Annotated in this window: 46 protein-coding genes; 20 read left to right on the forward strand and 26 right to left on the reverse strand. The window is 66.1% G+C overall.

The features are described from left to right. Positions 1 to 93 precede the first annotated feature (93 nt). The gene (locus BRX37_RS21445; RefSeq protein WP_318276840.1) at positions 94 to 339 is read right to left on the reverse strand and encodes a carboxylesterase family protein; all 246 of its coding nucleotides are present in this window, start codon (positions 337 to 339) and stop codon (positions 94 to 96) included. Positions 340 to 586: 247 nt separating this feature from the next. Between BRX37_RS21445 and BRX37_RS21450 the strand changes: the two genes are divergently transcribed. The 8 genes from BRX37_RS21450 to BRX37_RS21485 all read left to right on the forward strand — a co-directional run bounded on the left by BRX37_RS21450 (position 587) and on the right by BRX37_RS21485 (position 10,343). Then, complete coding sequence (locus tag BRX37_RS21450) at positions 587 to 2,632, forward strand: PQQ-dependent dehydrogenase, methanol/ethanol family (protein WP_206434205.1); 2,046 nt, start codon at positions 587 to 589, stop codon at positions 2,630 to 2,632. Positions 2,633 to 2,834: 202 nt separating this feature from the next. After that, complete coding sequence (locus BRX37_RS21455; protein WP_125989335.1) at positions 2,835 to 3,572, forward strand: TetR/AcrR family transcriptional regulator; 738 nt, start codon at positions 2,835 to 2,837, stop codon at positions 3,570 to 3,572. Positions 3,573 to 3,666: 94 nt separating this feature from the next. Further along, complete coding sequence (locus BRX37_RS21460) at positions 3,667 to 4,488, forward strand: enoyl-CoA hydratase/isomerase family protein (protein WP_125989337.1); 822 nt, start codon at positions 3,667 to 3,669, stop codon at positions 4,486 to 4,488. A 3-nt stretch (positions 4,489 to 4,491) separates the two neighbouring features. Further along, on the forward strand, positions 4,492 to 5,133 hold the full coding sequence (locus tag BRX37_RS21465; RefSeq protein ID WP_125989339.1) for a flavin reductase family protein: 642 nt from the start codon (positions 4,492 to 4,494) through the stop codon (positions 5,131 to 5,133). A gap of 141 nt (positions 5,134 to 5,274) precedes the next feature. After that, a complete protein-coding gene (locus BRX37_RS21470; RefSeq protein WP_125989341.1) occupies positions 5,275 to 7,674 on the forward strand; it encodes a CaiB/BaiF CoA-transferase family protein in 2,400 nt (799 codons plus the stop codon). Between the two features lie 36 nt (positions 7,675 to 7,710). Further along, positions 7,711 to 8,718, forward strand: a complete 1,008-nt coding sequence (locus BRX37_RS21475; RefSeq protein ID WP_125989343.1) for an LLM class flavin-dependent oxidoreductase — start codon at positions 7,711 to 7,713, stop codon at positions 8,716 to 8,718. 2 nt (positions 8,719 to 8,720) lie between these two features. Next, complete coding sequence (locus BRX37_RS21480; protein ID WP_125989345.1) at positions 8,721 to 9,362, forward strand: nuclear transport factor 2 family protein; 642 nt, start codon at positions 8,721 to 8,723, stop codon at positions 9,360 to 9,362. Between the two features lie 3 nt (positions 9,363 to 9,365). Continuing rightward, a complete protein-coding gene (locus BRX37_RS21485) occupies positions 9,366 to 10,343 on the forward strand; it encodes an NADPH:quinone oxidoreductase family protein (protein ID WP_206434206.1) in 978 nt (325 codons plus the stop codon). Between the two features lie 22 nt (positions 10,344 to 10,365). Here the strand turns inward: BRX37_RS21485 and BRX37_RS26875 are convergent, their stop codons facing one another. From BRX37_RS26875 to BRX37_RS21535, 11 genes are read right to left on the reverse strand one after another with little or no spacing between them, the layout of a single operon-like run. After that, positions 10,366 to 10,554, reverse strand: a complete 189-nt coding sequence (locus BRX37_RS26875; RefSeq protein WP_164522504.1) for a hypothetical protein — start codon at positions 10,552 to 10,554, stop codon at positions 10,366 to 10,368. Between the two features lie 43 nt (positions 10,555 to 10,597). Continuing rightward, positions 10,598 to 11,644 (reverse strand): SMP-30/gluconolactonase/LRE family protein, encoded by a 1,047-nt coding sequence (locus tag BRX37_RS21490; RefSeq protein WP_125989347.1) that lies wholly within the window; start codon positions 11,642 to 11,644, stop codon positions 10,598 to 10,600. 1 nt (position 11,645) lies between these two features. Next, positions 11,646 to 12,062 carry a Zn-ribbon domain-containing OB-fold protein gene (locus BRX37_RS21495; RefSeq protein WP_125989349.1) on the reverse strand — a complete coding sequence of 139 codons (417 nt, stop codon included), beginning with the start codon at positions 12,060 to 12,062 and terminating at the stop codon, positions 11,646 to 11,648. Positions 12,063 to 12,064: 2 nt separating this feature from the next. Continuing rightward, entirely contained in the window at positions 12,065 to 13,216 is a 1,152-nt protein-coding gene (locus BRX37_RS21500) for a thiolase family protein (protein ID WP_318276842.1), read from the reverse strand. Further along, the gene (locus tag BRX37_RS21505; RefSeq protein WP_125989351.1) at positions 13,213 to 15,288 is read right to left on the reverse strand and encodes a 3-hydroxyacyl-CoA dehydrogenase NAD-binding domain-containing protein; all 2,076 of its coding nucleotides are present in this window, start codon (positions 15,286 to 15,288) and stop codon (positions 13,213 to 13,215) included. The genes BRX37_RS21500 and BRX37_RS21505 overlap by 4 nt, the downstream gene beginning before the upstream one ends. Beyond that, entirely contained in the window at positions 15,275 to 17,362 is a 2,088-nt protein-coding gene (locus BRX37_RS21510; protein ID WP_125989353.1) for a PQQ-dependent dehydrogenase, methanol/ethanol family, read from the reverse strand. Before BRX37_RS21510 ends, BRX37_RS21505 begins: the two co-directional genes overlap by 14 nt. A gap of 5 nt (positions 17,363 to 17,367) precedes the next feature. Then, on the reverse strand, positions 17,368 to 18,903 hold the full coding sequence (locus tag BRX37_RS21515; RefSeq protein WP_125989355.1) for an AMP-binding protein: 1,536 nt from the start codon (positions 18,901 to 18,903) through the stop codon (positions 17,368 to 17,370). A gap of 11 nt (positions 18,904 to 18,914) precedes the next feature. Beyond that, positions 18,915 to 20,261 carry an MFS transporter gene (locus BRX37_RS21520; RefSeq protein ID WP_125989357.1) on the reverse strand — a complete coding sequence of 449 codons (1,347 nt, stop codon included), beginning with the start codon at positions 20,259 to 20,261 and terminating at the stop codon, positions 18,915 to 18,917. A 34-nt stretch (positions 20,262 to 20,295) separates the two neighbouring features. Next, on the reverse strand, positions 20,296 to 21,525 hold the full coding sequence (locus tag BRX37_RS21525) for an acyl-CoA dehydrogenase family protein (protein ID WP_125989359.1): 1,230 nt from the start codon (positions 21,523 to 21,525) through the stop codon (positions 20,296 to 20,298). Positions 21,526 to 21,568: 43 nt separating this feature from the next. Beyond that, a complete protein-coding gene (locus BRX37_RS21530) occupies positions 21,569 to 22,309 on the reverse strand; it encodes an SDR family NAD(P)-dependent oxidoreductase (protein ID WP_125989361.1) in 741 nt (246 codons plus the stop codon). Positions 22,310 to 22,331: 22 nt separating this feature from the next. Next, on the reverse strand, positions 22,332 to 23,354 hold the full coding sequence (locus BRX37_RS21535) for a phosphotransferase family protein (RefSeq protein ID WP_125989363.1): 1,023 nt from the start codon (positions 23,352 to 23,354) through the stop codon (positions 22,332 to 22,334). 95 nt (positions 23,355 to 23,449) lie between these two features. On the opposite strand from BRX37_RS21535, the gene BRX37_RS21540 reads away from it, so the two are divergent. From BRX37_RS21540 to BRX37_RS21570, 7 genes are all read left to right on the forward strand, one after another. After that, positions 23,450 to 24,169 (forward strand): TetR/AcrR family transcriptional regulator, encoded by a 720-nt coding sequence (locus BRX37_RS21540; protein WP_010339005.1) that lies wholly within the window; start codon positions 23,450 to 23,452, stop codon positions 24,167 to 24,169. 51 nt (positions 24,170 to 24,220) lie between these two features. Further along, positions 24,221 to 26,641 carry a 5-amino-6-(D-ribitylamino)uracil--L-tyrosine 4-hydroxyphenyl transferase CofH gene (cofH, locus tag BRX37_RS21545; protein ID WP_125989365.1) on the forward strand — a complete coding sequence of 807 codons (2,421 nt, stop codon included), beginning with the start codon at positions 24,221 to 24,223 and terminating at the stop codon, positions 26,639 to 26,641. Next, positions 26,631 to 27,296, forward strand: coding sequence for an NADPH-dependent F420 reductase (gene npdG, locus BRX37_RS21550; RefSeq protein WP_125989367.1), 666 nt, complete (start codon positions 26,631 to 26,633; stop codon positions 27,294 to 27,296). The genes cofH and npdG overlap by 11 nt, the downstream gene beginning before the upstream one ends. Positions 27,297 to 27,305: 9 nt before the next feature. After that, a complete protein-coding gene (gene cofE, locus BRX37_RS21555) occupies positions 27,306 to 28,079 on the forward strand; it encodes a coenzyme F420-0:L-glutamate ligase (RefSeq protein WP_206434208.1) in 774 nt (257 codons plus the stop codon). Continuing rightward, positions 28,076 to 29,017, forward strand: a complete 942-nt coding sequence (gene cofD, locus BRX37_RS21560; protein WP_125989369.1) for a 2-phospho-L-lactate transferase — start codon at positions 28,076 to 28,078, stop codon at positions 29,015 to 29,017. The genes cofE and cofD overlap by 4 nt, the downstream gene beginning before the upstream one ends. Further along, positions 29,014 to 29,592, forward strand: coding sequence for a 2-phospho-L-lactate guanylyltransferase (gene cofC, locus BRX37_RS21565; RefSeq protein WP_125989372.1), 579 nt, complete (start codon positions 29,014 to 29,016; stop codon positions 29,590 to 29,592). The genes cofD and cofC overlap by 4 nt, the downstream gene beginning before the upstream one ends. A gap of 72 nt (positions 29,593 to 29,664) precedes the next feature. Next, positions 29,665 to 30,837, forward strand: coding sequence for an acetyl-CoA C-acetyltransferase (locus BRX37_RS21570; protein ID WP_125989374.1), 1,173 nt, complete (start codon positions 29,665 to 29,667; stop codon positions 30,835 to 30,837). 47 nt (positions 30,838 to 30,884) lie between these two features. On the opposite strand, the gene BRX37_RS21575 is transcribed toward BRX37_RS21570, so the two are convergent. From BRX37_RS21575 to BRX37_RS21595, 5 genes are all read right to left on the reverse strand, one after another. Continuing rightward, positions 30,885 to 32,567, reverse strand: a complete 1,683-nt coding sequence (locus tag BRX37_RS21575) for an acyl-CoA dehydrogenase family protein (protein ID WP_125989376.1) — start codon at positions 32,565 to 32,567, stop codon at positions 30,885 to 30,887. Continuing rightward, positions 32,564 to 33,430, reverse strand: a complete 867-nt coding sequence (locus BRX37_RS21580; protein ID WP_125989378.1) for an enoyl-CoA hydratase — start codon at positions 33,428 to 33,430, stop codon at positions 32,564 to 32,566. The genes BRX37_RS21575 and BRX37_RS21580 overlap by 4 nt, the downstream gene beginning before the upstream one ends. Positions 33,431 to 33,442: 12 nt before the next feature. Continuing rightward, positions 33,443 to 34,225 (reverse strand): SDR family NAD(P)-dependent oxidoreductase, encoded by a 783-nt coding sequence (locus tag BRX37_RS21585; RefSeq protein ID WP_004212325.1) that lies wholly within the window; start codon positions 34,223 to 34,225, stop codon positions 33,443 to 33,445. After that, positions 34,222 to 35,475, reverse strand: coding sequence for a CaiB/BaiF CoA transferase family protein (locus BRX37_RS21590; protein ID WP_125989380.1), 1,254 nt, complete (start codon positions 35,473 to 35,475; stop codon positions 34,222 to 34,224). Before BRX37_RS21590 ends, BRX37_RS21585 begins: the two co-directional genes overlap by 4 nt. Positions 35,476 to 35,616: 141 nt before the next feature. Further along, positions 35,617 to 36,003: a c-type cytochrome gene (locus BRX37_RS21595; RefSeq protein WP_004212329.1), complete on the reverse strand. Its 387-nt coding sequence runs from the start codon at positions 36,001 to 36,003 to the stop codon at positions 35,617 to 35,619. Positions 36,004 to 36,128: 125 nt separating this feature from the next. On the opposite strand from BRX37_RS21595, the gene BRX37_RS21600 reads away from it, so the two are divergent. Further along, on the forward strand, positions 36,129 to 37,007 hold the full coding sequence (locus BRX37_RS21600; RefSeq protein ID WP_318276845.1) for an EamA family transporter: 879 nt from the start codon (positions 36,129 to 36,131) through the stop codon (positions 37,005 to 37,007). A gap of 67 nt (positions 37,008 to 37,074) precedes the next feature. Here BRX37_RS21600 and BRX37_RS21605 read toward each other — a convergent pair whose 3' ends face one another. From BRX37_RS21605 to BRX37_RS21635, 7 genes are read right to left on the reverse strand one after another with little or no spacing between them, the layout of a single operon-like run. Further along, positions 37,075 to 38,274, reverse strand: a complete 1,200-nt coding sequence (locus BRX37_RS21605; protein WP_125989384.1) for an acetyl-CoA C-acetyltransferase — start codon at positions 38,272 to 38,274, stop codon at positions 37,075 to 37,077. A 28-nt stretch (positions 38,275 to 38,302) separates the two neighbouring features. Further along, positions 38,303 to 39,457, reverse strand: a complete 1,155-nt coding sequence (locus tag BRX37_RS21610; RefSeq protein ID WP_125989386.1) for an acyl-CoA dehydrogenase family protein — start codon at positions 39,455 to 39,457, stop codon at positions 38,303 to 38,305. Between the two features lie 13 nt (positions 39,458 to 39,470). Then, positions 39,471 to 40,295: an HTD2 family dehydratase gene (locus tag BRX37_RS21615; RefSeq protein ID WP_125989388.1), complete on the reverse strand. Its 825-nt coding sequence runs from the start codon at positions 40,293 to 40,295 to the stop codon at positions 39,471 to 39,473. Next, the gene (locus BRX37_RS21620; RefSeq protein ID WP_125989390.1) at positions 40,292 to 41,500 is read right to left on the reverse strand and encodes a CoA transferase; all 1,209 of its coding nucleotides are present in this window, start codon (positions 41,498 to 41,500) and stop codon (positions 40,292 to 40,294) included. Before BRX37_RS21620 ends, BRX37_RS21615 begins: the two co-directional genes overlap by 4 nt. A 10-nt stretch (positions 41,501 to 41,510) precedes the next feature. After that, positions 41,511 to 42,530, reverse strand: coding sequence for an NADP-dependent oxidoreductase (locus BRX37_RS21625; RefSeq protein WP_125989392.1), 1,020 nt, complete (start codon positions 42,528 to 42,530; stop codon positions 41,511 to 41,513). A 7-nt stretch (positions 42,531 to 42,537) separates the two neighbouring features. After that, positions 42,538 to 43,689, reverse strand: coding sequence for an acyl-CoA dehydrogenase family protein (locus BRX37_RS21630; RefSeq protein WP_125989394.1), 1,152 nt, complete (start codon positions 43,687 to 43,689; stop codon positions 42,538 to 42,540). A 46-nt stretch (positions 43,690 to 43,735) separates the two neighbouring features. Beyond that, positions 43,736 to 44,917, reverse strand: coding sequence for an acyl-CoA dehydrogenase family protein (locus tag BRX37_RS21635; RefSeq protein WP_017499264.1), 1,182 nt, complete (start codon positions 44,915 to 44,917; stop codon positions 43,736 to 43,738). Between the two features lie 370 nt (positions 44,918 to 45,287). Between BRX37_RS21635 and BRX37_RS21640 the strand changes: the two genes are divergently transcribed. The 3 genes from BRX37_RS21640 to BRX37_RS21650 are packed head-to-tail and all read left to right on the forward strand — an operon-like array spanning position 45,288 to position 48,183. Next, entirely contained in the window at positions 45,288 to 46,508 is a 1,221-nt protein-coding gene (locus tag BRX37_RS21640; RefSeq protein ID WP_125989396.1) for a cytochrome P450, read from the forward strand. A gap of 17 nt (positions 46,509 to 46,525) precedes the next feature. Continuing rightward, a complete protein-coding gene (locus tag BRX37_RS21645; RefSeq protein ID WP_004212347.1) occupies positions 46,526 to 46,717 on the forward strand; it encodes a ferredoxin in 192 nt (63 codons plus the stop codon). Then, positions 46,714 to 48,183, forward strand: a complete 1,470-nt coding sequence (locus BRX37_RS21650; RefSeq protein ID WP_318276848.1) for a M20/M25/M40 family metallo-hydrolase — start codon at positions 46,714 to 46,716, stop codon at positions 48,181 to 48,183. The genes BRX37_RS21645 and BRX37_RS21650 overlap by 4 nt, the downstream gene beginning before the upstream one ends. Here BRX37_RS21650 and BRX37_RS21655 read toward each other — a convergent pair. Then, entirely contained in the window at positions 48,147 to 49,622 is a 1,476-nt protein-coding gene (locus tag BRX37_RS21655; protein ID WP_125989398.1) for an aldehyde dehydrogenase family protein, read from the reverse strand. The genes BRX37_RS21650 and BRX37_RS21655 overlap by 37 nt on opposite strands. Positions 49,623 to 49,648: 26 nt before the next feature. Further along, on the reverse strand, positions 49,649 to 51,031 hold the full coding sequence (locus BRX37_RS21660; RefSeq protein ID WP_125989400.1) for an MFS transporter: 1,383 nt from the start codon (positions 51,029 to 51,031) through the stop codon (positions 49,649 to 49,651). Between the two features lie 364 nt (positions 51,032 to 51,395). Here BRX37_RS21660 and BRX37_RS21665 point away from each other — a divergent pair. Further along, positions 51,396 to 52,177: TonB-dependent receptor plug domain-containing protein (locus BRX37_RS21665; protein ID WP_164522505.1), on the forward strand; the 782-nt coding region annotated here is incomplete at its 3' end.

Here is a 52,177-nt window from a genome sequence, read left to right on the forward strand (position 1 = left end):
GGCCAAATCACTCGCCTCAAGCTGATAAAACGACAGATGTATGGTCGAGCGAAGCTGGACCTGCTGCGCGCTCGCGTGGTCGGCGTATGACCATCACCAGCAGCAAAAGTGATTCAGAGCCCAATTTTCATCCTGGGGGAAGGCGGCGTCATCTTTGCGCTGTGGCTGGGGGCAATCAGCCGCAAAGCCCGTGGCGTCACGCTCGGTCTTCCAGGCGCGGACCGGTTGCGGTGCGCGCCAGCGATTGGCGCCGACCGGGGGCGCGGCATAGGGGATGCCGCCAAAGAAGCGGACATCGTCGCGCACCACGCCGCGGATCGGACCGGGCGCGGTGGACAATCGGGGCGGTGCCGAAAAAGGGGCGGCATTTCCAAGGCTTGCCCATAAAGCGACGGCCGTAGCCGCGCAGGCGACAGGACGCTGCACCATCTCCATCATCCCCTCATCAATTTTGCTCTATGGTGCATAATAATGTTGGAGAGGATTATCGCTGTCAAGCGCGCAGGCGCGTTGACAGGGTCATGAATCTGCACCAAGGTGCAATATAAAGAGGCGCGAACAGGGGCGCACGGAGAAGGATGAGAACATGAAGGGAAGAGTGTCGACGGCCGTGGCGATCCTGGCCCTGGCAAGCGGGCTGGTCGCCTGCGGCGCGGACAGCGCAGCGCCGGGCGGTCCGACCGCCAACTGGTCCAGCTTTGGCGGCGACGACAAGGAGCAGCATTATAGCGCGCTAGACCAGATCAGCGCCGACAATGTCGGCAAGCTTGGCCTCGCCTGGTCCTATGATATCGACACCTATGACAGCTATACCCAGCCGCTGGCGATAGATGGCGTCCTCTATTTTGCGGTCGGCCTGTCGGTCGTCCATGCGCTCGACGCCAAGACCGGCAAGCTGTTGTGGCAATATGATCCCGACGTCGCGAGCCAGCCGGAGGCGAAATGGCGGATGCGCGCCGGCTGGGGCACGCGCGGCATCGCCTATAAGGACGGGCTGATCTATACCGCCACCCGCGAAGGCCGGCTGATCGCGGTCGATGCCAAGACCGGCAAGCCGCGCTGGTCGGTCCAGACGCTCGACGAGGCGGAAAACGGCTATATCACCGGGCCGCCATGGGTGGCCGGCGACAAGGTCGTGGTCGGCTTTGGCGGCGCGGATTACAGCCCGACCCGCGGCTATGTGACCGCCTATGATGCCAAGACCGGCAAGAAGGCGTGGCGCTGGTTCGTAGTGCCGGGCGATCCGGCCAAGGGCTTCGAGAACAAGGCGATGGAGGCGGCGGCCAAGACCTGGACCGGCGAATGGTGGAAGTTCGGCGGGGGCGGCACGGTGTGGCACGCCATGGCCTATGACGCCAAATATGACCGCATCTACCTCGGCACCGGCAACGGCTGGCCGTGGAATCAGAAGATCCGTTCGCCCGGTGGTGGCGACAATCTTTATCTCGCCTCGATCGTGGCGATCGACGTGAAAACCGGGGAATATGCCTGGCACTATCAGGTGAACCCGGAAAACAGCCACGATTTCAACGATGCGATGGATATCGAGCTGGCCGATATCGAGATTGGCGGCAAGATGCGGTCGGTGCTGATGCACGCGCCCAAGAATGGCTTCTTCTATGCGCTGGACCGCGAGACCGGGAAGTTCATCTCGGCCGGCGAGTTCGCAAAGCAGAATTGGGCCAAGCGGATCGACCCGGTCACCGGCCGGCCCGAGATCAATCCCGAGGCGCAATATCCGAACGGCAAGCCGTTCATGATGTATCCCTTCCCCAATGGCGCGCATGGCGTCCAGGCGATGGCGTTCAGTCCCAAGACGAACCTCAGCTATATTCCGGTGATGGAGGGCGGCCGCGTGTTCGTCGATCCGGCCAATGTGAAGGACTGGACCTACAAGCCGGGGATGATGGTCAATACCGGTCTGGGCGCGCCGCCGGCTAATCTGGTGCCGCCCGCCGCGGTGAGCAAGCTTGTCGCCTTCGACGTCGCCAACAACAAGGTCGCCTGGTCGGTGCCGCAACCCGGCGTGTTCAATGGCGGCATCATGGCCACGGGTGGCGGCCTGCTGTTCCAGGGCACCAATGACGGCAATTTCAACGCCTATTCCGCGACCGACGGGCGCAAGCTCTGGTCCTTCCCGGCGCAGAACGGCATATTGTCCGCGCCGATCAGCTATACGGTCGGCGGCAAGCAATATGTGTCGGTGATCACCGGTTTCCGCAGCAGCTTCCCCAACGTCCCCAACTGGGATTATCGCCAGCAGCAGCGCCGGGTTCTGACCTTTGCGATCGGCGGCACCAAGGCACTGCCCAAGTTCGAGCCGGTGGACGAGCCGATCCAGGATGATCCGGCCTTCACCGTCGACGCCGCCAAGGCCAAGGTCGGCGGCGGCATTTACAATAGCAGCTGCATCATCTGTCATGGTGCGGGCATGATGGCGGGCGGCGCGGCGCCCGACCTGCGCAAGTCGGCGGTGCCGCTGGACGCCGAGACATTCAAGTCGGTGGTGCATGACGGGGCGCTGATGGCGCGCGGCATGGGCGCCTTCGAGCAGTTGAGCGACGCCGATCTGGAAGGGCTGCGCCACTATATCCGCCAGCGCGCGCGGGAAACCGCGCCCAAGGCGAACTGACCTCCCATGGCATCCGTCCCCTTGTGGCGGATGCTGCTTCGCCCCGCTTCCTTTCATTGGGAGGCGGGGCTCCTTGTCTGCGCCGAGCGGGGGCTTGCACAAAGTACAGCCGTGCGGCATCAAATTTGCACGTTCATGCAATTGCGCTATGATCGTCGGTTACGTGCCCCCGCCGGGCGCGCCTCGGGGAGGATGAGCGAATTTGACGACGGACAAGGACATGGCTGACCTCAAGGAAAATGGCGATCGGCCGCAGACCTATTCCAGTCCGGCGATCATCGAACGCCGTCGCCGGATATTGGAGGAAACGCGCAAGGTGATCGCCGAGCAGGGGATCGCGGCGCTGAGCATGAACGAGATCGGCCAGCGCGCGGGCGTCGCCAAGCGGACGCTCTACAACGCCTTCCAGACCCGTGAGCGCATGATCGCCACAGCGATCCAGGAATATTTCGACGAATATGTCAGCCGCATCGTCTATTCGAGCCCGCCCGGCACGATGCAGCATAATCTGGAGCGGATGATCTCGGTCGTCCAGCGCAACCGGAAGATCCGTAATTATATCAAGGCGATCATGGCGCTCTATTTCAGTTCGGATGTCGACCGCGACATCTGGACCGCGATGCACTCGCCGGCCATCCATCATAACAAGCAGTGGATCGAGGCGCTCGACGCCACGAAGCAGTTGCAGCCCTGGGTGCAGGTCGACAAGCTGGTCGATGATCTGGTGCGCTTCGAATATGCGACCATCAACGATTGGGCGCAGGGCCGCATACCCGATGACGAGGTGATCGTCCGGCTGATCAGCAGCTATCTGTCCTGCCTGCTCGGTTCGCTGAAGGGCGCGGCGCGCAAGGAAGTCGAGGCGCTGATCAAGGATATTGCCGAGCGCGGGATGGACGCGCTGCCCATGTCGCCCAAGACCAAGACGAAAGTGGCTTGAATCTGCACCATGATGCAAATTTTCTTGCATCATGGTGCGCGCCTCGTCTAGGCATGCCCCAGGCCCGACATGGGCATCAGCATGGGAGAGTGAGATGAGCGCGCCGAGCGAAGACCCCGAACTGTTGTTCGAGCTGCGCGCGGATGGCGTGGCCGTCATCACCCTCAATCGGCCGCGCGCGAAGAACACCGTCTCCTTCACCATGTGGGAGCAGTTTTCTGCTGCGCTCGACCGGCTGGAAAATGCGACGCCGGCGCGGATGCTGCTGCTCTGCGGGGCCGAGGGCTATTTCAGCAATGGCGGCGACGTGAAGCTGCCGCCGGCGCGGGGCGAGGGGGCGTTGCGGCTCGCCGCTCGGCTGGAGATGGGGCAGCGGATCATTCGCCGGTTGCGCGCGCTGCCGATCCCGACCGTGGCGGCGGTGGAGGGCGGCGCCTATGGCGTGTCCTGGAGCCTGGCGATGGCCTGCGACATGATCTTCGCTGCCGACAATGCGCGGTTCGGTGCGCCGTTCCTGGATTTCGGGCTGGTGCCGGATGGCGGCGCGGCATGGTTCCTGACCCGGCAATTGGGGCGGGCGCGCGCGGCCGAGATCATCTTTTCGGGGCGGACATTGGAGGCGACCGAGGCATTTAGCCTGGGGCTGGTCAGCCGACTGGTGCCGCCGGGCGAGGCGGTCGCGCAGGCGCTGGCGCTGGGCGCGACGATCGGTGGTGGCAATGCCCATGCGGTCGAATTGACCAAGCGGTTGCTGGATCAGGCGGAAAGCGGCGACCTGTCGGCCAATCATGCGTTGGAACTGGTCTATTGCCATACCTGCCAGGCGGGGGAGGAAGTGCCCCGCGCCCGCGAGGCGTTCAAGGCACGCGCAGCGGCGAAGGCTGCCGCGAAGGCTGCAACTGGGGCGAAGGAATAAGTCATGCAGTTCGACATGCGCAGCCTACCGATGGCGACCCGCTACAAGATCGTCAATTCGACCATCACCCCGCGCCCGATCGCCTGGATCACCACCCGGTCCGAAGCGGGCGTGGTCAATGCCGCGCCCTACAGTTTCTTCAACTGCGTCGGCACGGAGCCGCCGCTGGTGGCGCTGGGTTTGCTCAAGGAGCCGGTATCGCGCGGCCTGAAGAACACGGCCGCCAACATCATCGCCACCGGCGAGTTCGTTGTGAACCTGGTGTGCGAGGATGATGCCGAGAGGATGAACCATTGCAGCGTCGATGCGCCGGCCGATGTCAGCGAGATCGACTATGCCGGGATCGAGACCGCGCCGTCGGTGCTGGTCGCGCCGCCGCTGATCGCCAGCAGCCCGGTCAGCTTCGAATGCCGCAAGGTCGCGGCGATGGACATCGGCACGATGCAGACGGTGATCATCGGCGAGATCGTCATGGCGCATATTCGCGACGAGTTCATCACCGATCGTGAGCGGGTCTATTTCGACACGCCGGCGATGAAATTGATCGGCCGCACCCATGGCAGCGGCTGGTATGTGCGCAACGGCGACAGTTTCCAGATGGACCGGCCACGCTATGATCCGGCACGGCTGACGAGCAAGGAATGAATTTGAACCTATAGTGCAATATTACTTGCACTGCCGGGAAAAAGCGTGTCTGTTTCAAGGGAAAGGTCGGAGGCGCGATTCCGCGCACTACCGGCCAGATCCGAACAAGAGGCGGCGCAGACCGCCAAACAGGAGTGCGTGATGCCCGGCCCTCTGGACCATCTTGTCGTTATCGAGTTGTCGACCGAAATGCCGGTCGCGATCGCAGGCATGCTGCTCGCCGACCATGGCGCGGACGTGCTGAAGGTCGAGCCGCGCGGCGGCGCCTATTTCGCCCATGAACTGACCCGCAAGAGCTGGGACCGGTCCAAGCGCAGCGTCGAGCTGGACGTGGCCGATGCGGATGATCGGGCGGCGCTGCGCGGGCTGCTGAGCGGTGCGGACATCTTCATTCATGCGCTGGAGGAAGGGGAGGCGAAGGCGCTTGGCCTGGACGGCGAGAGCCTGGCGCGCGACTATCCGGAGCTGATCGTGTCGGCGCTGACCGCCTATGGCGCGGACACGCCCTTTGCCGACCGGCCGCGCGGCGAGGGGCTGGCGGCCGCGCTGCTGGGCACGATGATCGACAAGTCCAGCCCGTTCCGCGAAGGGCCGGTCTATCTGGGGCATCCCGCGCTTCATTATGGTCAGGCGTTTCTGGGCGTGATCGGCGCGCTGACGGCGATCCGTGCGCGACGATCGAGCGGCAAGGGGCAGAAGGTCGAATCCTCGCTGCTCGACGCGATGCTGGCCCAGTCTCCGATGAACAACTGGTGGCAGGAAGAGGGTATTTCCTACATCAAGGCGGGGGATTCCGGCGCGGTCGACCGCTTTGGCCGGACCCGGCTGGTGACCGGCATGTTCGAATGCGGCGACGGCCTGTTCCTGCAGATCCATACCGGCGGCCAGGGCGGCTTCAAGGCGGCGATGGACCAACTGGGCTTTGGCGACCGGGTGTCGGTGGTCAAGGGCGCGGCGGAAATGTCGGTGCCATTGAGCGATGATGAATATCATATCGCCCGCGTCGAGATTTTCGATGCGTTCAAGGCGCGCCCGCGGGCCGAATGGATCGCGCTGTTCCAGGCGGCCGATGTGGCGGCGCTGCCGGTGCTGGAGCCGGCCGAAGTCTTGCTGGACGAGCAGGTGGAGTTTGTCGGGCAACGGATTGCGCTGCCGGACGCGGAATTCGGCACCATCTATCAGGCGGCACCGGCCGTGCGGTTCGATCGCACGCCCTGTGCCGCGCCGCGCCCGGCGCCGGCGATCGGCGCCGACAATGATGCGCTGGCCGACCTGATTGCGCGCAAGCGGGCCGAACTGGCGGCGGCGGGGAAACCGCTCGACCGGCCGCTCGAAGGTATCAAGGTGGTGGACTTCTCCTCCTTCTTCGCGGTGGGCTTTGGCGGGCGGCTGCTGTCGGACCTCGGGGCCGACGTCATCAAGGTGGAGACGCCCGACGGCGACCAGATGCGGCCGCTGCCCGATTGTTTCGACGCGGCGCAGCGCGGCAAGCGCGACATCGTGCTGAACCTGAAGCAGCCCGAGGCGCTGGAAGCAGCGCTGAAGCTGGTGGCGCAGGCCGATGTCGTCACCCATAATCTGCGCCCCGGCAAGGCCGACAAGCTGGGCATCGGCTATGAGGCGCTGTCGAAGATCAATCCGCGCCTGCTCTATGTCTATCTGCCCGGCTATGGCTCCAGGGGCCCCAAGTCGCTGCTGAAAAGCTTTGCGCCTTTGGTGTCGGGCTGGACCGGCCTGCTCTACGAAGGCGGCGGCGCGGGCAATCCGCCGACGCGGTCGGTGTTCGGCAATGAGGATTATAATAACGGCTTCCTGGGCGCGGCGGGCATATTGATGGGGCTGGAGCGGCGCGCGATCAGCGGCGTTGGCGACTATATGGAGATACCCCAGCTTCATTCGAGCCTGTGGACTACGTCCGAGCATTTCCTGGATGCCGACAAGCAGGTCGTCTACGGCTTCCGCCTCGACAAGGATCAGGCGGGCTATAATGCGCTCGACCGGCTCTATCGCACCAGCGACGGCTGGATCTGCATCGCCTGCCGGCAGGACGGGCGCTTCGCGGCGCTGGCGCGGGCGGTCGGTCAGGCCGGGCTGGTCGACGATCCGCGCTTTGCTTCGCCGAAGGAACGGTCGCTGCATGACGCGGCGCTGCTCGCGGCGCTGGAGCCCTGGTTTGCCGACAAGACGAGCGCGGAGGCCTTCGCCCTGCTCGATGCGGCGGGTGTACCGTGCGAGATACCGGCGGCGAAAAGCTGGGTGCGCGAGGCGCTGTGGCAGGACTGGGCGGTGACCAGCAACCGGGTGATCGAGAATTTCGATTCCATGTATGGCCATGTGCGCCAGTTCGGCAGCTTCATCCATCTGAGCGACACGCCGGGCCATGCACGCAAGTCCGCGCCGCGACTGGGCGAGCATACGCGGCAGATATTGGCCGAGATCGGCTATGCGCCGGACGCGATCGACGCGCTGATCGACAGCGGCAAGGCGATGCAGGCGGCGGACGTGACCGGCCGCATCCAGTCGCGGGTATCGGCCGCCTGAACCAACAGCAGATAATCGGGAAGAGGAACCCAAAGGGTGCAGTTGAACCTTCGTTACGACATGAACCGGCCGGATTTCGGCGCGCCGCATCCCGTGCTTTACCGCACCGCGATCGAGCAGGCGCAATGGGCCGACAAGCTGGGCTTTACCCAGGTGTTCCTGGCCGAGCATCATGGTGCGGAGGGCGGCTATTGCCCGTCCTCCATGGTGCAGGCGGCGTCGATCCTGGGGGCGACGGAGAATATCGTCGCGCATCTGTCGGCGCTGGTCGTCACCATGCACGATCCGCTGCGGCTGGCCGAGGATCTGGCGGTGCTGGACAATATCGCGCCCGGCCGGGTGTGGCTGACCGCGGGCATGGGCTATCGCCCGCATGAGTTCGAGATGTTCGGCAAGGACATCACCAAGCGGCTGGCGATCATGAACGAGGCGATGGCCACGCTGAAGCAGGCCTGGACCGGCGAGCCGTTCGAGTTTCGCGAGCGCACCGTGCGGGTGACGCCGGCCCCGGCGACGCCGGGTGGTCCCAAAATCTACATGGGCGGGTCGACCGACAAGTCGGCGATCCGCGCGGCCAAGGGCGGCTATCAATATTTCCCCGGCCATCCCGACCTGTTCACCCTCTACAAGGAAGAGCGGGAAAAGGCCGGCTTCCCGCCGCCTGAGGAACTGCGCACGCCGGCGGCGAGCTTCCTCTATGTCTCCGACGATCCCGACCGCGACTGGCCGCTGGTGGCGCCGCATGTCGCCTATGCTACCAACGCCTATGCCGAATGGGCCAAGGAGCGCGGTACCGGCCAGACACGTTACCAGCCCGCCGAGACGATCGAGGGGCTGAAGGCGATGCCGAACATCAAGGTGCTGACGCCTGACGAATGTTTCGAATATCTCAAGGGGCTGGGCCGGGGCACGGCCGTCACCTTCCACGCGCTGCTGGGCGGGCTGGACCCCGAAGTGTCGTGGCGCAGCCTGCGCCTGTTCGAGAAGGAAGTGCTGCCGCGCCTGCGCGCCGAGCCGGGCCTGCTGGAAAATCCGGGAGAATGAGCATGGAAGAACGCAATCGTCGCGGCACGCTGGCCGCCATGCTGGCGCTGCCGATTGGCATGGCCGCCGCCGCCGAAGCATCGGCCGCCGCGCCCAAGGGAAGGGGGAGCGGCATGGACATGGCCCAGCGGCTGGAAATCATCGAGTCCAAGCAGGCGATCACCGAACTCCTCTATGCCTATGCGCGGGCCAATGACCGGGCGGATGAGGCGCTGCTGCGATCGCTGTTCTGGCCGGAATCGACGCACAAACATGGCAAGTTCGAAGGCAAGTCGTCCGATTTCGTCGGCTTCGCCTTCAAGATCGTGTCGACGCTGAAATATGCCTGCCACCATATCACCAATGTCTCGGTGGATGTGAAGGGGGACAAGGCTTTTTCCGAATGCTATTATTTTGCGCAGCATCGGCGCGACCGCAAGGAAGGCGGGGGCGAGGAGGATGTGTTCTTCCAGGGCCGCTATCTCGACGATCTGGAGCGGCGGAACGGGGTGTGGAAGATCATCCGTCGCCGGGGCCTGTCCGACTATACTTCGCCGCCCGAACCGGCGCTGACGCCCTATGCCGACTGGCCGGCCGGGCAGCATAGCGAGAAATATCCGAGCGACGATTATTACAAGATGCGCCAGCAGTTTCTGGGCAGCTGATCCGTGCGGGCGCTGATGTGCGAGGCGCATGGCGCGCCCGAGCAACTGGCGTTTCGTGATGTGCCCGTGCCCCAACCGGGGCCGGGCGAGATCAGGCTGGCGGTGCGGGCGGCGAGCGTCAATTTCCCCGACGCGCTGATGATCCAGAATCTCTACCAGACCAAGCCGCCCTTACCCTTCATCCCCGGCGGCGAGGCGGCCGGGGTGGTCGATGCGATCGGCGAGGGTGTCAGCGGCTTTCGCATCGGCGACCGGGTGGCGGCGATCCCGTTCCAGGGCGCCTTTGCCGAGCAGGCGGTGGCGCCGGCCTTCCGCACCAGCATCATTCCCGATGCGATGGGCTTCGACGTCGCGGCCGGTTTCACCATGGTCTATGCGACGGCGCTGCACGGGCTGCGCCAGCGCGGGCGGTTGCAGGCCGGCGAGACGCTGCTGGTGCTGGGCGCAGCGGGCGGCGTGGGACTGGCGGCGGTGGAGATCGGCAAGCGGATGGGCGCGCGGGTGATCGCGGCGGCGTCCAGCGCGGAAAAGCTGGAACTGGCGCGGGCGCATGGCGCGGACGAGACGGTCAATTATGCGCAGGTCGACATCAAGCAGGCGGTGAAGGCGCTGGCCGGGGAGCGCGGTGTGGATGTGATCTTCGATCCGGTCGGTGGCGATCTGGCCGAGCCGGCCTTCCGCACCATGGGCTGGGACGGGCGCTATCTGGTGGTCGGCTTTGCCGCCGGAACCATACCGGCGATCCCGTTGAACCTGCCGCTGGTGAAGACGGCGTCGATCGTCGGCGTGACATGGGGGATGCACAGCCGGCGCGAGCCGGACATCCATGCGGCCAATATGGCGCAGCTTTATGACTGGTATGAGCAGGGCGGATTGCGGCCGGCGATTGGCGCGCGCTTCGGCTTTGACGAGAGCCGGGAAGCGATCCGCTGGATCATGGATCGCAAGGCGCAGGGCAAGGTGGTGATCGAGATGGCCTGATCGGGTCATTACAGGGTCATGCTCAGGTCATCGTCGCGAAGTTCACACCGTTGATCATCGAAAATCTGGGCGGTTTGACGCGCAAACGCGCCGCCAAAGTCACGCCGACGCGACAGCCACGCGACATTGGGGTCACGCCCGCGCGTCTGTGACGCGACACGAACGCGCCCCTTGGGTCACGCCTGGCATTGAAGCCGATCGGCTGGTCCATGGCGGAGTATGGAGCAGAAAAGCGCGCAGTAGGAAAGCGGCGATCAGGCCGGGGCGGCCGGCCAGTTGACGAGCGGGGCGCCGGCGATGGCGGTGCGGGCCTGGACGATCATGCCCTTGCCGCGCGAGACCACATAGAGCGTGCGGCGATCCGGCCCGCCCCAGCAGAGATTGGTCGGCATGGCGATCTTTTCGCCGGCGGGATCATGGAGGATGTCGACCTTGCGACCCTGTGGCGTCAGCGCGACCAGCCGGTTGGAAAAGGGCAGGGTGATCCAGAGATTGTCGGCCATGTCGAAGGCGATGCCGTCGCAATAGCCCAGCGCCGCTTTTTCCTGCGGCGGCAGTGCCAGGATCGCCTTGACCGTCTGGTCGGGGACGACGGTGCCCAGTTGCGGGCCGAAATCCTGCGGGTCGGCAAGGGTGCCGTCGGCGTTGCGGCGCCAGCGGCGGATGCGTCCTTCGGCGGTCAGCGAGGCATAGAGATGGCGTTCGTCCCGGTCGAGGCAGACGCCGTTCACCCCGCGCAGGTCGCGCGCGACGATCGCGGCGCTGCCGTCGGGCCGGACCATGTAGATGAAACCGGCCGGCGTGGTGGTGCCGATATTGGCGACCGGCCCCCAACTGCTGTGGGTGCAATAGATGCAGCCATCGCGCGCGGTGGTGGGGCCGTTGGAGGCGACAAGTTGGCGTCCCTCCAGTTCCGAGACGAGCGTTTCGACCGCGCCGGTTTCGAGGCTGATGCGCTGGAGCGGGCCGGGCTGCTGCTTGAGCAAGCCCATATTGGCAACGATCACGCGGCCCTGCGCATCGACGGCGACGCCATTGGCAGCGAGCGGGGCGCCGACCTGCCGCAGCGGCTGGCCGGGCATCAGGACACCGATCGCGCCGCCGCTGTTGGACAGGAACAGGCGGCCGTCGGGGGCGCTGGCGACACCCTCGGCATGGTCGAGGCCGTCGATGACCAGGCTGAAATTCGCCGGGGTCAGGGGCGCCGGGACCGTGGAGGCACGCGGCGTGCCGGCGCGGGTGCAGCCGGCGAGCGCGAGCGCCGCGCCGCCGAGCAGGGCCGTGCGCCGGTCCAACTGCATGTCAGCGAACCGGCGCGAAGCCGGCGATGCGGTGATCGCCCGCCTCGACCGGGCGGAAGCGCAGGCGCATGTCGCAGGCCGGTTCCACGCCGTCGTCATCGACCAATATGCCCGCGATCCGCACGCCTGGCGCATCGTCGGGCTCGAACAGGATGACGGTGTAGGGGACTTCTGCCTTATGGTCGCCGGGCAGCAGGCTGCGGATCACGGTGGTGAAGCTATAGGCCTTGCCCTCGGCCGAAACCGGACGCCATTCCAGCTCGGCATCGGGCTTTCCGGGGACGACCTCTGGCGGATACCAGACCCATTCGCCAGTTTCGGCGTCGGCGGTGATGCGCAGTTCGCCGGCATCGAGGCCGTCGTAGAAACCCTGGAACAGCGGGTCTTCCAGATGGACGGGATAGATGGGAATGCCCATGGTCAGTCCCTCGCAAGGATGGTGGTGGAATGATTATTGCCGCCCAGGCCAGCAACCGCGCAGAGGCGGGCGTCGGGCACCTGGCGATCGCCTTCCTGCCCGCGGAGCTGTCGCACGGCCTCGATCAGCAGGTTGATGCCGGGGACATAGCCGCCCGACATATGACCGCCGCTGGTGTTGACCGGCATCCGGCCGCCCGGTTTTGCATGGCCGGCGGCGTAGAAGCGCGCGCCTTCGCCACGATCGCACAGGCCCAGCATCTCGGTCTGGACGATGGCCGAGATGGAGAAGCCGTCATAGACCTGGGCGAGGTCCAGATCCTTGGGATCGACCCCGGCCATGGCATAGGCCTGCGCCGCCGAATCCCAGCCGGGATAGTCGAAGGTGCAGGGCTTCTGCGTGAACAGCACGCCATGGGGATAGTTGTTGTAGCCGATGCCGACGCCCTGCACCGAGATCACTGGATGGGGCAGATCGCGGGCAGCCTCCACCGCGCTCACCACATAGGCGCCGCCGCCATCGGTGGTGAGGCAGCAGTCGGCGACCCGCAGCGGGGTCGAGATCATCGGCGTCTGGCGATAGGCGTCGAGGTCCATCGGATCGCGCTTCTGCGCGCTCGGCGTCAGCGCCGCCCAGGCACGGTAGGTCATCGAGACGGAGGCCAGTTCCGCCTCGCTCATGCCGAATTCATGGGCGTAGCGATTGGCCATGGTGGCGAAATAGGTGGGCTGGCCGAAGAAGCCGGCGGGCATTTCCAGCCCGGCCTTCTGCGGCTCGCGCGCGTGGAAGCCGTAGACGCCGCCCGGCTTGGTCGAGCGGATTGCATAGGGGACGAGGACATGGCGGGCGAGCCCGGCCTCGATCGCCAGTTGCGCCAGCCGCAGCGCGTCACCGGTGGTGGCGGTGCCGCCCGCCGTGTCGGCAACGGCAGTGAAGCGCCGGGTGGCGGCGCCGATCGCATGGGCGACCTCCTCCGAGGGGTGGCCGACATATTTGTTGCTGACATGGCCGTCGATATCGGCGGGGGTAAGGCCCGCATCGGCGATCGCGGCCAGGCTGGCGCGGGTCATCATCTGCATCACCGTTTCCTCGCCCTTGCGCAGGAACGCGGTTTCGCCAATGCCGGTGATGGCGATTTTATTGCCCTTCATCATGCGTCCTTGAACCCCTTGCCCTGTGCCACAAGTCGCTCGATCAGCGGCGACGGGGTGAAGGCGGCGCCATGCGCGGCCTCCAGCGCCTTCAATCGGTCGAGGACGGTGGGAAGCCCCTGGAGATCGGCCCAGAACATCGGGCCGCCGCGATATTTGGGCCAGCCATAGCCGGTGATCCAGACGATATCGACGTCGGACGCGCGCGAGGCGATGCCTTCGTCGAGGATGCGGGCGCCTTCATTCACCATGGCGAAGAGGATGCGGTCCTGGATTTCCGCGTCGCTGACATCGCGGCGGACGATGCCCTGCTTCGCGGCGAAATCCTCGATCACCTGCATCGCGACCGGCGAGGGGGTCTGTTTGCGGTTCTCGTCATAATCGTAGAAGCCGCCCTTCGTCTTTTGCCCATGGCGGCCCATTTCGTTGAGGATTTCGCGGACATTGGCGGAGCTGGTCGTCTTGGGATTCCAGCCGACATCGAGCCCGACCAGGTCGCGCATCTGGAAATGGCCCATGGCAAAGCCGAAGTCATAGAGCACCTTGTCGACCGCCCAGGGCGTGGCCCCTTCAAGGATAAGCTGGTCCGCTTGCGTATTGCGGGCGGCGAGGATGCGGTTGCCGACGAAACCATAGCCATTGCCGACCAGCACGCCGATCTTGCCGATCGTCTTGGCGAGCTTCATGGCGGTGGCGATGATTTCCGGCTTCGTGTCTTTGGTGCGGACCACCTCCAGCAGCTTCATGACATTGGCGGGCGAGAAGAAATGGAGGCCGACGACGCTGTCGGGCCGGCTGGTGGCGGCGGCGATGTCGTCAATGTCGAGATAGGAGGTGTTGGTGGCGAGGATGGCGCCCGGCTTGGCGATCTTGTCCAGTTTGCCGAAGACTTCGCGCTTCACGTCGATCTGCTCGAACACCGCTTCGATGATGAGGTCGCAATCGGCCAGATCCTCCATCGCGATCGACCCGGTGAGCAGGCCCATGCGGGTGTCGACATCCTCGGGCTTCATCTTGCCCTTCTTGGCGGTCGTATCATAATTGCCGCGGATGATGCGCAGGCCGCGGAACAGCGCCTCCTCGTTGGTTTCGACCAGGGTGACGGGGATGCCGGCATTGGCGAAGTTCATCGCGATGCCGCCGCCCATGGTGCCGGCGCCGATGACGCCGACCTTGGCGATCGGCAGGACGGCGGTGTCGGCGGGCAGGCTGTCGACCTTGGCGGCCTGACGCTCGGCGAAGAAGACATGGCGCTGGGCGGCGGACTGGCTGTCGGCCTGAAGCTCGTTGAACAATTGGCGCTCGAAGGTCATGCCTTCGTCAAAGGGCAGTTCGAGGGACGCCTCGACGCAGCGGATGATCGCTTCGGGGGCGTTGAAACCACGGAATTTGCGGGCATTGGCCTTGCGGAAATCGGCGAAGATTTCGGGCTTGCCGCGTGCCTCGTCCAGCTTCTCGGTGCGGTCGCGGACCTTGAGCAGCGGGCGGCCTTCGTCGAGCACGCGCTGGGCAAGGGCGATGGCGTCGGCGCGCAACTGGCCTTCGGCGGCGAGTTCGTCGATCAGGCCCATTTCCTTCGCGGCTTTTGCCGAGACCGGGCTGCCGGCGGTCATGAGGTCCAGCGCCTTTTCGACGCCGACGATGCGGGGCAGGCGCTGGGTGCCGCCAGCGCCGGGCAGCAGGCCCAGATTGACTTCGGGCAGGCCGCATTTGGCCGAGGGAACGGCGATGCGATAATGGGCGACGAGCGCGAGTTCGAGGCCCCCGCCCAGCGCCGTGCCATGGATGGCGGCTATCACCGGCTTTGTGGCATTCTCCACCACCAGCTGCAGGTTGCGCAGCGTGGGTTCGACCGGCGGCTTGCCAAATTCGGTGATGTCCGCGCCGGCAAAGAAGGTGCGGCCTTCGCAGATCAGCACCATGGCGCCGACCGCCGGATCGCCGATGGCGGTCTCGACCGCGCTGGCGACGCCCTGGCGCACGGCGTTGGAGAGGGCGTTCACCGGCGGCGAATTGACCGTGATGACCGCGATGGAGCCTTCCACCGCATAGGTGACGACGTCATTGACCTTCATTCAAGCCTCTGTGCGTTTGGGCGCCCGGCTGGCCGGCAGACTGCGCGGCCAGCACCTGACGGGCGCGTTGGCGGAAATAATGCTGGAGCCCGGCGATCTCGTCGTCGGTCAGTTCCTGGAAGCGCGGCATGCCCCGTTCGCGCAGGATGCCGTTGTGCAGCACATCCTTCATGCTGGCGGTGTCGAGCGGGACGCCCGACTGGAGCAGGTCCGGCGCGGCCCCGCCCGACACGGCGTTGGCGCCATGACAGATGGAGCAGCGCTGGCCAAAGACGGTGGCGCCGATGGCGGCCTTTGCCGGATCGACCGTGAAGGCAGGATCGTCGATCACCGGCATGTCGACGGGATCTGCCTTCGGCAGCGCGGCCTTGCCATCGAGGGCGAAGGTCAGGACGCGCCATTGCTGGGTGCGGTAATTCCATTCGCGCGGCAGGCCGATGGCGGTTGGGAAGCGGGAGCCGGCAATGACCGTCACATATTGCCGGCCGCGGGCGCGATAGCTGATCGGCTGGGCCATCACGGCGGTCTGGGCGTCGAACGACCAGAGCGGCTTGCCGCTGGTGGCGGCATAGGCGACGAACTTGCCGCCGGCATTGCCCTGGAACAGCAGGTTGCCGGCCGTGGTCGCGGTGCCGCCGCCGCCGCGCAGGCCGGGCATGGGAATGCGCCAGGCTTCGCTCTGCGTCACCGGGTTCCAGGCGAGCAGGAAGCTGGTGGCGGGGCGATCGGGGGTGACGCCGGGCGGCGGCGCGCCGGTGCCGACGCTGAGGCGCTGGCCATCGAGATGCTTCCAGCCCGCGAGCGGTTCGGCCGGGTCGATATAGGCGCGGCCCTGGTCCATCGTCGGGATATAGACGAGGCCGCTGCCCGGATTGAAGGACATCGCCTCGATATTATGGGCGCCAAAGGGCGAGGGATAGACGATCGCAGCCTTGCCGCCGGGATAGCGGGCGGCGGGGTTCTCGATCGGCCGGCCGCTCTTCACGTCGATGCCGCTGGCCCAGTTGACCGGCACGATGTTGCGGGCGGAGATCAGCTTTCCGGTGGCGCGGTCGATGACGTAGAAGAAGCCGTTCTTGGGCGCGTGCATCAGCACGTCGCGCTCGCGCCCGTCGATCTTCAGCCGGGCGAGTTCCATGTCCATCGCCGAGTTGAAGTCCCAGGTCTCGCCCGGATTGGTCTGATAATGCCAGACATATTCGCCGGTGTCGGCGTCGAGCGCGACGATCGAGCAGAGGAAGAGATTGTCGCCGCCGCCCGGACTGCGGATCTTCTGGTTCCAGGGCGAACCATTGCCGACGCCGATATAGATGCGGTTATATTTGGGGTCATAGGCCATGGCGTTCCAGGCGGTGCCGCCGCCACCATATTTCCACCACTCGCCGGTCCAGGTCTTGGCGGCCATCGCCATCGCCTTGTTCTCGAAGCCGAGTTTCGGGTCGCCGGGCACGGTGTAGAAGCGCCAGAGCTGCTTGCCGGTCTTCTGGTCATAGGCGGTGACATAGCCGCGGATCGGGGCGAAATCGGCGCCGCCATGGCCGATCAGCACCTTGCCGTTGAACACCCAGGGCGCGCCGCTGATATAGCGTTCGTCATCCTTGCCGATGGTCTGGGTCGACCAGAGCCTGTGCCCAGTGCGGGCATTGATGGCGATCAGCCGGCCGTCGATCGTGCCGACATAGACGGCGCCATTATCATAGGCGATGCCGCGACTGCCCCAGGCGCCGCGCATCTTCTTGTCGGCGACCTTCCAGCTTTGCGGATCATAGGTCCATAGCTCATGGCCGGTGACGGCGTCGACCGCGTGGACGACGCTGTAGCCCGAGGCATAGTATAGGATGCCGTCGACCGCGATCGGTGCGGTCAGGCTGGAGCCGCCGCCTTCGATATCCTGATACCAGGCGAGGCCGAGCCGGCCGACATTATGGTCGTTGATGTCCTTCAACGGACTGTAATGATTTTCATCGATGCCGCCATAGCCGGGCCAGTCGGTGCCGTCGCGCCGGGCCTGGCCGGAGGGCACGCAGGCGGCGAGCAGGGCCAGAAGCGGCAGAGTGAGGGACGCAAGCCGCATGAAGATCAGCCCCCGATCGTCCGGTCGGACGGCCAGAAGCGCTGGCGCAGCGCCTTCTTGTTGACCTTGCCCATGATGGTACGGCCGATATCGTCGACCATCTCATAGCCGCGCGGGCATTTATAACCGGCAAGGCTGGCGCGGCAGAAGGCGTTGAGTTCGTCGGCGCTTGGCGGATCGGCCGGATCGCGCGGGATCACCAGTGCGCGGGCTTCCTCGCCCATCTCCGCATTGGGGGCGGCGACCACGGCGATGTCGGCCACCTTGGGATGGCGCAGCAGCACATGTTCGGATTCCGCCGGATAGATGTTGACGCCGCCCGACACGATCATGTCGGACACGCGATCGGTGATGAAGAGATAGCCCGCATCATCGACATAGCCCATTTCGCCCAGGGTGAAGATGCCGGGTGCGATATGGGCGGCGGCGGTTTTCTCCGGGTCGCCGCGGTAGACGATGCCATGGCCGCTGGTGTCGCGAAAATAGACCTGGCCAACTTCGTTGGCGCCCAGTACCGCGCCGTCGTCGCCATAGATGACGGTTTCGAACGGCGCGAGGGCGCGGCCGACCGATCCGGGTCGCTCCAACCATTCGGGCGAGGTGATGAAGGTGGTGGAGCCGGCTTCGGTGCCGCCATAGGCCTCCACCAGCACCGGGCCGAACCAGTCGATCATCGCCTGCTTGACGGCGCGCGGGCAGGCCGCGCCGGTATGGGCGAGGCGCTGGATGCTGGAGACGTCATATTTCGCGCGCACCTCTTCCGGCAGGGCGAGCATGCGCTGGAAATGGGTGGGCACCATGACCGATCCGGCGACCCGATATTTTTCGATCAGGGCAAGCGCCTTTTCCGCGTCGAAATGCTCGACCGTGATGAGGCTCATGCCGCCGAAGACGTTGCGGGCCATGCCGAGCGGGCCGGTATGGTAGAGCGGGCCGACGGCGATGCCGGGCGAGGGGGTGATGCGGGCGCGCACGGTTTCCGCCAGCGCCTGCACCGTGGCGACGCGCGGGAAATATTGCGGCGGGGTCTCGGTCGCCTTGGGCCGGCCGGTGGTGCCGGAGGTATAATGGAGATGGGGCAGCGGTGGCACGCTGGGGTCCGGCTCCGCGGGCGAGGCGGCGGCGAGCCACGCTTCCCAATGGATCACGCCCTCACGATCGGGGCAGCGCCAGCCGATGACGGTGGCGAGGCGGGCCTCGGCCGCGGCGGCGAGGCCCGCCTCCATCGTTTCGGGGCCGACCAGCAGCGCGACGGCGCCGCTGTCCTTGAGGATATAGGCGGCCTCCGACGGGGTGAGGTGGAAGCTGACCGGGACGCTGGAAATGCCGGCCTCCAGACAGGCAACATAGGCGATCACGGTTTCGGCGCTGTTGGGCGCGAAGACGGCGACCCGGCGTTCGTGCAGGTCGAGGCCGTTCAAGGCGTTGGCGGCGCGGTTGAGCAGGTCATCCAGTTGCAGCCAGTCGAGCGAGACACGCTCGTCCGTCAGCGCCATGTCGGTGCGACGGTCGGGCGCGACAGCCTGGAGGGTGAGTGACATCAGGCGTCCTTTCAGGCGGCCGGCGCGTGGACGGCACGCGCGGTGATGGTGGGGGCGAGGTAGCGCAGGGCCATGCGGAAGGAGAGCAGGGCGACGACCGAGCAGACGGTGACGACCACCGCCAGCGACTGGCCCAGCGCGGCTTCGGACCGGAAGACATATTGGGTGAGCGCGGCGACGATCGCCGGGCCGGCGCCCAGGCCCAATATGGTGAAGACGAACAGGAAGAAGGCCAGCATCCGTGCGCGGATCGTGGCCGGCGCGATCAGCCCCATGATCGAGGAGACATAGACCATGAAGGGCACGGTGATGAACTGCGCCACGCAGTAGCAGACCAGGAAGACATAGACGTTGGTGGCGAAGAACATATAGGCGATCACCGGCAGGAAGCCGAGGATCAGCCAGCTGTAGAAGCGCAGATGGGCGTCCTTCATGCCGCGCATGAACAGGCGATCGACGATCCAGCCGTTGATCACCAGCGACACGGCCGAAACGATGTTCATCAGGCTCAACGCCACGCCATATTGCACCGGCTTCCAGCCGAAATGCCGTTCGATATAGGCGGGCACCCAGTTGGTCATCGAATAGCCGCACATGGCAAGGCAGGATGTGCCGACCAGCATCAGCGCCAGCAGCCGCCAGTTCTGGCGCACGAATCCGGCGATCGCGCCCTTTTCCGCAACCGGGCGCGCGGCCCTGGTCGCGCCGCGGCGGCCCGGTTCGGGAAAGGTGAAGACCAGCAGGGCGATCAGCAGGCCGGGCACGCCGACCATCATCATCACCAGCTGCCAGGGCTGGGCCGGGCCGTGAAAGGGAATATGGATGCCGCTATGCGCGGCGGCGAAGGCGATGGCGACGCCGCCCAGTGCGAAGGCGGTGGCCGACCCCACTTTGCCGGCCATCTGGAAGGTGGAGGTGGCGCGGGTCAGCAGGCGCGGCGGGAAGGCGTCGGCAATCAGCGAATAGGCGGCGGGCAGCAGCGCCGCCTCCCCCACGCCGACGAAGATGCGGCCGACCAGCAGCGCCTCATAGCTTTGCGCGAAGCCGCAGGCGGTGGTGGCGACGGCCCAGAGCGCGACGCCGCCGAAGATGATCCAGCGGCGCGAATAACGGTCCGCAGCCCAGCCGAGCGGCAGGCCGAAAATGGCATAGAAGATGGCGAAGGAGGTCGAGGTGATCATGCTGACCTGGACATCGCTGAGCAGCAGATGCGCCTTGATCGGCGTGACCAGCATCGACACGATCAGCCGGTCGACCCAGGACAGGACATAGAGGCCGAACAGCACCGCCACCATCCACCAGGCGGTGCCCAGTTGCTGGGTGTCGCCACCGTCCGGGGCTTTCTCCTGGCTGGTCATCAGCATGATCCTTCCCTTCGCCCTCTTGCGTCTCTCAGCGTTGCGGCAATGCGTTGAGTTCGGCGATCTTGAGCTTGCCGAGCTGGGCCATGTGCACCTCGTCCGGCCCGTCGGCGAGGCGCAGATAGCGCGCATTCATGAAGGCGGCGGCAGGCGGGAAGTCGCTGGCCATGCCGATGCCGCCGAACACCTGCATCGCCCGGTCGGCAACCGTCTGGGTCATGCGCGGCGCGACGATCTTGATCGCGGCGATCAGATCCTTGGCGACCTTGTTGCCATGGCGGTCCATCGCGTCGGCGGCCTTGAGCGTCAGTAGCCGGGCCTGTTCGATCTCGCAGAAGGACAAGGCGATATCCTGGCGGATGCTGCCCTGATCGGCGAGCTTGCGGCCGAAGGCGACGCGGCTGTCGACGCGGCGGGCCATATATTCGAGCGCGCGCTGGGCCTGGCCGATGAGGCGCATGCAGTGGTGGATGCGGCCCGGCCCCAGGCGGCCCTGGGCGATCTCGAACCCGCGTCCTTCGCCCAGGATCAGATTTTCCCTGGGCACGCGCACATCCTTGAAGACCATTTCGGCATGGCCGCCGGGCGAGTGGACGGCGTTCATCACGTCGAGCGGGCGGACGATCTCGATCCCCGGCGTGTCGGCCGGGATCAGGATCTGCGAATGCTGCTGGTGGCGGGGCCGGTCTGCATTGGGGGTGCGGCCGAGCAGGATATAGACTTTGGTCAGCGGATCGAGCGCGCCCGAAATCCACCATTTGCGGCCATTGATGACATAGTGGTCGCCATCGGCGACGATCGTCGTTTCGACATTGGTGGCGTCGGACGAGGCGACGCCCGGCTCGGTCATGACATAGCAGGAGCGAATATCGCCCGCGAGCAGGGGCTTGAGCCACTTCTCCTGCTGCTCGGGCGTACCGTAGCGGGCGAGCACCTCCATATTGCCGGTATCGGGCGCGGAGCAGTTATAATATTCGGACGATCCGATCACCCTGCCCATCAGTTCGGCCAGCGGCGCATATTCGAGGTTGGTGAGGCCCGGACTCCAGGCCCCATATTCATGCGGCAGGAACAGGTTCCACAGGCCGGCTTCCTTTGCCTTCGCCTTGATCGTCTCGGTGCCCGGCCAGCGCTGCCACAGATGGGCGGGATCGTGGTGGAAATGATCCCGTTCCTTCTCGATCGGATAGACATGGGCGTCCATGAAATCGGTGAGTTGCGCCCGCAGCGCCTGCACCTTGTCGGAATATTCGAAATCCATGCGATCGGTCCTTTTGGGAAATGGGGCGAAGGCGGCCAGGGGATCAGGTCAGCGTCAGGCCGCCGTCCACGATCAGCGTCTGCCCGCAGATGTAGGTGGAGAGGGGGGAGGCGAGGAACAAAGCGACGCCGGCCATCTCCTCCACCGAGCCGAAGCGGCCGAGCGGGATGCGCGACAGCGCGCGGTCGCGCCGCTCGTCATTGTCCATCGTCACCTTGGTCATCTTGGTATCGACCAGGCTGGGGGCGATGCCGTTGACGCGGATGCCCTCGCCCGCCCAGGCGATGGCGAGCGCGCGGACCAGATTGACCGCGCCGGCCTTGGACGCGGCATAGGCGGGGTTGCCGAAGGTCGCCTTGAACCCGCCGATCGAACTGACGACGATGACGGCGCCCTTGGTGGCGGCCAGCGCATCCTTGAAGCGGTTGGAGATGTGGAGGATGGAGTCGAGATTGACCGCCATCACCTTGTTCCAGCCGTCGACCTCGAACTCCTGGCGGCGATAGAGGACGGCGCCCTGCGAATGGATGAGGATGTCGAGCGCATCGAACGGGGCGGGCGCTGCGGCGATCGCGGAGGGATCGCTGACATCGACCTGGGTATAGCCGATATTGTCGAGGTCCGACCCTTCCTCGCCGGCATAATCGGCGGCGCTGGCGCGGGTGCCCCAGACATGGACGCGGGCGCCGCGCTTCAGGAAGGCCTGGGCCATGCCATTGCCGATGCCGCTCGATCCGCCGACCACCAGCACCGTCTTTCCGGTGAAGTCCAGTTCATTGCCCAAGGGGGAACATCCTTCCTGCATGTCAGCGGATCAGCGCCTGGGCGCGGTCGAAAAGGTGGATGGCGCGGCTGTGCAGCCGGTCGCCGGTATCGCGTGGCGCCTTGCCGGCGCAGGCGCGGGCATGGGTGCCCTCCAGCAGGATGCCGAGCTTGTAGCAGGCGAGGACATGATACCAGTCGACCGCCGACAGATTGCGCGCGGAGCCGGCGCCATAGCGCGCGACCAGTTCGGCGGGCGTCGGGAAACCCTCCCACGGCGTGACCGACACGGTGCTGGCGCCGCTGCCGTCGGGCCAGGTTGCCAGCACCCAGCCGAGGTCGAGCAGCGGATCGCCGATCGTCGCCAGTTCCCAGTCGATGATCGCGGCAAGATCGCCGCTGTCGGGGCGGTACATGACATTGGCGAGATGATAGTCGCCATGCATGATGCCGGGAGTGAAATCCGCCGGGCGGTGCCGTTCCAGCCAGGCGGCGATGGCGTCGACGCTGGGGAGCGCCTGCGGCCCGGTCCAGTCGGCAAATTCGCCATAGCTGGCAAGCTGGCTGCGCCAGCGATCGACCTGGCGGCCGAGGAAATTGTCGGGCCGGCCGAAATCGGCGAGGCCCAGCGCCTGATGATCGAGCGCGCCCAATGCGGCGATGCCGTCGACCAGCGCCAGGCCCATGGCATGGCGCATCGCGGGCGATCCGGCATGGGGCATGGGCAGCTGGCCGACCGGATTGAAGCCATCGACCGGCTCCATCAGGTAGAAGGCGACGCCCAGCACATCCTCATCGCCGCAATCGGCGATCAGCGCAGGATGGGGGACATTGGTGTCGGCGATGGCGCGCAGCAGCCGCGCCTCGCGCCGCATGGTTTCATTGCTGTTGGGGCGGGGGTGTACCGGCGGGCGACGGAAGATATAATCGCGGCCGTCGCGGGTCAGGCGCAGCAGGATATTCTGCGTCCCCCCGGCAAGCGGCGTCACGTTGTCGATCGGACCGGAGCCAAGCCCCTGATCCGTCATCCACGTCGCCAGCGACTCGATGTCGACCGCTGATTCCACTTAGGCATCCCTCGCTTTTTTCGACTGTTAGCCGTCGATTAGGTCAATTGGATAATGCACTTGACGAACCATCATTGCAATGAGAAATTGCACTCATGGTCAGACTTCAACTCGCCAAGGCCGAAGATGCCACCCGCGGATCCGCTGCCGAGCAGATCAAGCAGGTGGCGTTGCGCCTGTTCGCCGAAAAGGGCGTCGATGGCGTGACCGTGCGCGAGATTGCGGCGGCGGCGGGGCAGAAGAATCACGGTGCCGTCAGTTACTATTTCGGGTCGAAGGAGGCGCTGGTCCGGGCGCTGGTGATGGATGGGGCGATGGCGCTGGAGCGGGAGCGCAATGCGGCGCTCGACGGGCTGGAGGCGCAGGGCGGGCCGCGCACGATCCGCGAAGTGGTGGAGATATTGGTGCGGCCGGTGCTGGCGCTGCCCGATAGCCATTATGTCCAGTTCATCGTCATCTTTGCCATGACCCATCGCGACATGATGCTGGATGCGATCGATCCGGCCTGGAACAATGCCTATGGCCGGTGCCTCGATCATCTGCGGGGCATGATGGCGGATCTGCCGGTGGCGCTGCAGAACCAGCGCTTCGTGTTCATGGGGGCTTACCTCAGCGCCGTGCTGTCGGCCCGGCAGCGCGCGCTGGCCGACGAGAGCCGGGCGCATCCGATGTGGGGCAGCGAGGCGAGCGTCGAGCATTTCCTGCAGACGCTGGTGGCGTTGCTGGAAGCGCCAGCGGACCTGCCGGCGGCGATGCTGAGGCAACTGGGACAACGCGGCGGCGCTATTCCGGATCGACCTGGCCCTGTCGGTTGAACCGGGGCGCAATCACAATCAGAACATAGAAGACGAAACAAGCGGAGCGGGATGATGGTAGTTACGGAAAGGATCGGCGAAGCGGAGCACGCGCGCACGGCAGAACTGCTGGCGATGCCGCTGGCCGAACTGATGGCGCAGGCGGCGGCGCTGCGCGACGAAGGCCATGGCCGGGTACAGAGTTGGTCGCGCAAGATCTTCATTCCGCTGACCCAGCTATGCCGCAATCTCTGCCATTATTGCACCTTCTCGCAGCCGCCCCGGCCGGGCGAGAATGCCTATATGACGCGCGAGGAGGTGTTGGCAGTGGCGCGCGCCGGCAAGGCGGCCGGCTGTACCGAGGCGCTGTTCACGCTGGGCGACAAGCCGGAATTGCGCTTCGTCGCCGCGCGCGAGGAACTGGCGCGGCTGGGGCATGACAGCACCCTGTCCTATCTGGCGGAAATGGCGGCGCTGGTGCGCGACGAGACCGGGCTGCTGCCGCATATCAATGCCGGGGTCATGAGCCGCGAGGAAATGGCCGGTCTGCGCCGGGTGTCGGTGTCGCAGGGGCTGATGCTGGAGTCGGTGTCCGACCGGCTGTGCCGCAAGGGTGGCGCCCATTATCGCTCGCCCGACAAGGAGCCGGCGGCACGGCTGGAGACGATCCGGCTGGCCGGTGAACTGGCCATCCCTTTTACCACCGGCATCCTGATCGGCATAGGCGAGACGCGCGAGGAACGGATCGAGGCGCTGGAGGCGATCCGCGACCTGCAGGACGGCTATGGCCATATTCAGGAAGTGATCGTCCAGAATTTCCGGGCCAAGGAACGCACGGTCATGGCCGATGCGCCCGAACCGGACATGGACGATCTGCTGTGGACGATCGCGGTGGCGCGGCTGATCCTGGGGCCAGAGATGAATATCCAGGCGCCGCCCAACCTGTCGGCGGCGGACTTCCCCCGGCTGATGGCGGCGGGGATCAACGATTGGGGCGGGGTGTCGCCGGTGACGCCCGACCATGTGAACCCGGAAGCCCCCTGGCCGGCGGTCGAGCGGCTGCGCACCGCGACCGAGGGCGAAGGGCGGATGCTGGTCGCCCGGCTGCCGGTCTATCCCGCCTATGCGCAGGATAATGAGCGCTGGCAGGACCAGGCGATGGTCCGCCATGTGCTGGCCCATGCCGATGCGATGGGCTTTGCGCGCGAGGATAGCTGGTCGCCGGGCATCGCGCTGGAGCCGCGGGTGACACGCCCGTCGGCGCTGCCGGTCGATCCCGCGATCGCGGCGATCGTCGACCGGGCGATGGCCGGGGCGCTGCTGGAAGAAGCCGAGATCGAGGCGCTGTTCACCGCGCGCGAGACCGACTTGGAACATGTCTGCGCCAGCGCGGATGCGCTGCGGATGCAGGAGATGGGTGACACGATCAGCTATGTCGTCAACCGCAACATCAACTACACCAATATCTGCGCCTATAAATGCAGCTTCTGCGCCTTTTCCAAGGGCGACAAGGCGGAGGCGCTGCGCGGCAAGCCCTATGACCTGGACCTGGAGGAAGTCGTCCGCCGCACCCGCGAGGCATGGGAACGGGGCGGCACCGAAGTCTGCCTGCAGGGTGGCATCCACCCCCATTATACCGGCGACACCTATCTGAACCTGGCCCGCGCGGTGAAGGCGGCGGTGCCCGAGATGCACATCCACGCCTTTTCCCCGCTGGAAGTGTGGCAGGGGGCGGCGACGCTGGGCCTGCCGGTCGAGGACTTCCTGCGCCGGCTGAAGGCGGTGGGGCTCGACACGCTGCCCGGCACGGCGGCCGAGATACTGGATGACGAGGTGCGGGCGATCATCTGCCCGGACAAGCTGGACACGGCGCAATGGCTGGAGGTGATCGAGACCGCGCATCGCGTCGGCTTCACCACCACCGCGACGATCATGTTCGGCCATGTCGACACGCCGCGCCACTGGGCGAGACACCTGATCCGCATCCGCGACCTGCAACGGCGGACCGGCGGCTTCACTGAGTTCGTGCCCTTGCCCTTCGTTCATATGGAGGCGCCGATGGGCGTGCGCGGCCAGTCGCGCCATGGCCCGACCTTCCGCGAGGTGCGGCTGATGCATGCGGTCGCGCGGCTGGCGCTGCACCCGCATATCCGGTCGATCCAGACCAGCTGGGTCAAGCTGGGGCCGGAAGGCGTGAAGGCCTGCCTGGAGGGCGGCGCCAATGACCTGGGCGGCACGCTGATGAACGAGAGCATCTCGCGCGCGGCCGGCACCCAGCATGGCCAGGAAATGCCGCCCGCCGCGATGGAGGCGCTGATCCGGTCGATCGACCGCACGCCCCGGCAGCGCAGCACCGCCTATGGCGGCGTGAGCGAAGACATACATGCACGCGGAATGACCGCGGCGGAACTGACACCCATGGTCCTGACGCCCCCGCGCAAGCGGCGGCGCGAGGCCGATACGAACCAGGAGAGGTTTGAATATGCAGAATGAGGCTTTGGCGACGATCGCCGTGCTTGGCGGGACCGGCAAGGAAGGTGGCGGCCTGGCGCTGCGCTGGGCGCACAAGGGACACAAGGTCATCATCGGCAGCCGCACCGCCGAGCGAGCGCAGGAAGCGGCTGATGCGATGAACGCGACGCTGGGCGGCAGTTCGGTCGTCGGCGCGGCCAATCCCGATGCCGCAGCGCAGGCCGACATCATCGTGCTGGCTGTGCCCTATGCCGCGCAGCAATCGACGGTGAAAGATGTCGCCGATGCGCTGGGGGGCAAGATATTGATCGACGTGACCGTGCCACTGGTGCCGCCCAAGGTCAGCCGGGTGCAGTTGCCCGATGGCGGATCGGCGGTCGAGGCGGTGCAGAAGATGCTGGGCGATGGCGTTCGCGTCGTGTCCGCCTTCCAGAATATCAGCGCGCATCACCTGACCAAGCTGGACGAGGAGATCGAGTGCGACGTGCTGGTCTGCGCCGACGACAGCGAGGCGGCGGACCAGGTGGTCGGGCTGGCGCAGGAAATCGGCCTGCGCGCCTGGAATGCCGGACCCTTGTGCAATTCGGTTGTTGCAGAAGGACTTACGTCGGTCTTGATTGCGCTCAATCGGCGGTACAAGGTGCCCGGATCGGGTATTCGCATCACCGGAGTGTAAGCTGCATCCATGATAGTCGCACCGGCCGCCGTCATATTATCGGCCCTGAACGGGGTTCCCATGGTTGCGCCGGGCGACGATCTGTCGGCCATGCTGCTGTCGGCCTGCCATGCCAATGGCCTGTCGTTGCAGGATGGCGACATCGTCGTGCTGGCGCAGAAGGTCATATCCAAGGCGGAGGGACGCGCGGTGCCGCTGGCCGGCGTGTCGCCCTCGGCCGAGGCGATCGATCTGGCAGCACAATGCCACAAGGATCCCCGGCTGGTCGAACTGATCCTGTCGGAGAGCGAGAAGCTGATGCGGGTCCGGCCGGGCGTGCTGATCGTGCGCCATCGGCTGGGTCTGGTGCTGGCCAATGCCGGGATCGACCAGTCCAACATCGCGCAGGATGGGGATGGCGTCGCGCTCTTGCTGCCGCTCGATCCCGATGGCAGCGCTGCGGCGCTGCGGCGGGCGGTGCATGATGCCCTGGGCGTCGACATCGCGGTGGTCATCATCGACAGCCTGGGCCGTGCCTGGCGCAAGGGCACCTGTGGCGTGGCGATCGGCGTGGCCGGCATGAGCGGTTTGCTCGACCTGCGCGGTGAGCCGGACCTGCATGGACGGCCGTTGCAGACCAGCGAACTGGGCCTGGCCGACGAGGTGGCGGCTGCCGCCTCGCTGATCATGGGACAGGCCGGCGAAGGCCGGCCGATCGTCGTGGCGCGCGGCATTGCGCGGGGCCGCAATGAGGGGAGCGCGGCCGAACTGATCCGCGAACCGGCGATGGACCTGTTCCCATGAGCGTGCTGGCCCTGGCCGGGGGCGTCGGCGGCGCCAAGCTGGCCAATGGCCTGGCCGGCGTCGTGCCGGCCGGCGCACTGACCATTGCCGTCAACACCGGCGATGATTTCGTCCATATGGGCCTGCATATCTCGCCCGACATCGACAGCGTCACCTATGCGCTCGCCGGCGTGAACGATAGCGTGCGTGGCTGGGGCGTGGCCGATGAAAGCTGGGCCTTCATGGACGCGACACGGCGGCTGGGCGGCGAGAGTTGGTTCAACCTGGGCGATCGCGACCTGGCGACCCATGTGCTGCGCACGGCGTTGCTGCGCGAGGGCACGCTGTCTTCGGTCACGGCGGACATCGCCGCGCGGCTGGGCATCGGGCCGGCGATCGTGCCGATGAGCGACGATCCGGTCCGGTCGATGATCGACACCGACCAGGGCGAAATGGCCTTCCAGGATTATTTCGTGCGCCATCAATGCGGGCCGCGCTTCAAATCGATCCGGTTCGACGGGGCGGCGGCCGCGCGGCCGAGCGCCGGTCTGGTGGCGGCACTGGATGATCCCGCGCTGGAGGCGATCATCCTCTGTCCGTCCAACCCGATCCTGTCGATCGAGCCGATCCTGGCGGTGCCGGGTGTGCGGGACAGGCTGGCGGCGCGGCGCGTGCCGTGCGTGGCGCTGTCGCCCTTCATCGCGGGACAGGCGGTCAAGGGGCCGGCGGCCAAGATCATGACCGAACTGGGCCTGCCGACGACGCCGGCGACGATCGCCCGCCATTATGACGGGCTGATCGACGGGCTGATGGTGGACGGTGCCGATGCGGCGGGCTGGTCCGACGATGGACTGGCGGTGCGCAGTGCCGACATATTGATGCGCAATGTCGATCAGCAGCGGGCACTGGCCGCTCAGATGATCGATTTTGCGGCGGCGTTGCGGCGCGCGGCGCCATGACCCTGTCCATCCTGATCCCGGCCAAGAGCTTCGCGCAGGGCAAGAGCCGGCTGGCGGAGGTTCTGGGGCCACGGGATCGGGCGGCGCTGTGCCGGCAATTATTGGGGCATGTGCTGGCAGTGGCGCGCGATGCGATCCCGGATGCGGCCGTGCATGTCGTCAGCGCTTGCCCGGAGGTGCGCGGTTTCGCGACCGAGCGGGGCGCGAGGGTTCTGGCTGAGCGGGAGTCCGGCCATGTGCCGGCGCTGATGGCGGCGATGCAGGCGTTGCCGGTCGATCGCCCGGTGCTGATCCTGAGCGCGGACCTGCCGATGCTGGCGGCTGCGGACCTGCACGCGATGGTGCAGGAACCCGCCGATGTGGTGATCGCCACCGACCGTGATGGGCAGGGAACGAATGCGCTGTTGCTGAAGCGGCCCGGCCTCATCCCGCTGCGTTTCGGGCCGGGCAGCCGTGCCGCCCATGTCGGCGAAGCGGAACGAGCCGGACATCGCGTATCGGTCATCCGGCGGCCCGGTCTCGCCGACGATGTCGACCTGCCCGAGCACCTCCAAATATTTTCCGTTGGTGCATAATTGCCTTGGCCCTGCCGGACGGGCGGGGTAAGGCAATAAAATTGCATCTAGGTATATAATTGGAGGAGTCGGATGGCGGAGGCATATATTGCGGCCGTGGCGCGCAGCGCCGGTGGCAAGCGGGGCGGCAGGCTGGCAGGGGTGCATCCTGCCGACCTGGCCGGGCGCGTGCTGGCGGGACTGGTGGGCCGCAGCGGGATTGATCCGGCCGCGATCGAGGATGTCATCATGGGCTGCGCCTGTCCCGGCGGCGAGCAGGGGGCGAACATCGCCCGCAACGCCGTGCTGGCCAGCGGCCTGCCCGAATCCGTGCCCGGCACCCATGTCGACCGCCAGTGCGGATCATCGCAGCAGGCGCTGCATTTCGCCGCCGCGACGGTGATGGCCGGGGTGCAGGACGTGGTGATCGCCGCCGGTGTCGAGAGCATGACGCGCGTGCCGATGGGGCTGCCCTGGACGCTGGCGGCCAAGCATGGGTTCGGCACCTATCGCAGTCCGGGGATCGAGGCGCGCTATCCCGACACGCCGTTCAGCCAGTTTGGCGGGGCCGAGATGATGGCGCGCAAATATGGCTTCGATCGTGCGGCGCTCGACGCCTATGCGCTGGAGAGCCATCATCGCGCGGCGGCGGCGACGCAGGCCGGCAAGTTCGATGCGGAGATAGTACCGCTGGAGGTCGAGACCGCCGAGGGCGAAACGCTGGTCCACAAGGTGGATGAGGGCATTCGCTTCGACGCCAGCCTGGAGAAGATTGCCAGCGTCAAGCTGTTGCAGGAGGGCGGGGTGATTTCCGCAGCCAATGCCAGCCAGATCTGCGATGGCGCCGCGGCGCTGCTGATCGTCAATGAGCAGGGCCTCAAGGCCCATGGCCTGACGCCGCTGGCGCGGGTGCATGAAATGACCGTGCTGGGGCATGATCCGGTCATCATGCTGGAGGCGCCGATCCCGGCGACCGAGCGCGCGCTGGCGCGGGCAGGCATGACGCTGGGCGATATCGATCTCTATGAAGTGAATGAGGCGTTCGCGCCGGTGCCGCTGGCCTGGGCCAAGGCGCTGGGCGCCGATCCGGCGCGGCTCAATGTGCATGGCGGGGCGATTTCGCTGGGCCATCCGCTGGGGGGATCGGGCGCCAAGCTGATGGCGACGCTGGTCAGTGCCCTGCACGATCGTGGCGCGCGCTATGGCCTCCAGACCATGTGCGAGGCCGGCGGCATGGCCAATGTGACGATCGTGGAACGGCTCTGAGGGAGAAAGGATCGGCCCTTCCCCGATGGCGGGGAAGGGCCGATCCTTCAATTGGCTTCGTCGAGCAGGCGGCGGGCGATGACCTGGGCCTGGATTTCGCCGGCGCCCTCGAAAATGTTGAGGATGCGCGCGTCGGCCAGCAGGCGGCTGACCTGATATTCGGTGGCGAAGCCGTTGCCGCCATGGATCTGCAGCGCATTGTCGGCCGCAGCCCAGGCGACCCGCGCGCCGATCAGCTTGGCCATGCCGGCTTCCAGATCGCACCGCTTGTCCTCATCCTTGCGCCGGGCGGCGAAATAGGTGAGCTGGCGCGCGCCCATGATCTCCGCCGCCATCATCGCCAGCTTGTTGGCGACGCGCGGGAAGTCGAAGATCGGCCGGCCGAACTGCTTGCGGTCGAGCGCATAGGAAAGGCCGATGTCGAGCGCTGCCTGAGCGATACCGATGGCGCGGGCGGCGGTCTGGATACGGGCGCTTTCGAAGGTCGCCATCAACTGCTTGAAGCCCTGGCCCTCGACCCCGCCGAGCAGATTGGCGGCAGGCACGCGGAAATCGTCGAAGCCGATCTCATATTCCTTCATGCCGCGATAGCCGATCACCTCGATCTCGCCGCCGCTCATGCCGGGCATGGGGAAGGGGGCGTCGACGGTGCCGCGCTGCTTAGGCGCGATCAACATCGACAGGCCGCTATAGTTGCGGGTGTCGGGATCGGTGCGGACCAGAAGGGTCATCACGTCGGCGCGGGCCGCATGGGTGATCCAGGTCTTGTTGCCACTGACCCGATATTCGCCGTCGGCAAGCGTCGCGCGGGTGCGCAGCGCGCCAAGGTCGGACCCGGTATCAGGCTCGGTAAAGACGGCGGTCGGCAGGATCGCGGCATTGGCGATCTGCGGCAACCAATGGGCCTTCTGCTCGGCGGTGCCGCCGGTCAGGATCAGTTCGGCGGCAATTTCCGACCGGGTGGCGAGGCTGCCGACGCCGATCCAGCCGCGCGACAATTCTTCCGACACGACGCACATCGCGGTCTTGCCCATGCCAAGGCCGCCAAACTCTTCTGGAATCGTCATGCCGAACACGCCCATCTCGCCCAGTTCCTGGACCAGCGGCAGCGGGATCAGTTCATCCTTGAGATGCCATTCATGGGCGAAGGGCGCGACCTTCTCGTTCGACAATGCGAAGAACTGGTCGCGCACCATGTCGAACATTTCGTCGAGGCCGCAATTTTCCAGCGTCGCCCGGCCGCGTGCATCGACCAGATGGTTGGCAATGGCGCTCTTCACCGCCTGGCCACCGCCGCTGCGGGTGAGGGTGCGCAGGGCCGGTGCGTCGAGCGCGGAAAGATCGTCGCTAAGGTCGGTGGGGCGGATTACCTCGCCCTGGTTCATCGGGATGCCGCCCAGCATCTGCGCGCCATATTCGGCGAAGAGCAACTGGGCGAGCAGTGCCTCGATCTCGCCAAAGCTGCCCTGCGCGTCGAGACTGGCCGCCCAGCTGGCGACTTCGCGCAGCATTTCGGCATAGGCAGCGAACCAGCCAAAGCCGTGGACGACATGCTGCTCGACATCGGCGAGGACGCGATCGACCTTGCCGCCGTCATTGCTGATCCGCGCCTTCACATGCGGCCGTGCGGCGGCGACAAAGGCGTGCGCGGCGTCGGCCGCACCCGATAGCAGTGCCGGCAGATCGGGCAGGACCAGGATATTCTTGTCCATCTCCATGGTCGCGCTCATCCTTCCCCCGCCTGCTTCTTGTTCGCCGATGCCATTGCCTTGGCATCCAGTCCGCCGACCAGATTGCCGGTCATCAGCTGATTATGGGCATGGGCGAGATGGTGCATGTGGAACACGCTATCCATCACCTGCCGCTTGCCGCGCGCATCCTCGACGAAGTTGAACGCCTGCTTGGTCAGCGCCAGGCCGAACCGTTCATGCTGGGCGATTTCGGCGGCGATCTTGGCCACTTCCTCGCGCAGCGTTTCGCGCGGGAAAATCTCGTTCACCATGCCGAAATTATAGGCGCGCTGGGCCGGCATGCGGCGGCCGAGCAGCAGCAGTTCGCGCGCGACGCGGGTCGGCAGTTCGAAGGCATGGGAGAAATATTCGACGCCCGGCTGGGCCATGCGCTGCACCGGATCCTGGAAGAAGGCGTCTTCCGATGCGATGATGAGGTCGCAGACCCAGGCCAGCATCAGCCCGCCGGCGATGCAGGCGCCCTGCACCATGGCGATCATCGGCTTGGGGATGTCGGCCCAGCGTCGGCACAGGCCCAGATAGCCGTCCTGTTCCAGCACATATTGGCGTTCGGCGCCGCCCTTGTTCAGATGGTCCCACCACATGCTGGTGCGCGTGCGCGGCATGTGGCTGTCCTTGTCCGGCGTGCCGATGTCATGGCCGGCGGAGAAATGCTTGCCCTCGCCACCGAGCACGATCACCTTGACCCCGTCATCCTCGACCGCGCGCTTGAAGGCATCGTCAAGCTGGCCGAGCAGCCGGTAATTCTGGGCATTGCCATATTGGGGGCGGTTCAGCATCACCCAGGCGACGCCGTCCACCACATTGTAGGTCACGAATTCGGGCTGCGCTTCTTCGGACATCGTCCCTCTCCCTCAGCGCGGCGGCATGCGCAGGCCACCGTCGAGCCGCACATATTCGCCGTTCCAATAGTCATTCTCGATCATCGCCAGCGCCATCGCGGCAAACTCCTCGGGCTTGCCGAAACGCTTGGGGAAGGGAACGGTGGCCGACAGCGCGTCGCGCACCTTGTCGCTGGCCCGCGCCATCAGCGGCGTGTCGAAAATGCCGGGCAGGATCGCATTGACGCGGATGCCTTCGCCCATCAGGTCGCGCGCCATCGGCAGGGTCAGGCTGACGATGCCGCCCTTCGACGCGGAATAGGCCGCCTGGCCGATCTGGCCGTCTACCGCCGCCGCGCTGGACGTATTGATGATGACGCCGCGCGCCTTGTCCTCCAGCGGATCGAGGCTCAGCATGCCGGCGGCCGACTTGGCGCAGCAGCGGAAGGTGCCGATCAGGTTGATCTGGATGATCCGTTCGAACTGGTCGGTCGGGAAGGCCTTGATCTCGCCGGTCTCTCGGTCGCGGCTGGCGGTCTTGATGACATTGCCGGTGCCGGCGCAATTGACCAGGATACGTTCCTGGCCATGGGCGGCGCGCGCCTTGGCAAAGCCGGCATCGACCGAGGCCTCGTCGGTGACATCGACCTTGCAGAAGGTGCCGCCGATGTCCGCCGCGACCTTCGTCCCGGTTTCCTCGTTGAAGTCGAACAGCGCCACCTTGGCGCCCTGCGCTGCAATGGCGCGGGCCGTCGCCTCACCCAGACCCGATGCCCCGCCGGTGACGATGGCGGCTACCCCCTGGTCGATCTTCATGCCTGTGTCCTCTCCTTCACGGGGCGTTGGGCGATCGCGCCGTCGCTCGTCAGCGCGTCGAGCGCGCCGTCGTCGAGGCCGAGCCATTCCCCCAATATTTCGCGGCTATGTTCGCCCACGCGCGGCGGGCAGTGACGATAATCGGCCGGCGTCGCCGACAGCTTGCCGGGATAGGCGACGGTCGGTATCTCGACCCCATCCTCTTCCCGGCGGTAGCGATGGACGGTCTGGCGGGCGTCGATGAACGGGTCCTCGAACACATCCTGGATGCTGTTGACCGGGCCGGCAGGGACGCCGGCGGCGACGAAACGCGCCATCAGGTCGTCGCGGGCGAAGGGGCGGACGATTTCCTGCACCTTCGCCTCGATCGCGTCTCGGTTGATGAGGCGCTGGGCGCTGGTGGCGTAGAGCGGATCGGTGCCCAGTTCCGCATGGCCCATTTCCGTGCAGAAGGCGCGGAACTGGCGGTCATTGCCGATCGCGATGATCATCATGCCGTCGGCGACCTCGAACGTCTTGTAGGGGACGACGGTGGGATGGCGATTGCCCAGGCGTCCCGGCACGATGCCGCCGACCAGCCAGTTCATCCCCTGATTGGCGAGCATCGCGATCTGGGTATCGAGCAGCGACACGTCGATCTGTTGCCCCTCGCCAGTGCGTTCGGCATGGCGCAGGGCGGCGAGGATCGAGACGGTCGCGAACATGCCGGTCGACAGGTCGGCCATGGCAACGCCGGCGCGCAGCGGGCCGCCATCCTCTTCGCCGGTGATGCTCATGAAGCCGCCCATGCCCTGGGCAACGAAATCATAGCCGCCCCGGTCGGCATAGGGGCCGGTCTGGCCGAAACCGGTGATCGAGCAATAGACGAGGCGGGGGTTGATCGCCTTCAGGCTGGCATAGTCGAGGCCGTATTTGCTGAGGCCCCCGACCTTGAAATTCTCGACCAATATGTCGGCTTCCGCCGCCAGCCGACGGATCAGCTCGGCGCCCTGCGGCGTCGCCAGGTTGATGGCGGCGGAGCGCTTGTTGCGATTGCAGGACAGATAATAGGCGCTGGTGCCGATTTCCGGCTGACCATCGGCGCCGGTCAGGAAGGGCGGGCCCCAGGCGCGGGTATCGTCGCCATGGCCGGGCAGTTCGATCTTGATGACGTCGGCACCGAAGTCGGCGAGTATCTGGGTCGACCATGGCCCCGCGAGCACGCGCGAGAGGTCGAGAACCTTGATCCCTTCAAGCGCGCGGCCGCTCATCGGCTGCCCGCCTTGCCCGTCATGACCGCTGTCATCGCCATCCGCTCCTGTCCCCGTCTATCTGCTGCATCGGTTGATGATTCTGATAGCGGGTGCAGGAATGGAGGGCAAGAATTATTGCACTATGGGATACTTTTGGCGCTATTTCTTGGTGGCGCCGGCGAGATAGGCGAGCAGGTTGGCGCGATCGGCCGGGTTGGGCAGGCCGGCAAAGACCATGCGGCTGCCAGGGACGGCAGCGCTGGGCTTGGCGAGGAAGCCGTCGAGCGACTTGGCATCCCAGCGGATCTTGGCCTTCTGCATCGCCGGGGAATAAGTAAAGCCGGGGACGGTGCCCGAGGTGCGCCCGAACACGCCCGAGAGCGAGGGGCCAAGCTTCTTCACGCCCGGATCGACCGAATGGCAGACGGCGCAGCGGGCGAAGACCGCCTTGCCCTTGGTCGCATCGCCAGCCTGGGCGAGCGCCGGGCCGGTGGCGGCGACCGCCATAGCGAACATCATCACGCGCGAAACATGCTTCATCGACATCCTCAATCCTCTTCCCTTCTTCTCTGGCTAAAATCTATACCAGTGTGCATAAATAAGCCAATAGCCGTCTGAGTCTGAACGGCGGTTGAAGCGGGAAGGATGCGGAAATGGCCGATGGCGGACCCATGGCGAACCATCGGTTCGGGCCGGGCGGCATGGCGCTGGCCTTGCTGGTGAACATCATGTTCGCGCTCAACGTGATCGCGATGAAGGTGGTGGTGGATGCGACCGCGCCGCTATTGTCGGTGGCGCTGCGGATGGGCACGGTCTTCCTGATCTGTGCGCCGGCGCTGCGTCCGCTGCCGGGCCGGACGAGTTGGCTGATGCTCTATGGCTTCCTCAATGGCGGGCTGTTCCTGCTGCTGCTGAACCTGGCGCTCTTCATGGCGACCAATGTCGGGGCACTGGCGATCGCGGGGCAATTGAGCGTGCCCTTCTCGCTGCTGCTGGGCGCGCTGCTGCTGGGCGAGCGGCTCAACCGGCGCAAGATTGTCGGCGTGCTGCTGGCCTTTGCCGGGGTCGTGGCGCTGGTGTTCGACCCGCATATCCTGGCGGAGGTGCCTGCGGTGCTGGTGATGGCCAGCGCGGCGATGGTGTGGGGCGGCGCGACCCTGGTGCAGCGCAAGCTGACCGGGGTTAGCGTGATGAACGGCCAGGCCTGGAACGGGCTGATGGGCGCGGCGGTGCTGGCGCCCTTTGCCCTGATTTTCGAGCGGCCGGCGATCGCGGGGCTGGCCCATGTCGGCTGGGTGCCGACCGGCTGGTTCGCCTTTTCCTGCCTGGGCGCGACGGTGCTGGGGCAGGGGACGCTCGCCTGGCTGCTGCAACGCTATCCGATCTCGACCATAATGCCGCTGATGCTGGCATCGCCGGTCATGTCGACGGTCTTTGCCTCGCTCTATTTCGGCACGCCGATCACGGTCGGCATGATTGCGGGCGGCACCGTGGCGCTGCTGGGCGTGACGATCATTGCCTTCTCGCCCGACCGCAGGCCGGTCGACTGACCATCAAAAGAATGGGCCGGCGTCGCATGCCTCGACGCCGGCCCAGGGGGCTTCCGAAAGGCGGTGGTCAGACCGCCCGTTCGAAGATGGCGGCCAGGCCCTGACCGCCGCCAATGCACATGGTTTCCAGGCCATAGCGGCCGTCACGCCGCTGCAGCTCGCGCAGCAGATTGGCGAGGATGCGTCCGCCGGTCGCGCCGATCGGATGGCCGAGCGAAATGCCCGATCCATTGACGTTGAGCTTGTCGCGATCGTCCCAGTTCCAGCCCTTGAGGCAGGCCAGCACCTGCGGCGCAAAGGCTTCGTTGAGTTCGACCAGATCGATGTCGTTCCAGCCAAGGCCAGTGCGGGCGAACAGCTTTTCGACCGCCGGCACCGGACCGATGCCCATGCGCGAGGGATCGCAGCCCGCCGCCGCCCAGCTGTGCAGCCAGGCCATGGGTTCAAGGCCCAGTTCCTCCAGCTTGTCCTCCGCGACCACCAGGCAGGCAGCGGCGGCGTCATTCTGCTGGCTGGCATTGCCGGCGGTGACCACGCCATCCTTCTCGATCGGCTTCAATAGGGCGAGCGATTCCGGCGTGGCGTCGGCGCGAATGCCCTCATCCATGGCGAAGATCAGCGGATCGCCCTTGCGCTGCGGCACGGCGACCAGGACCAGTTCGTCGTCGAACTTGCCGGCGGCCCAGGCCGCGGCGGCGCGCTGATGGCTCATCGCGGCATATTCGTCGCAGGCTTCGCGGCTGATGTCATAATCCTTGGCGAGATTGTTCGCCGTCTCGATCATGCCGCTGATGATGCCATAGCGGGCGATCGGCTGCGACATGACGCGGCCGCGGGTCAGGCGGTCATGGAACTGGGTCGATCCGGAGCGGGCGCCCCAGCGATGGTCCATCGAATAATATTCGACATTGGACATGCTCTCGACCCCTCCAGCGACGACGATGTCGGCGGCGCCGGTCTGGATCCGCATGGCCGCGTCGATCACCGCCTGAAGCCCTGAACCGCAGCGCCGGTCGAGCTGAACGCCGGGAATGCTTTCGGGCAGGCCGGCGGCCAGCGCCGACCAGCGACCGATGCAGGGCGCCTCGCCATTGCCATAACCCTGGGAGAAGACGACATCGTCGATCCGTTCGGGATCGATCTTCGTCCGCTCCATCAGCGCCTTGATGATGACCGCGCCCAGATCGCCGGCGCTGAAGGATTTCAAAGAACCGCCATATTTGCCAACGGCGGTGCGGATGGGGGCGACGATGGCGGCTCTGCGCATGCGATGTCCTTTGCGGCAATGGGGAGGATCAGGCGGCCGCTTCGGCCTGGCGGATCATCTGCTTGGCGATGATGGTCTGCTGGATCTGGCTGGTGCCCTCATAGATGCGCAGCAGCCGGACATCGCGATAGAAGCGCTCGACCTTGTATTCGGCCATATAGCCGGCACCGCCATAGATCTGGACGGCGCGGTCGGCGATCCGGCCGACGGCTTCGGAGGCGTAATATTTGAGCGCGGCGCATTCCAGGCTGACCGGCTCGCCGGCGTCGAACTTGGCGGCGACCGATTGCATCAGTGCTTCGGTCGTCAGCATGTCGACCTTCATGTCGGCAAGCATTGCCTGGACCAGCTGGAAATCGGCGATGCGCTGGCCGAACTGCTTGCGTTCCATGGCATATTGCAGGGCCATGTCGATCAGCCGCTGGCACATGCCGAGCGCGACCGCGGCGATATGGATGCGGCCGCGATCCAGCACCTTCATCGCGGTCTTGAAGCCGCGACCGGGTACGCCGCCGATGATGTTGGCGGCCGGCACGACGACATCGTCCAGGATCACATCGGTGGTGATCGACCCCTTCTGACCCATTTTCTTGTCCGGCTTGCCGAAGCTGATGCCGGGCGTGCCGGCGGGCAGGATGAAGGCGGAGATGCCGGCCGCCCCCTTCACGTCCGGTTCGGTCCGGGCCATCAGGGTGAAGACGCTGGCACGCGGGGCATTGGTGATATAGCGCTTGGTGCCGGTGATGCGGTAATTGTCGCCGTCGCGGATGGCGACGGTGCGCAGCGAACCGGCGTCGGACCCGGCCTCCGGCTCGGTCAGGCCGAAACTGGCGATCGCCTCACCGGTGGCGAATTTGGGCAGCCATTCGCGTTTCTGCTCCTCGGTCCCGTCCATGACGATGCCCTGGCTGCCGATGCCGACCGTGGTGCCGATGACGGATCGGAACACGACGGACGCGCGGGTGATCTCGCGGATGATCGCCGCTTCCTCCGCCATGGTGCAGCCGATGCCGCCAAACTCCTCCGGCACGGACAGGCCGAACAGGCCCATGTCGCGCATCTGCTGGATGATGGTTTCGGGAACCGCATCCGCTTCCTCGACGGCGTCCTCGGCCGGGATCAGCTTTTCGCTGACGAAGCGGCGGACAGTGGTGCGGAACAGGTCGAACGTCTCGGCGTCCATGAAAAATCTCCTCTCAATATCCGATGTCGGCGACCATCGCGTCGCTGCCGTCGCAGCGGATCGCACGACAGCGGCCGGCTTGATCCTCGCGCAGCAACACCGGCTGGCCGGCGAAGACCGGCGCGACCGCGCGGAAGGTGAAGCGGGTCGGGCTGCGGCCACCGCGCCGGGCATGGCCGAACAATCTGGCGGCGGTGAAGGGGCCGTGGATCACCAGGCCTGGATAGCCCTCCTCGCCGGTCGCATAGGGCAGGTCATAATGGATGCGATGGCTGTTGAAGGTGACGGCCGAGAAGCGGAACAGGTCGACGCTGTTTGGCGCCCAGTTCACATCATCGGGGGCGGCGTCAAAGGCGGCGGGGACGATCGCGGGCGTCGGTGCGCCGGTGTCGCGATAGACGATGGTCTGCACCTCGCTCACCCGTTCGCGATCGGCCTGGACGATGCTGTGGCCGACCTTCACGAGGACAAGCTCGCCGCTGCGGCCGCTTTTGTGGGCGATGTCCAGCACGGTCGAGGTGCGGGTCGCTTCCCAGTCGAGCATCAAGGGTGCGTGGAACTGCATCTCGGCGGCGGCGAACATGCGGCGGGGCAGGCTGATCGGCGGCAGGAAGCCGCCGCGTTTGGGATGGCCGTCCGGGCCGATCTGGTCGGCGGCGGCCACCGGCAGGAAGAAGGCCCAATGGGCCAGCGAGGGCTGGACCGTCTCGACATCGAGCGGCTCGCCGATGGCGGCGGCGAAACGGCGCAGCGCTTCCCGGTTGAGCATTTCGGTCCGGCTCTCGGTCCTGCCGACCCATGTCTGCCAATGGGCAATATCGGATGGGGAAAGGGTCATGCGACCAGTCCTTCGTCATGGAGGCGGCCGATCGCACCGCTGTCGAGGCCCAGCAGCTCGCTCAATATCTGGTCGCTATGTTCGCCAAGGCGCGGAGCGGTGCCGACGGCGCCGCGCGGTTCGCCGGCCAGCGTGCCGGCCGGGCCGGATGTGGGGTAGGTGAGGCCGCTGGGATGGGCGATCGTCTCGAACAGGGGATTGGCGGTGAACAGCCGTTCGTCCTGCGTCACGGCCTGGTGCAGCGACTGATATTCGCCCCAGGTGACGCCGCCCGCGTCGAAGGCGGGTTTCAGCGCGTCGCTGCTGCGCGCGGCGAAGGCTGCTTCGAACAAGGGGAATAGCCGGGCGCGATAGATGAAGCGGGCGCCTTCATCCCTGGCGAAGTTGGCACCCGTTTCGCCCTCGATCGCGGCGATCGCTTCGCCGAGGTCCAGCGTCTTGAGCAGGCCAGTCCATTGGCGCGGGGTGATGGCGACGACGATCAACCTTTTGCCGTCGGCGGTCAGGAAATCCCGGCCGAAGGCGCCGAACAGGTCATTGCCCATGCGTGGCCGGTCGCCGGCTGACAGGACTTCGGCCACGGAGCCGAGATGCGACAGGGTTGAGGCCGCGAGGTCCGACAGGGGCACGCGGATTTCCGCGCCCTGGCCGGTCGCGCGCCGGCGCAGCAGGGCGGACGTCATGGCAAAGGCGGCATAGGCGCCGCCCAGCAGATCCCAGGCCGGCAGGACATGGTTGACCGGACGGTCATCGTCGGCCGGGCCGGTCATCATCGGCACGCCGGCGGCGGCGTTGATGGTGTAATCGACCGCCGGCGATCCATCGGCCCAGCCCATCACGCGGACGCTGATGATGTCGGCTCGGCGTGCGGCCAGCGCCTCATGGCTGAGGAAGCCCTTGACCGGATAATTGGTGAGGAACAGGCCGGCATTGTCGCCCGGCGCGGTGGCGATGGCGACCGCCAGTTCGCGCCCTTCGGGCCGGCCAAGATCGATCGCGATCGATTTCTTGCCCTTGTTGAGCCCCTCCCAATAGAGGCTGGCCCCGGAGGGGGCGATCGGCCAGCGGCGATAGTCGGGGCCGCCACCGATGGCGTCGAAACGGATCACCTCCGCCCCCATCTGTGTGAGGTGCAGGCCGCAGGACGGGCCGGCGATGAAGGCGGCGCCTTCTACCACGCGCAGGCCCTTGAGCATGTCGTACATGGAGTTCCCCCTAGCCCAGCCTGACCATGGTGCGGCCGATATTGGCGCCCGAGAACAGGCCCCAGAAGGCGTCGAGCGCCTTGTCGATGCCGTCATAGACGGTTTCGGCCGAGGCCATCTGGCCGGCCTGGTTCCAGGCGGTCATGCGCTCCAGCATTTCCGCTTCGAGATCCATATGGTCGAGCGCGATATAGCCCTGCATGCGGATGCGCTTGGTCATCAGCATGGTGAGGTTGCGCGGCACGGTCGGCGCGTCGGTGACATTATATTGCGAGATCATGCCGCAGATGGCGAAGCGTGCGAAATCATGGGCGAGCGACAGGGCGGCCTGCAGATGATCGCCGCCGACATTGTCGAAATAGACGTCGATGCCGCTGGCGCCGATCGCCTTGACTTCGCGGGCGAGGGCCTTGGTCAGGTTCGGCTCCGCCTTGTAATCGATTGCGGCGTCGACCTTGAGCACATCGCGCAGGAAGGCGGTCTTGTCCGGGCCGCCGGCCGATCCGATCACCTTGCACCCCATGTTGCGGGCGATCTGGCAGGCGATCGATCCGACCGCGCCGGACGCGGCCGACACGAAGACGGTATCGCCCGGCTGCAACTCCGCAATGCGGATGAGGCCGGCATAGGCGGTGAGGCCGGTCATGCCGGCGAAGCAGAGATAGGCCTGGGGCGGCAGTGCCAGGCGGTCGCGATGCTGGAGTGCGGCGCCGGGGGCGTTGAACGCCTCGCGCCAGCCAAGCCGGGAAAAGACCAGGTCGCCGGGCACGAAGGCCGGATCGTTGGAGATGACGACTTCGCCGATCGCCGGCCCCTCCATCGCCGCATCGAGGGCGAAGGGTGGAACATAACTCTTGGCGTCGCTCATCCGCCCACGCATCGCCGGGTCGACCGCCATCCAGAGATTGCGGACCTGGACCTCGCCGGGGCCGGGTGGGGGCAGAGCCTGTTCGACAGTGGCGAAATCCTCCGCCACCGGGGCGCCGACCGGGCGGCGCTTCAACTGTATTTCGCGCGATTTCATGGTCATCGGCCCCTCAATAGCCATTGAGCCGCGCCCAGCGCTCGCGGTGCCAGGCGGTGCTGCCATGGCATTGCTCCGCGACGCGGGCGCGCTTCAGGTAAAGGCCGGCATCATGTTCATGGGTCATGCCGATGCCGCCATGAAGCTGGACCATCTGCGAGGAGATGCGGTGCAGCGTCTCGCCGGCGGTCGCCTTGGCAAGCGAGGCGAGGGCGGGGAGCGCAGGATCATCGGCATCGATCGCCGCCAGCGCGGTTTCGACCGCCGATCGCGTCAGCTGCAATTCGCCGAACAATTCAGCCGCCCGGTGCTGGAGCGCCTGGAAGGAGCCGATGATCGCGCCGAACTGGACGCGGGTCTTGAGATAATCGAGCGTCGTATCGAACGCCTGGGTCGCGCTGCCCAGCATTTCGGCGGCCATGCCGATCGCGGCCCGGTCGCGGATCGCGTCGATCAGGTCGGCGGCCTTGCCGACTTCGCCGAGCACATCGTTGACAGCAATGTTGACACTATCGAAGCGGTAGAGGGCCGGGCGACGGGCATCGATCTGGTCGAGCGGCTGCCGCTCCAGCCCGGCGCTGTCGGTCGGAACCAGGAACAGGGTCAGGCCGTCGCGATCGCCCGGCGCGCCGCTGGTGCGCGCGGCAACGATGGCGAGGTGGGCGATCATGCCGTCCTGTACCGGCCGCTTGGTGCCGGACAGCTTCCAGCCATCGCCTGAGGCTGTGGCCGCCAGCGCGGTGCGTTCGGGCGCATGGTGCGGCCCTTCGTCGAGCGCCAGCGTGCCGATCAGCGATCCGTCGGCGATGCCGGGCAGCCAGCGGGCCTGCTGATCGTGCGTGCCCGCGAGGCGCAGCGCGGAAGCGGCGACCAGCGCGGAACTGACAAGCGGCGAGGCGGCTAGGGTGCGTCCCAGTTCCTCGATCACCAGGCCAAGGCTCAGATAGCCGAAATCGGCGCCGCCATAGGCTTCCGGCACGATGATGCCGCACCAGCCCATCTGCGCCATCTCGGCCCAGGCCTCGCCATCATAGCCGTCCGATCCGCTGCGGCCGCCGCCGCCATGATCGTACAGGCCTCGCAGCGCGGTCACGGGCAGGCGATCGCGCACCCATTCCGAGGCCATGTCCTTCAGCATCGTCTGTTCTTCGTTCAGCACCGCCACGGCGCGTCCTCCCGCATCCAGTCTTTTCTCTCGTCCTCGCCCATGCTCAGCCCGGCAGGCCCAGCGTGCGCTTGGCGGTGATGTTGTTCTGCACCTCGTAGCTGCCGCCGTAGATGGAGAAGGCCTTGCTGTGCAGCCAGGCGCGCGTCGCTTCCTTCTCGGCCGCGCTGTAGGGATCGCCGGCCCAGCCCAGGCCATCGGCGCCCATGATCTCGACCAGCAGTTCGGCCCGTTCCTGGATGATGCCGGACCACAAATTCTTGAGCGCCGAAACGCCATGGCTGGGGCCGCCATTCTTCGCTTCGGCTGCGAGCCGGCGAACGGTTGCCATATAGGCTTCATGCCGCATCGCATTGCGCACCAGCCGGGCGCGCAGGTCCGGGCTGTCGATCCGCCCGAGCGCGTCCGTGCCCAGATAATCGTGGGCCAGCGGGGCGAGGGGGGTGATGTCGGCCTTCACCTCCGACAGGCTGTTGCGTTCGAACTGCAGCAGCCGCTTGGCGATGGTCCAGCCTTGGTTGACCTCGCCCACCAGATTGCCCTTGGGCACCTTCACATCGTTGAAGAAGACTTCGCAGAAATGGGTCGATCCGCTGATGAGGACGATCGGCCGGGCCTCGATCCCTTCGGATTGCATGTCGACCAGCAGGAAGCTGATGCCGCCCTGCTTGCGCTCCGTATCGGTGCGGACGAGGACGAAGCACCAGTCGGCCTGGTCGGCGCCCGATGTCCAGATCTTCTGCCCGCTGACCAGCCAATGGTCACCCATGTCGATGCATTTGGTCTGGAGCGCGGCCAGGTCCGATCCCGCGCCGGGTTCGGAAAAGCCCTGGCACCAGCGCCGTTCATGGCTGGCGATGAAGGGCAGATGTTCCAGCTTCTGCGCTTCGTCGCCATATTCCAGCAGGGTGGGGCCAAGCATCATCGTGCCATAGCTGCGGATCGGGTTGAAACCGCCGATCGCGGCCAGTTCCTCGCCGATGATCTTGCCATGGGCTTCGGTGAGGCCGGCGCCGCCATAGCGCGGCGCCCAGGTGGGTACGCCCCAGCCCTTGTCGGTCATGCGCTGGCGCCAGAGCTGATAGTCGGCATTGGCGGCAGCAGCATGGGCGTCGCCCTGGAAGAGGAGGCCGGGCACATTGGTCAGCGCCGGCGGAAAATTCGCCTTCAGCCAGGCGCGCGCCTCCTGCCGGAATTCTTCTCTATCGATGGGCTCCATTTCCGCCATCCACTCACATCCCTGTTCTGCTCGAAAGGCGAGCGCGCCGTCCGGGTGTCACCCGTCGGGCTGCTCGCGGCTTTCGGATGGCCGCTCGCGATCCATGACCGATTCCTTAGGTCAATATTGCACAGGTGGCTAGTTATATTTTGCACTCAAGGATAATTTTCATCGGCAACGGAAATCGCGAATTTTGCGCAATATGGCGGAAAAGCGTGGAAATGCGGTGGTGCCCGTGCGCCGCGCGCGGGAAAATATCGTAACGACGATTGCCCGATTGACAGCCGGCGGCGTGCTCATAAACTATACCATAATGCAAAATTGATAAGGCCGGTCCGTCGTGGCGCGAGAACTGGCTACCGCTGCAGGAGAGCGTAGTATGGAGACCATGGCCGCCTGTCCGATCCCGGCGCATGTGCCGTCCGACATGATCGGCAATTTCAGCCTGTTCAGCTCGCCGGGGCTGGAGCCGACGCCCAATGGCGATCCGCAGGCGGCGAGCGCGGTGGTGCATGATGGACCGCGCATCTTCTATTCGCCGGTCAACACTCGCGACGGCAAGGGCACATGGGTCATCACCCGTGCGCAGGACCAGCGGCGGGTGCTGCAGGATCCCGAAACCTTCTCCAGCCATCGCAGCATCTTTGCCTCGGCACTGGGTGAAAGCTGGCCGATGATCCCGCTGGAGCTGGACCCGCCAGACCATGGCAAGTTCCGCTCGCTGCTCAACCCCCTGCTGTCGCCCAAGCGGGTGATGGCGCTGGAAACGGCGGTGCGCGAAAGGGCGAGCGTGCTGATCGACCGGATCGCGGCGTCGGGCACCAGCTGCGACGTGATGACCGATTTTGCCTTCCCCTTCGCGGTCAATATCTTCCTGCGCTTCCTGGGCCTGTCGGACGATAGGCTGGACGAATTTGTCGGCTGGGCCAATGACCTGCTGCATGGCGACAATGTGAAGCGGCCGGCGGCGGCGCGCACCATCGTCGCCTTCATCGACGAGCTTTCTGCTGATCGGCGCCGACAGCCGGTCGATGATTTCATGTCCTTCCTGGTGCAGTCGCGGATCGACGACCGGCCGCTGACCGACATGGAGATCAGGGGCACGGGCGTGCTGCTGTTCATCGCCGGGCTGGACACGGTGGCGGCCGCGATCGGCTTTGACCTCAACTATCTGGCGCGGCATCAGGCGGACCAGCAATGGCTGCGCGACGACCCCAAGCGGATCGTGCTGGCGGCGGAGGAATTGCTGCGCGCCTATCCGACGGTGCAGATGATCCGGGTTGCGACGAAGGACGTGGATTTCGAGGGCGCGCCGATCCGCAAGGGCGATTATGTGTCCTGCGCGACGATGATCGCCAATCGCGATCCGCTGGAATTTGCCGATCCCGCGCGCATCGACCTGGCGCGCGAGGATAATCGCCACACCGCCTTTGCCTATGGTCCGCATCGTTGCCTGGGGTCGCATCTGGCGCGGCGCGAGATCGTCGTGGGGCTGGAGGAATGGCTGAAGCGCATCCCGACCTTCCGCATCAAGTCCGGCACCGCGCCGGTCACCTATGGCGGCCATGTGTTCGGGATCGAAAACCTGATCCTCGACTGATCGCAGGAGGATGCGGCATGAAGATCATCGTGCATCGCGAGAAATGCCAGGGCCATGCCCGTTGCTGGGCGATGGCGCCCGACATCTTCGAGCTGGATGACGAGGGCTATATCATGCCCGGCGATATCGATGTGCCGGAAGAGCAGGAAAGGCTGGCCTGGATGGGCGCGAAATCCTGCCCCGAACGCGCGCTCGACATCCAGAAATGAGAGGCTCCCTGCTGGCCCTTGGCGGCCTTGTCGCGCTGGCATCCGGCCCGGCTATGGCGGCAGAACTGCGCCCCGACCAGATCGCCTTTCGCGATATCTATCGCGAACTGGTGGAAACCGACACCAGCGCGCCGACGGGTAGTTGCACCGTAGCGGCGGGCAGGATGCTCGATCGGCTGCGCAAGGCCGGGTTCGGGCCGGACCGCGCCGAGGTCTTCGTGCCGGAGGGGCATGAGAAGGATGGCGGCCTGATCGCCCGGATCGAGGGGAGCGATCCGCGCGCCGCGCCGATGCTGCTGGTCGATCATATCGATGTGGTCGCCGCCCGGCGCGAGGATTGGCCGCGCGATCCGTTCCGCCTGACCGAGGAGAAGGGCTATTTCATCGGGCGCGGGGTGATCGACGACAAGGCATTGTCGGCGATCTGGGTCGACAGCCTGATCCGGATGCAGGCGGCGGGATTTCGTCCCCGGCGCACGATCAAGGTGGCGCTGACCTGTGGCGAGGAAAGCAGCGATGCGGTGAACGGCGTCGACTGGCTGCTACGCAACCGGCGCGATGCGGTGCAGGCGGGCTTTGCCCTGAACGAGGGCGGCTATGGCATCAGCGACAAGGATGGCCGGCCGATCGCCCTCTATCTGGCGGTGGGCGAGAAATATGCGCAGAGCTTCACGATCGAGGCGCGCAACAGCGGCGGCCATAGCAGCCGGCCGCGTCCCGACAATGCGATCTATGACCTGGCCGATGCGCTGGCGGCGGTGCGGCGGCTGTTATTCCCGATCCGGCTCAACCCGACCAATCGCGGCTATTTCACCCGCATGGGGCCGATCGTCGGCGGCGTACTGGGGCAGGCGATGGAGCGGCTGGGGCAGGGGCAGGACGATGCCGCAACGATCGCGACGGTGACGGGCGACGTCACCTATAATGCGATGCTGCGCACCACCTGTGTCGCGACGCAGGTGGAGGCGGGCCATGCCGAAAATGCGCTGCCGCAGCGGGCGCAGGCGACGATCCAGTGCCGTCTGTTTCCCGGCGACAGGGTGGAGGATGTCGAGGCGCGGCTGCGCGCGGTCCTGCCGTCCGGCATTGCCCTGACGCGCAAGGGCGACAAGGGCGCGCCGGCCGTGCCGCCGCCGCTTGATCCGGAGATCATGGGACCGGCTGAAAAGCTGTCGCAGCGGCATTTCCCCGGTATTCCGGTGGTGCCCAACCTGCTGACCGCCGGCACCGATGGCCGCTATCTCAGCGCGGCGGGCATCCCGACCTATGGCGTGCCGGGCATCTTCCTCGATCCCGACGGCAATGGCGCGCATGGCGTGGACGAGCGCATCCGGGTGAAGAGCGTCTATGATGGACGCGACTATCTCTATGTGCTGATCCGCGCCTATGCCGAGGGAGGGGGGCTGACCAGCCCCTCGGTTGGCGCCGCTCAGGTGCGGATCCACACGCCCTTGGTCTGGAGATAGGCGTCGATATGTTCGGCGCCGCCCTCCCGGCCATAGCCGCTCATCTTGTAGCCGCCGAACGGGACTGACGGGTCCATGGCGAAATAATGGTTCACCCAGATGGAGCCGGCGCGGATGCGCTTGACCGCCGTCATGGCCTTGCCGATGTCGCGGGTCCACACCCCGCCGGCGAGGCCGAAACGGGTTGCGTTGGCACGGCCGATCACCTCGTCCAGGCTGTCGAAGGGCAGGATGCAGGAGACGGGGCCGAAAATTTCCTCGCGGGCGATCCGCATGTCATCCTTCACATCGGCGAAGATGGTCGGCGCGACCCAATGGCCCTTGTCGAGCGCGCCGCCGGTGACGCGATGGCCGCCGGTGACGAGGCGGGCGCCCTCCTGCGGGCCAAGATCGAGATAGGAGGAGACGCGGGCAAACTGCTTGGCCGACACCAGCGGGCCGATCACGGTTTCGGGATCGAGGCTGGGGCCGATCTTGAGATTGGCGGCGAAGGCGGCGATGCGCTGCACCATTTCCTCATAGACCGGCCGTTCGACGAACAGGCGGGTGCCGGCGGCACAGACCTGACCCGAATTGTTGAACACGCCCATCGCGGCGGCCGGGGTGGCGGCGTCGAGATCGGCATCGGCGAAGATGATGTTGGGCGACTTGCCGCCCAGTTCCATCGTCACCTTCTTCACCGATCCGGCCGAAGCGGCGATGATCCGCTGGCCGGTCTCGCACGAGCCAGTGAAGGCGATCTTGTCGACGTCGGGATGGGCGGAAAGGGCCGCGCCGGTCTCGCCCGCGCCGGTGACGACATTGACGACGCCGGGCGGCACGCCGGCCTCCAGGCAGAGTTCGGCAAAGCGCAGCGGGCTGAGCGAGGCATCCTCGGCCGGCTTCAGCACGATGGTGCAGCCGGTGGCGAGTACAGGGCCGATCTTCCAGGCGGCGCTGAACAGCGGGCCGTTCCAGGGGATGATCGCGCCGACGACGCCGACCGGCTCCTTCAACGTGTAGGAGAGAAGGTCGACGGGGAAGCTGTTGGACAGGGTCTCGCCATGGATGGCGGTGGCGGCGCCGGCGAAATGGCGCAGCGATCGCTGCAACATGCCGCGCAGCCCCATGGCGGCGGTGATCGGCCGGCCCATCTCGATCACGTCGAGCAGGGCGAGATCCTGGAACTCGGCATCGACCAGGTCGGCGAGGCGCAGCAGCACGGCCTGGCGCTCGGCCGGCTTGAAACGGCTCCATGGCCCTTCGAAGGCGGCGCGGGCAGCGCGCACCGCGCGGTCGACATCCTCGGCGCCGGCCAGCGCCAGATCGGCGACCAGTTCGCCAGTGGAGGCGCTGAAGCTCTGGAATGTCTTGCCGGACAGGGCGTCGACATGCTGGCCGTCGATCAGCAACTGCTTGGGCTTGCCGTCGATGAAGGCGGGGCGGCGGGTTTCGATCATCTTTATGTCCTTTCGGGAACAGCCGGTCAGACCGGCTCGCCTTCATGGGCGCGGCGCATCGAGGCGCGGCCGAGGGCGAAGAGCAGAGCGGCGGGCAGCAGCACGCAGAAGACGCTGGTAATGAGCGAGAGGCCCACCTTCATCTCGTCGCCCCATAATTTGTCGGTGACCAGGCCGATGAAGGCCGGGCCGCCGGCCATGGCGATGAGGCCCGATGCCAGCACATAGAGCGCCGAGACGCGGCCGCGCAGATAGGCCGGAGTGACGACCTGGACGGTAGCCGGCCCCATGCTCGCGGTCGACAGGATCAGCGCCATGAAGCACCAGTAGCAGGCGACCGTGGTCCAGGGGCTGGAGACCAGGAAGGCGGCGATGCCGAAGGGGGTGGCGGCCAGCACGGTCATCAGGCACCAGAAGAGATGCGCGTCCTTGCGCCCCCGGCGATAGAGGCGATCGACGGTCCAGCCATGGAGCGGGATCAGCGCCGCGGCAGCGATCTGGGCGATGCCGATCACCGGGCCGATCTGTGCCGGCTGCCAGCCATGGACGCGGGCGAGATAGACTGGCGTCCAGAGCTGGAAGCCGATGGTGGCGGCATAGGCGAGGCCGAAGCCGACGAAGGCGGCGGTGTAGAGCGGCTTGTGCCGGCGGATATAGGCCCATGCTTCGCCATAGCCCGCGCCCGCGCTCACGGCCTTGCGCCGGGGCGGCTCGCGGAACAGGAAGACGAGGAAGGCGAGCAGGATGCCGGGCGCGCCGGTCATGATGAACACCTGCTGCCAGGGCTGGAGTGTGCCGAAGATCGGCCAGCTGGCCGGACCCGCCTTCATCGCCGCGCCGACGATCGGGCCGCCCAGCAGGAAGACGATGCCCGCGCCCATGACGCCGCCCATGATGAAGACCGACATGGCGAGCGAGACGCGGTGCGGGGGGAAGCTGTCGCCGACGACCGAATAGCTGCCGGTGCCAAAGCCCGACTCGCCCGCGCCCACCCCGGCCCGCGCCATGGCAAGGCCGATGAAGCTGCCGGCGAGACCGCAGGAGGCAGCGGCGATGCTCCACACCGTGACCGACAGATAGAGGACGATGCGGCGGCTGAACCGGTCGAGCGCCATGCCGAGCGGAATGGCGCACAGGCAAAAGAGGACGGCGAAGGCCGGCCCCTGGAGCAGGCTGATCTGCAGGTCGGACAGGCCCAGATCCTGTTTGATCGGGCCGACCATCAGCGCCATGATGTTCCGGTCGGTCAGCGACAGGATATAGAGCAGGAACAGGATCGCGACCGTCAGCCAGCCCATGAAGGGGCTGGGATAATCGGCGGTGGCCGGGGCAGGGGACGGCGGCGCGGGGCTGTCGATCGACGCTGAGGGTGACGGCGAAGCTGACAGGGACAAGGCAGGTTCGCTCATCGACGGAACGCCCTGATTATCACCGATTCTCTGTTGCGCAGGCTCGACACCGACCTTCTCCATGCTGATCGCCGTGCCTGGTCCGCGGAGCGGCACGATCTGTTGCCGGCATAACGCACATTTTTGCACCGTAGGTCAATATGTGATGCGCCGCTTTTCGCGGCTTTATCCCTTGTCCCTAATAAGAAGGCCGGATTTCCGTTGCGGCAAGGCGGCAAATTCTTTTCGATCAAACATTTACCACTGGTGCAAAATTAGTTGACATCCACCGCTGGAGCGATAGAAATAAAAATGCACACCGGGATAATAATGACAGGTGTGGGCCAACGAGCCGACACATTGCGTCCAGGGAGAGGAAAGACCAATGTCCAAGCACAAGATTTTTGCGTCGTCGCTGGCGATCGGCGCCAGCATCGTCGCGATGACGGGCAGCGCCCTGGCGCAGGATGCGGCGGCGCCCGCACCGGCACCGGAGCAGGCCGCCGAGCAGGGTAGTGCCGCACCGGTCAGCACATCCGACATCGTCGTGACCGGCTCGCGCATCGTGCGCGATGGCTATACCGCGCCGACGCCGGTGACGGTGGCGACGACAGAGGAATTGTCGCGCACGACGCCGTCGAGCATTCCGGACGCGCTCAACAAGCTGCCGCAATTCTCCAATTCGCTCAGCCCGTCCAAGTCGGCGTCGAATTTCTCGAACGCGCCGATCCACGGCAATGTGCTCAACCTGCGTGGCCTGGGCACGCCCAGCGCCAATCCCAAGGGACCGCTGCGCACGCTGATCCTGTTCGACGGCATGCGCGTGTCGCCGACCGAATATATCGGCACGATCGACACCAATGTGCTGCCGCAGCTGCTGATGCAGCGGGTTGACGTGGTGACCGGCGGTGCCTCGGCCCAATGGGGCTCTGACGCGGTCGCGGGTGTCGTCAACTTCGTGCTCGACAAGAAATTCACCGGCATCAAGGGCGTCGCCCAAGCGGGCATTTCCGACGAGGGCGACAATGCCAACCAGCGCCTCGGCCTGGCGGTCGGCCAGGATTTTGCCGGCGGACGCGGTCATATCCTGCTGAGCGGCGAATATTCCAACAATGAAGGCATGCTGCGCAGCGATCGCGACTATGCGACCAAGGGCTATAGCTATGT

The organism is Sphingomonas sp. S-NIH.Pt3_0716 (assembly GCF_003950715.1).
Lineage (GTDB): Bacteria > Pseudomonadota > Alphaproteobacteria > Sphingomonadales > Sphingomonadaceae > Sphingobium > Sphingobium yanoikuyae_A.

Coding starts and splice junctions, on each gene's coding strand:
- BRX37_RS21470 (WP_125989341.1), top strand. CDS start 5,275: ATGCCCGGCCCTCTGGACCATCTTGTCGTTATCGAGTTGTCGACCGAA.
- BRX37_RS21645 (WP_004212347.1), top strand. CDS start 46,526: ATGAAGATCATCGTGCATCGCGAGAAATGCCAGGGCCATGCCCGTTGC.
- BRX37_RS21575 (WP_125989376.1), bottom strand. CDS start 32,567: ATGAGCGCGACCATGGAGATGGACAAGAATATCCTGGTCCTGCCCGAT.
- BRX37_RS21500 (WP_318276842.1), bottom strand. CDS start 13,216: ATGATGAAGGGCAATAAAATCGCCATCACCGGCATTGGCGAAACCGCG.
- BRX37_RS21580 (WP_125989378.1), bottom strand. CDS start 33,430: ATGTCCGAAGAAGCGCAGCCCGAATTCGTGACCTACAATGTGGTGGAC.
- BRX37_RS21595 (WP_004212329.1), bottom strand. CDS start 36,003: ATGTCGATGAAGCATGTTTCGCGCGTGATGATGTTCGCTATGGCGGTC.
- BRX37_RS21450 (WP_206434205.1), top strand. CDS start 587: ATGAAGGGAAGAGTGTCGACGGCCGTGGCGATCCTGGCCCTGGCAAGC.
- BRX37_RS21495 (WP_125989349.1), bottom strand. CDS start 12,062: ATGGGCATTCCCATCTATCCCGTCCATCTGGAAGACCCGCTGTTCCAG.
- BRX37_RS21490 (WP_125989347.1), bottom strand. CDS start 11,644: ATGCAGTTGGACCGGCGCACGGCCCTGCTCGGCGGCGCGGCGCTCGCG.
- BRX37_RS21540 (WP_010339005.1), top strand. CDS start 23,450: ATGGTCAGACTTCAACTCGCCAAGGCCGAAGATGCCACCCGCGGATCC.
- BRX37_RS21570 (WP_125989374.1), top strand. CDS start 29,665: ATGGCGGAGGCATATATTGCGGCCGTGGCGCGCAGCGCCGGTGGCAAG.
- BRX37_RS21600 (WP_318276845.1), top strand. CDS start 36,129: ATGGCGAACCATCGGTTCGGGCCGGGCGGCATGGCGCTGGCCTTGCTG.
- BRX37_RS21660 (WP_125989400.1), bottom strand. CDS start 51,031: ATGAGCGAACCTGCCTTGTCCCTGTCAGCTTCGCCGTCACCCTCAGCG.
- BRX37_RS21620 (WP_125989390.1), bottom strand. CDS start 41,500: ATGTACGACATGCTCAAGGGCCTGCGCGTGGTAGAAGGCGCCGCCTTC.
- BRX37_RS21525 (WP_125989359.1), bottom strand. CDS start 21,525: ATGGATTTCGAATATTCCGACAAGGTGCAGGCGCTGCGGGCGCAACTC.
- BRX37_RS21585 (WP_004212325.1), bottom strand. CDS start 34,225: ATGAAGATCGACCAGGGGGTAGCCGCCATCGTCACCGGCGGGGCATCG.
- cofH (WP_125989365.1), top strand. CDS start 24,221: ATGATGGTAGTTACGGAAAGGATCGGCGAAGCGGAGCACGCGCGCACG.
- BRX37_RS21625 (WP_125989392.1), bottom strand. CDS start 42,530: ATGACCATGAAATCGCGCGAAATACAGTTGAAGCGCCGCCCGGTCGGC.
- BRX37_RS21480 (WP_125989345.1), top strand. CDS start 8,721: ATGGAAGAACGCAATCGTCGCGGCACGCTGGCCGCCATGCTGGCGCTG.
- BRX37_RS21510 (WP_125989353.1), bottom strand. CDS start 17,362: ATGCGGCTTGCGTCCCTCACTCTGCCGCTTCTGGCCCTGCTCGCCGCC.
- BRX37_RS21655 (WP_125989398.1), bottom strand. CDS start 49,622: ATGATCGAAACCCGCCGCCCCGCCTTCATCGACGGCAAGCCCAAGCAG.
- BRX37_RS21605 (WP_125989384.1), bottom strand. CDS start 38,274: ATGCGCAGAGCCGCCATCGTCGCCCCCATCCGCACCGCCGTTGGCAAA.
- npdG (WP_125989367.1), top strand. CDS start 26,631: ATGCAGAATGAGGCTTTGGCGACGATCGCCGTGCTTGGCGGGACCGGC.
- BRX37_RS21460 (WP_125989337.1), top strand. CDS start 3,667: ATGAGCGCGCCGAGCGAAGACCCCGAACTGTTGTTCGAGCTGCGCGCG.
- BRX37_RS21515 (WP_125989355.1), bottom strand. CDS start 18,903: ATGTCACTCACCCTCCAGGCTGTCGCGCCCGACCGTCGCACCGACATG.
- BRX37_RS21505 (WP_125989351.1), bottom strand. CDS start 15,288: ATGAAGGTCAATGACGTCGTCACCTATGCGGTGGAAGGCTCCATCGCG.
- cofE (WP_206434208.1), top strand. CDS start 27,306: ATGATAGTCGCACCGGCCGCCGTCATATTATCGGCCCTGAACGGGGTT.
- BRX37_RS21615 (WP_125989388.1), bottom strand. CDS start 40,295: ATGACCCTTTCCCCATCCGATATTGCCCATTGGCAGACATGGGTCGGC.
- BRX37_RS21465 (WP_125989339.1), top strand. CDS start 4,492: ATGCAGTTCGACATGCGCAGCCTACCGATGGCGACCCGCTACAAGATC.
- BRX37_RS26875 (WP_164522504.1), bottom strand. CDS start 10,554: ATGGACCAGCCGATCGGCTTCAATGCCAGGCGTGACCCAAGGGGCGCG.
- BRX37_RS21520 (WP_125989357.1), bottom strand. CDS start 20,261: ATGACCAGCCAGGAGAAAGCCCCGGACGGTGGCGACACCCAGCAACTG.
- BRX37_RS21590 (WP_125989380.1), bottom strand. CDS start 35,475: ATGAGCGGCCGCGCGCTTGAAGGGATCAAGGTTCTCGACCTCTCGCGC.
- BRX37_RS21635 (WP_017499264.1), bottom strand. CDS start 44,917: ATGGCGGAAATGGAGCCCATCGATAGAGAAGAATTCCGGCAGGAGGCG.
- cofD (WP_125989369.1), top strand. CDS start 28,076: ATGAGCGTGCTGGCCCTGGCCGGGGGCGTCGGCGGCGCCAAGCTGGCC.
- BRX37_RS21650 (WP_318276848.1), top strand. CDS start 46,714: ATGAGAGGCTCCCTGCTGGCCCTTGGCGGCCTTGTCGCGCTGGCATCC.
- BRX37_RS21640 (WP_125989396.1), top strand. CDS start 45,288: ATGGAGACCATGGCCGCCTGTCCGATCCCGGCGCATGTGCCGTCCGAC.
- cofC (WP_125989372.1), top strand. CDS start 29,014: ATGACCCTGTCCATCCTGATCCCGGCCAAGAGCTTCGCGCAGGGCAAG.
- BRX37_RS21610 (WP_125989386.1), bottom strand. CDS start 39,457: ATGGACGCCGAGACGTTCGACCTGTTCCGCACCACTGTCCGCCGCTTC.